This is a genomic window from Candidatus Polarisedimenticolia bacterium (assembly GCA_036001465.1).
Taxonomy (GTDB): Bacteria; Acidobacteriota; Polarisedimenticolia; order Gp22-AA2; family Gp22-AA2; genus Gp22-AA3.
In genome coordinates, this window is sequence record DASYUH010000037.1 from 1 (window position 1) to 57,671 (window position 57,671).

Consider the following 57,671-nt stretch of genomic DNA (forward strand, 5'->3'; position numbering starts at 1 on the left):
CTCCCGAGGGGCTGCGTCAGACGCTCACGGTACCGCTGCATCGGGAGCTGGCGGCGGGTACGCTGCGGGCGATCTTCCGGCAGGCCTGCAGGTTCGTGCCGGAGGAGGACCTGGAGCCGTTGTTTTTCGGCGAGTGACGACGGGCGGGCGGGGGACGCACGTCCATCCCGCATCCGGGACGGACAATCCCGGGACCGCACAGGGTGGGCCGCCCGGCTTTCCGTTGGCCCCCTCCATACCGGACATTGCCGGGGATCCAGGGCGCTCAATGACTGGCACGCCCCTTGAAATACTGACTGGTTTCGCCGGTTCACCCCTGCCGGTTCGTTTCTTCAGCCCGGACGTTTTCCAGGGTAGGAGGCCTTGATGGACAACTTCTGGCAGGACCTGCGCTACGGGTGGCGCATGCTGCGCGCGCGGCCGGGGTTCGCGCTGGTCGCGGTGCTCACGCTGGCGCTCGGGATCGGGGCGAACACGGCAATTTTCAGCGCGGTGAACGCGCTCCTGCTCCGGCCGCTGCCGATCGAGGACCCGGACCGGTTGGTGTTCGGGATGGCGCTGCGCGAAGGGTTCGACCCGTTCGGGACGTCCCTGCTGGAGTACGACCTCTATCGCACCGAGAGCCGCTCGTTCGCGAACAGCGGGGTGGGGACGCCGCGCCTCTTCAACTTGGTCGGCTGGGGGGAGCCCGAGCGTCTTCGCGGGGCGACGGTGACCGCCTCGTACCTGGCGACGGTCGGGGTGAAGCCGGCGCTGGGGCGCGTGTTCGCCGACGAGGACGACCGGCCCGGCGGGCCGGCGGTGGCGCTGGTCGGCCACGAACTGTGGCAAAGGCGCCTGGGCGGGGACAGCTCGGTGCTCGGGCGGTCGCTGAACCTCGAGGGGCGCACCCACTCCATCGTGGGCGTGCTGCCGCCGGGGTTCGACATGCCATACTCGGCGGAGGTCTGGGTGCCGATGCAGGTCAGCATCGGCGCGCTGCCGATCGACCAGCGGGCGGCGACGGCCAACGAGTTCGTGGGGCGCCTGAAGCCGGGGGTGGCGCTCGCGCAGGCGGACGCCGAGCTGAAGGGGCTCGCCCGGCGGCTCGAGCAAGAGCATCCGCAGATCCGGCGCGGCTGGTCGTTCGGGATCATCCCGATCCGCCAGTTGCTGCTCGCCGACCTGGACGGGAGAACGCACCGCTCGCTGGTGGTCCTGGTCGTGGCGGTCGGGTTCCTGCTTCTCATCTGCTGCGCCAACGTGGCCGGGCTTCTCTTGGCGCGGGGCGTGGCGCGCGAGGGGGAGATCGCCGTCCGCCTGTCGCTGGGGGCGGGGCGCGGGCGGCTGGTCAGGCAGCTCCTCACCGAGAGCCTGCTCCTGGCGATGATCGGCGGCGCCGCCGGCGTCCTCCTGGCGTTCTGGATCCTGCCTGCCCTGACGACGCTCAACCCGGTGCGGGCCTTCGTTCTCATCCCGTATCTCAACGAATTCCGGATCGACGGGCCGGTGCTGCTCTTCTCACTGTCCCTCACGCTCGTGGCGGCGGGGATCTTCGGGCTGGTCCCGGCACTGCGGGCGGCCGGCTCGGCCGGCCTGATGGCCGTCCTGAAGCGCCGCGAGCAGCGCGCCGGCGCCGGGACGGCGGGCCGCCGCTCGCTCGGGACCCTGGTCGTCGCGGAGATGGCCATCGCCACGACCCTGCTGGTCGGCGGCGGCCTCGTGGTGCAGTCGTTCCAGAGGCTGCAGAGGGTCGAGCTCGGGTTCCGCCCGGACGGCGTCCTGACGATGGAGCTGCCGCTTTCCCCCGCGAAATACGACGGGCTCGCGCGGCAGGTCCAGTTCATGGACCAGGTGCTCGAGCGCGTCCGCTCGCTCCCCGGAGTCGGGTCTGCCGGGATGACGACCAACGTGCCGCTGCAGCGCGGCGTGACCCTCGACTCGGTCTTCGAGGTCGAAGGGCGCCCGCGCGCCAATCCGTCCGACGTGCCGGTCACCGCCCACCGCCTGGTCACTCCGGGCTACATGGAGACGATCGGCCTGACGCTCCTCAAGGGGCGCATGCTCGACGCGCGCGACCGCGACGGCGCCCTGCCCGTGGCCGTCGTCAGCGAGGAGCTGGTCCGCCAGTCGTGGCCGGGGGAGGACCCGATCGGCAAGCGCCTGCGCCGCATCAGGACGGGGGAGCGCGGCCCCTGGATGACCGTCGTCGGCGTCGTCAAGGACATCAAGGAGGACCGGTTCAATTTCCGCGGCGTCCGGCCGGTCTGGTACCTGCCGTACGCGCAGCAGGCGTTCCCCGTGCCGGTCAGCCTGCCGCTGAACCTGGTCGTGCGCGCCGGCGGCGATCCCGCTGGCAGGCCGGGCGGCGCCGCGGCGGGCGATCCGGCCGGGCTCGCGAACGCCGACCCGGCGAGCCTCGCAGCCGCCGTCCGCGCCGCGGTGCACGCCGTCGACGCCGACCAGCCGGTCGCGGGCGTCATGCCGATGCCCGAGTCGATCTCCGACGTCCTGATCGCCGAACGCTTCAGCGCCGTCCTGATGGGGACGCTCGCCGCCCTGGGCCTGTTGCTCGCGGCGCTCGGCCTCTACGGTGTCATGGCCTATTCGGTCGACCGGCGCACCGGGGAGATCGGCCTGCGCATGGCCCTCGGCGCCCGCCCGCGCGACGTGCTGCGCCTGGTCGTCGGTCAGGGGGTCTGGCTCGTCGGGATCGGTCTCGCTCTGGGGGTCGCCGGCGCGTGGGGGCTGACGCGCCTCATCGCGAGCGGCCTGTACCAGGTCGACGCGGCCGACCCGGCGACCTTCGCCGGAGTGGCGCTGCTGCTCGCCGCCGTCGCGCTCCTGGCCTGCTGGGTCCCGGCCCGCCGCGCCACGCGCATCGACCCGATGGCGGCGCTCCGGAGCGAGTAGCGCGAGGCGTGGACGCCTGCCCTGCAATCATCCGGACCGCTGCTCAATCCCGGTCCGCCTCCGTTACGATGAGCCGGATCGGGGCTCGGGACGCTTGGCCGCCCGTCTCAGAGCAGCCGGCGTGAAGGGGCGGCGTAGCACCTCGCCGTACCTCCGGATCCGGTCGGGACCGTCGCCGAGGTACCTCTCCATGAGGTCCATGCCGAGCCGATACGAACAGATGTAGGCGCCGTAGGTCCGGATGAACGGGACCAGGCTGCGCGCGTTGGCGGGGCTGACTCCGCCGCGGGTCATGAAGCGGATGATCTCCCGGGACGTCGCCCCTTCCTCCAGCGCTCGTCGCCCGGCCTCCATCGCCAGAGTGACCTCGTCTCGTCCGAGCCCGATCGCGGAGTCCACGGCCAGATAGGTCTCCACGTCCCTGCCGGATGCGCCGGTTTCGGTCGCGAAGATGCGCCGCAGGAATTCGCGGATGTCCGGCTCCGCCATGATCACGCGGAGCGCCATGCAGGCCGCCCCTTCGGCCACGACGGAGAGCGGCGAGGCCAGGACGAGCACGGCATGCTCCCGCCAGCCGTTCTCCCGCACCAGCACCTGCTCGCGCAGCGCCAGGAACGTATGGTGCCCCGGATAGGCCTCGTGAGCCATCGTCGCCAGAAGCCCCGCGGGGTGCTGCGGCCGATCGGCGTTGAGCTCGACGAGGCTGCGACCGCCCCCGAGATACCTGGAGTACGCGCCCCATGGCTTCCCGCGGACCAGGCGGAGGCGGACGCCCTCGTTCGGGGGAAGCGCGAAACAGGCATCCGTGCGGGCGCGCAGGAGCCGCAGACAGTCGAGGGCCACGCCCCACAGGCGCGAGGGCCGTACGGCACAGCGGCGATAGAAACGGCCCATCCTGTCGGCGATCCGTCCACGCCCCGGCAGAATCGTCTCGAGGCGGTCGTGCAGGACCCGGATTTCGGACGCGCGGAACGGGACGGGCTCCGCGTCGAGCTGGGTCGAGAGCAGCTCGGGCCACGCCAGGCGCTCGCCGGAGAGCCGGCGGAGTCCCGACTCGACGGCCACGATCTGCCGTTCCAGGAACTCGCGGCGCTCGGACACGGGCTCGGCCCTGACGGCGTCCCGCAGCGTCCCTGCCTGGCTCAGGAGGCGGGGGAGCGGCCTGGGTTTCCCTCGCCGCGCCTCCACCCGCCAGGCCGGCGGACCGAAATAGCAATCAATGAAGTGTCGATCGTGCCGCTCCACCGCCAGGACCAGCCGGACGTAATCGTCCGCGAGCGCATCGAGTCGAGAGCCTTTCCGGTTCGCCACGCGGTGCATACTACCCCGGACCTGTTGCATCACGGCATGACCAGCGCGCGCGACGCGGGTGGCAAGCCCACCGTTGCGCGGCGCGTCGGACGGACTCCCGAAAAAGACCGGGCCCCGGCTGTGGGGCCGGGGCCCGGCGTCGGCTTCAATCCTTGTTTCAGTCGCCGTGCGGCGGCTTGTCCTGCTCGGGCTTGTGTTCCCTGGGCCTTTCCTTTCTCTGGTCGCGCTGCCGATCCTCACGGCGCGGCCGCTCCTGGCGCTGTCTCTGCTCTTCCCGCGGAGACCGATCCCTGAGCTGTGGCTTCCTGTCCTCGCGCCGTTCCCGCACGACACGCCTGTCTCTGTCCCGGTCTCGCTCTCTCACGTCGGGCCTGTCCTGCCCCGTCCTGTCCGGCCGGTATTCGCGTGGCTGCTGGACGGAATCGCGGCGGTCACGATCGAAGGAACGATCGTGCTCCCGCATGGGCGCCCTTCCTTCCGGGCCGGACGAGGAGTCCCGCAAGCCGGGCCTGCGCTGGTCCTCTCGGTCCCTGGCCTCGGGCCTGCGGTACCGGCTCTCCCGCCGCGACTCGGTCGAGTCGCGCCGGTCATCCAGCCGGTCCGCCCTCGGGTCGGCCCGGCGATCGTCTCGCCAGTGGTCGCGGGCCGACTCGCGCGAGGGGAGCGGTCTTCCCTTCGGGATCGGCTCGGTGACGCGGAGCCCCCGCGAGGCGCGCCGGTCGACGCGGAACTGCGCGCGGTCGAAGTCCCTGTCCGGAGCTGCTTTCGCGACCTCCTCGATCCGGTAGCGCCGCACCTGGCGCCCGCTCGCTCTCTCGATCCATCGGACGTCCGGGCCGCGGTTCACGACGACGTTGTTCTCGATTCGGATGTTGTTGACGATCCGCGTGTTGTTGATGATCACGCTCCGCCGGTTGTCGCGGATGGCTGCCCCGCGGATGCGACGGGACGCGAAATCGCGCGACGACACGAAGACGAACTGGTCGTAGCGCGGCGAGCCGAACCGGAACGACACGCCGATGGAGTAACGTGGAGGCACCGGGCACCAGCCGATGTAGTCCGGTCCGGTGCGGAACACGACCCACGACGGCGCCCAGATGGTGCCGGGCACCCAGACCCAGCCGTAGTAGGGGTCGAGGTACCAGGTTCCATAGTGATAGGGAATCGATCCCCACCGATAGTCCGAGACCCAGGTCCACCCGTAGTCCGAATAGACCCACCGGCCGTCGTAGTAAGGATTCCAGTCGCGCTCGTAGTCGTACGGTTGCCAGACCCGCCCGTATTCGGCCGACACCAGCCACGATCCGTAGGGGCTGAGGTTGGAGTAGAAGAACCCGAAGGAGACGCTCGTCGACGCCTCGGCCCTGGTTGGAATCATCAGGCAGCCCGCAAGCAGAGCGACGAGGACGCCTGCCGACAGCCATCTCGATGACCTGACCATGTGAGTACCTCCCCATCTGCGGCCCGACGCTGCGTGCGCGCTTTGGGGCCGCGGGTGTTCCCTATGGCAATGTCCGTGCCACATGGCGTCGAATCGCCGCTAGTCGTTCAGCGCCACCAGTTCGGCCGCGCTTTCCGGCCCAGCCAGGATGCGAGGGCCCCGGCTGGTCTCGTCCACTCCCGGGGACGGTCGCGCCGATCGATCGTCTATTCTGGCGCGAGCAGCGCCCCCCCTGGATCGAAAAAGCCGGGCCCCGACTGTTCTGCCGAAGCCCGGCCGCGATCGGCGACTGCGATGGCGCGTCTTCAGCGGCGAGCGCCACCGCCGTCGTCGCTATCCTCTTGCGGAGGCTTGTCCTCCTCGGGCTTGTGCTCCTTCTCCTTCTGTTTCTTCTGTTCCTGCTTCTGCTTCCGTTCGTCCCGGGGAGGCCGCTTCTGCTTGGGCGGCTTCCTTGCCTCGTCCTGGTTCTGCTGATCCGGCGTGTCAACCGTCGGCCTGCCTCCCGGTCCGGAATCCCGCGGATGCAGCCATTCGTCGTGCTTCTTGTCTCGGTCTCGCTGGTCCGGCCGGTCCTGTCCTGGCCGCGCCTGTCCCGGCCGGTCCTGTTCCGGCCTGTCCTGCCGCGGGTTGCGCGGCCGGGCATCCGGTCGTCCCGGCTCTCGATCGGGACGATCCGGTGAACGCTCCGGCTCCTCCGACCTCGGCCGCGGACCTTCCGGACCGGATGCGGGGGCCCGCATCTCGGGTCCGCGCTGATCCTCAGGATCCATCTCGCGGTCCTTGTCCCGGTCCCTGACCTCCGGCCTGCCTGGCCGTCTGTCGTCCCGCCGCGATTCGGCCGCGTCGCGCGGGTCCACGCGGTCCTCGCGCCCGGACGCCTTCGGCCCGGAGGGCGTGTCCCTCGTCACCGGCTCGGTGGCGCGGAGCTCCCGCCCGCCTCGCCGATCGACCTTGAGCTGCTCGCGGTCGACCGTTCTGCCCGGCGCGACCTTCGCGACCTCTTCGATCCGGTAGCGCCGCACCTGGCGTCCGCTCGCCCTCTCGACCGTCGCGACGTCCGGGCCGCGGTTCACCACGATGTTGTTCTCGATCGTGATGTTGTTGACGATCTGCGTGTTGTTGATGATCGTGGTCCTCCGGTTGTCCGGGACGACCGCCGTCCGGATTCGCGGCGACAGGAAGTCGCGCGACGAGACGAACACGAACAGATCGCTGCGCGGCTCGTCGAAGCGGAACGAGGCGGTCACGGTGTAGCGCGGAGGCACCGGACACCAGCCGATGTAGTCCGGTCCGGTGCGGAACACGACCCACGATGGCGCCCACACAGTGCCCGGAACCCAGACCCACCCGTAGTTGGCGTCGACATACCAGGTCCCGTAGTGGTACGGGATCGCGCCCCACGAATAGTCCGAGACCCAGGTCCACCCGAAGTCGGTGTAGACCCACCGTCCGTCATAGTAGGGGTTCCAGCCGCGGTCGTACTCGTTCGGCTGCCAGACCCGCCCGTATTCGGCCGAGACCAGCCAGGATCCGTGCGGACTGAGGTTGGAATAGAACAAGTCGAACGAGACTCCGGTCGAGACGTCGCTCCTCGAAGAATATTCGTACTCGCCCGAAGACCCGACCGTGACACAGGCCGAAAGCAGCGCGGCCGTCACGATGACGCAGAGGACTCTCCATGATCGGATCATGAATACACCTCCCGATGTGCGGCCCGAAGCTGCGAGTGATCGCGATGATGGCGGCCGCAGGGAATTACTATGGCAATGTCCGTGCCACATCGCGTCGCGTCGACGCTAGTCGTTCATCGCCAACACTTCGCGCACACATGGCCATCGTGGAGCATCGGGTTGCGTGGACCCATCTCGTCCACTCGTGTGGACGCTCGTCCCGGAAGGTCGTCGGTTCCGGCGCGCTCGGCTGGAGCCGTCCTCATCCTGGCGGCTCATTCCTCGCGCAGGGCCACCATCGGATCCACGTTCAGCGCTCGCCGCGCCGGGATCCAGCAAGCCAGGAGCGCGACGAAAGTCAGCAGCCCGGCGGTCACGAGGAATGTCAGCGGGTCGGTGGCGCTGACGCCGAAGAGCAGGCTCTTCATCAGGCGCGTCAGCCCGAAAGCCGCCAGGAGGCCGAGTGCGATGCCGCCGAGCGTCATCGACATCCCCTGTCCGATGACCAGCCGCAACACGTCACCGGCCTGGGCGCCCAGCGCCACGCGGATGCCGATCTCGCGCGTGCGCTGCGCCACGCCGCAGGAGATCACCCCGAAGAGTCCCGTGCCGGCGAGCACCAGCGCCGCCCCCGCGAACACGGTCAGCAGCCACAGATTGAACCGTCGTGGAGCGACCGAGGCGGCCAGGTATTGCTCCATCGTGCGGATGCTCGAGGCCGGCACGTCCCGGTCGACCGCCTGGATCTCGCGGCGCGCCGCAGCCGACAGCGTCAACGGATCGACCGCCGTCCGGAGCAGCCAGTATTGATTGCCGGTCAACCAGACCACGGCATCCTCGTGGGCCTGATGCAGGGGCAGGTAGATGTGCGGCGCCGGCTCGACGTCGAGGCTCAGGTGCTGCACATCCCCGACCACGCCCACGATCTCGACCGGTCGGGGGCCTTGATCGTTGTCGTCGATCCGCAGATGCGCGCCGACCGGGTTCCCGTCCGGCCAGTACCGGTGGGCGAGCTTCTGGCTGATGAGCGCCACGCTGGGGGCCTGCGACGTGTCGCGCTCGTTGAATGCCCGTCCCGCGAGCAGCGGAATCCTGAGGGCGCGGAAATAGCCGGCGCTGACCATGCGGTAGTCCGCCCGCGGGGCTTCGTCCTGTGCCGTGGCGCGCCCCTCGATGGTGAAGGGAATGCTCGCCATCGTGCCGCTCAAAGGCAGCGCGGAGACGACCCCCACGGTTTCGACGCCGGGCAGGCTCTCCAGCCGCGGCCGCAGCCTGTCATGGAACGCGGCCGCGGCGGCGCGGTCGGGGTATCGCCCCTTCGGCAGGGAGAGCCGGACGACCAGGACGTTCTCCGCGTCGAAGCCGGGATGGACCCCCTGCAGCCGGAGGAAGCTCTTGACGAGCAGGCCCGCGCCGACCAGCAGCACCAGGGAGAGCGCGATTTCCGAGACGACCAGCAGGCCCCGCGCCCGGCTCTGCCGCGCGCCGCCCGCTCCGCCGCGCCCGCTTTCCTTGAGCTCGTCGTTGAGGCTCACGCGCGTGGCCTGCCAGGCCGGGGCCAGGCCGAAGATCAATCCGGCCAGGAGCGAAAGGGCCAGCGTGAAGCCCAGCACGCGGAAGTCCACGCCGACTTCGGCGGCGCGCGGCAGGTTCGCCGGGCTGAGCGCGAGCAGCAGGTCGATGCCATAGGAGGCCAGCAGAAGCCCGGCCGCGCCCCCCAGGCCGGCGAGCAGCAGGCTCTCGGTCGCCAGCTGCTGGACCAGGCGCCAGCGCGTGGCGCCCAGCGCGGTGCGGATGGCCATCTCCCGGTGCCGCGCCACGGCCCGCGCCAGCGCCAGGTTGGCCAGGTTCACGCAGGTGATCAAGAGCACCACCCCGACCGCTCCGAGCAGCACCCACAACGCGAGGCGGAAGCCGCCCACCACCTCCTCGTACAGCGGGCCGAGCGTCACCCCCACCTTCCGCGCATTGGCGACCGGATACTGCCGCCGGAGCCGCTGCGCCACGGCGGTCAAATCCGCCTCCGCCTGCTCGCGCGTGACCCCCGGCTTCAATCGCGCCAGCCCGCGCAGGAAATGCACCGACGTGCGCACGTCCCGCCACGGGTCGGCATCGGGAGCCAGCGGAATCGCCAGCTCGGCCTCCTTGATCGGAAAGAAGAACTGCGGCGGCAGGACCCCGACCACGGTGTAGCTGGCGCCATTGAGGGTCAGCGGCTTTCCCACCATCTGCGGATCGGCGCCGAAGCGCCGTTTCCAGAGGCCATCGCTCAAGACCACGACGCGCTCCTGCCCCGGCGTGTCATCGGCGGGCAGCAGAGCGCGACCGACCACGGCCTCGACCCCCAGCATCAGGAAGGCGTTGGCCGATATCCGCAGCCCCTGCAGGCGCTCGGGGTCGCCGCGATCGGTGAGATTGGCGCTCCAGTTGGCGAAGGCGGCGATCCCGTCCAGCCCCCGGTTCTGATCCCGATAGTCGATGAAATCCGGGAGCGTGAACGGGAACTGGCCCGGTTCGGGGCGGCGCACGGAGACCCACACCAGCTGCTCCGGATTCCGGAACGGCAGCTGGCGCAGCAGGATGGCGTTCACCAGGCTGAAGATCGCCGTGTTGCCGCCGATCCCCAGCGCGAGCGCCAGCGCCGCCACTCCCGTGAAGACCGGCTGCCTGAGCAGCGTGCGCAGGCCGTATCGCAGGTCCCGCCAGAGATCCCCGATCCAGTGTCTCCTGCCGGCCCCCGGCACGACGGGCTCCGCGGCCACCTGCCGCTCGACGCGTCGCAGCTCACGCGCCAGCCATCCGCCTTCGCTCAGCTCGGCGAGCGCGGCGCGCGAGGCGTCCGCTTGCGTCGCGCCTCCGGCCCGCAGTTCGTGATAGCGATCATCGAGATGCTGCGCCAGCTCCTCGACGATCTCCATCTCGCGCGTCGGCTCCAGCGTGAGCGTCGCCAGCCGCCGTCGGATGTCCTCGTTCCAGTCAGGCATGCTCAGTCAGGCCCATGCGGTCCCGTCGGCCCGGTCAGGCTCGTTCGGGCCGGGTGACGCGATGGATCGCCGCCACGAAGGACTCCCAGGTGCTGCGCTGCGCCGCGAGCACTTTCCTGCCTCGAGACGTCAATTTGTAATAGCGCCGCCGCCGCTGCCCGGGCCTTTCGACCCAGCGGCCTTCGATCCAGCCGCGCCCCGCGAGCCGGTAGAGGAGCGGATAGAGCGACGCGACATGGAATCTCAGGGCGCCGCCCGAACGCGCTTCGATCAGCTTGCCGATTTCATAGCCGTGCCGGGGCCTCGCCTCGAGGAGCGCAAGGATCATGAGCTCGGCGCTGCCCTTCTTCAATTCGCGGTCCATGATGCGGTGGTCGATATGTATCATAGCCACATATTACGCAGACAGGGATCCCGCGTCAAGTGGGTGGCTCGGTCCGTTCAGCCTCGTCCGGGGGGACGCCCGCGGGGCTTCGCGGCCCGCGGGGGCGCCGCGGAGGACTTGGACTGCCTGCGGAACCTCGCGGGGGGCGCGCCGAACGCGCGCTTGAAGGCCCGGTTGAACGCCGGCTCCGATTCGTAGCCCACCGCGGCCGCGACCTGGGCGACGCTCTGGCTGGTCGAGCCGAGCAGGCGCGCGCCGAGCTGCAGGCGCCAGCCCGTCAGGTAGGTCATGGGCGGGGCCTTCATGAAATGGCGGAACCGCTCGGCCAGCACCGAGCGGGAGACCCCCGATTCCTTCGCGAGGGCCGCCAGCGTCCACGGGTGCGCCGGTCGCCGGTGCATCAACGCGAGCGCCTTGCCGACCTCGGGGTCGCGGGCCCCCGCGAGCCATCCGGCCCTCCCTTCGGGCCACTGCGCGACGTAGCGCCGCAGCGTCTCCACGAACAGGACCTCCGACAGCTTCGCGAGGACCGCCTCTCCGCCGGGCCGCGCCCCTCCGGCCTCGTCCACCGAGAACCGGATCGACTGCTCGATGAAGCGGCCGGACGCGTCGTCCCTGATGTTGACCTTGAACATCGGGGGCAATCCCGCCAGCACGAGCCGGCTCATCCGCGGGTCGCAGGCCATGTACCCGCAGACGAACCGCGTCACCTCTCCGCCGCCCCCCTGGCGGGAGAGCTTGAGCCCCTGGGAAAACATGCGCTGGAGCTCCTTCCCGTTGTCCTGTCTGCTGGCCGGCGAGCCGTTCTCCATGACGTGCGGATCGCCATGGGGAAAGACCACGATGTCGCCCGCCACCAGCGGCGTCCGCTCTCCGTGTTCCACCATCGCGATGCCGCGGCCCTCGGTCAAGAGATGGAAGATGATCACGTGCGCCCCCGCCGGCGAGAGGTAGGGGGCCATCTCGTGCGAGGGCGGCTCGCGGAATCCCCACGGGGCCGAGAACTCGGCGTTGTAGAACATCGCCCCTTCGAGCGTCACGATCTTCAGGACTTCCGACAGGATATCCACGGGGTCCCTCTTCGCGGCATGCGACGCCCGGACAACTCCGCCGGACTCCCGGGCAAATGACGCACATGCTACCGCGTCGCGGGCAAGAGAACCAGACGCCCGGGCAATGCAATCCCCGCACTCGTGCGGCATAGTCATCGCCGATGACCGGGTGGACATCCACCCGGCCCAGGCCGGTCAACCGGACAGGAGGAATGACAATGAGCGAGCACTATCACGACGCCGCGGACCTTCGTCTCTTGAGGGACATGCGCAAGCTGGCCCCGGCGGAGTTCGAGGCCTGGATCGGCCTCGACAACATCGTCGGGCGCGCCGACGGGGCGATCCCGAAGAAGCACCGCGAGCTGATCGCGCTGGCGGTCGCCTGCACGACCCAGTGCCCGTACTGCATCGAGGTCCACGCCAAGGCCGCCCGGTCCGCCGGCGCGACCCGCGAGGAGATCGTCGAGTCCGCCTTCCTCGCGGCGGCGTTGCGGGCCGGAGGCGCCGCGACCCACGGCGCGATGGCGCTGAAATTCTTCGACCAGCAGTGATCGCCGAGCCATGAACCCCGCGAAGTCGCGGTCAGGCGCCGCCCGGTCGCCCCCCCGGCACGCTTGCGCCGCGTGGTATCGCGGCGCTATTCTGGCGCCACGCCCCACCCGATGCGGGCCGACGGCGGACGCATGAGACATCGACCGACACTCGCGGTCCTCGCGCACGTGCCCATCGCGCTTGCGATTCTCGCGCTCGCAGCCGGCGCGCCCGGCACCGGATCAGCCATCGCCGACCCGGCGTCGACGCCCCCGGAGCTGGAGAGCCTGCGCCAGGGCAGGGAAGCGGACAGGCGATTCACCGCGCAGATTGAAGCGATGGATCCCGAGGCGGCGGAGCTGTTCAGGCAGGCGAACGCGGCGCGCGAACGGGCGGACCATGCCCGGGCGAAAGCGCTCTACGAGCAGGTGGTCGGCATGGTGCCGTCCTTCGTGCATGCGCTGCGACGGCAATGCCACGAGGAGCTGGCGCTCGGGAACAGGGAGATGGCCGTGGCCCTGTGCAGACAGGCCGTCCGGCAGCAGGAGTCCGCCGACAACCTGGCCGCGCTGGCGCTCGCGCTCATCAAGGGCACGGAGACCTTCCCGAGCCGCATGCCCGACAAGCTGGAGGCCGTGCGCGTGGCGACGCGCGCGGCGGAGCTGGAGCCCGACAACATCTTCGCCGCGACGACGCTGTGCATGGTGGCGCTCGACAGAGAGGATGGCACCCTCTTCGGGCAATGCCTCCGGAACCTGGAGGCCCGCTATCCTTCCGATGGCGAGACCCATTACTTCGCGATGATTCAGGCCGCCGAGGAGGGGCGCTTCGACGAGGCCATGAGCCACCTCGCGCAGGCCCGCGACTCCGGTCTGCTCGACGGCGCGCAATACCAGGCGAGCTTGAAATACCTGAACGAGAGGCGGCGGTCACCCTGGCACATCGCGTCGCTCCTGCTGCCCTTCGGCGGCATCTGGCTGGGGCTCCTCGGGGTGCTGCTCGTCGCGGGCTACCTTCTCAGTCGCCTGGCGCTGCGCGCCTCCGCGCAGGTCCCGTCCGCCGGCGAGGGGGCAGTGACCGGCATGGACGCATGGCTCCGCCGCGTCTACCGGGGCGTCCTCTGGCTGTGCTGCGGCTATTACTATGTGTCCATCCCGATCGTCGTCCTGCTCGTCCTGGGGGTGTGCGCCGGGACGATCTACGCCTTCCTCTGGCTCGGCCGGATTCCGGTCCAGCTGTTCGTCGTCCTGTTGCTGGTCACCTTCTACACGCTCGCGGCCGTCGCCCGGAGCCTGTTCGTTCGCGGCGTGGACCAGGAGCCGGGCGAGCGCCTCGATCTGGATCGGTATCCGCGGCTCCGGGCGATCCTCGAGGAGGTGGCGCAGAGGGTCGGGACCCGCCCCGTGGACAGCGTGTACCTGACGCCGGGCGCGCAGGTGGCGGTCATGGAGCGGGGGAGAAGCCTCCGTGCCCTCGCCTGGGGCCGCGCGGAGCGCTGCCTGATCCTCGGCGTGGCCGCCCTCGACGGCTTGCGCCTCGGACCGCTCAAGGCGGTCCTCGCCCACGAGTACGGGCACTTCTCGAACCGCGACACGGCGGGCGGAGAATTCGCCCTGGCCGTTCGCCGGTCCCTCTGGACGATGGGGCAGGGGATCGCCGCCGGCGGGGCGGCCACCTGGTACAACCCCGCCTGGATCTTCGTGAACGGCTTCCACCGCGTCTTCCTGCGCATCTCCCAGGGGGCGTCACGGCTCCAGGAGGTGCTGGCCGACCGCTGGGCCGCCCTCAGCTACGGCTCGCGGGCCTTCGAGGAGGGGCTGCGGCACGTCGTGGCCCGCGGCGTGCGCTTCGGCGCCCATGCCAACGCGACCCTCGACGAGGTGATCAACGCGAAACGGCCGCTCGAGAACCTCTACTCCTACAAGCCCGAGCGCCCGCCGATCGAGCGCGGCGTCGAGGTGAGCGTCCGGGAAGCGCTCGAGGCGAAGCCTTCCCCGTACGACAGCCATCCGTCTCCGGTCGATCGGTTCGCCTGGGTGCAGGCGATGAACGCGCCGGGAACCGGAGCCTCGGCGGAGGATGAGGCCGAAGCCTGGGTCCTCTTCCCCGACCGCGATGCGATCGAGCGTGCCATGACCGCCGTCGTCCGCCGGAACGTCGCCCAGGTCAATGGCATCGAGATCGGCGCTACCGTCGATCGTCCACCGCGCTGACGGCCGCCGACCACGGGCAGTACGAGCCGACAGTCCCCAGCCAGTAGGCCTTGTTCGCCTCGATGTGGGAGGGCAGGCCGTCGCACAGCTCGATGGCGGCGTCGGCGAAGGAGACGTTCTGCGGATCGACGTGCCAGGTCCACTGCGGGTCGGAGGTCTGGCCGTCGAGGAGGGTGCCGAACACCGGGATCTGGCGCGCGCCGGTCGAGAGAAGCTCCTTCGCGCGGTCGATGAAGGGGCCGTTCGTGATCCAGGCGGTCAGCGATTCGTTGACGATGCGGAAGGTGATGTACGCGCCGCCGGTCTGCACGCCTCCCGGGCACGCGGCTGGAAGCGTCGCGTCGAGGAGGTCCCTAGGGTCGGGCGAGCCGCTGCCGTCGCCGAACGTGCCGTCGGCGCAGGCGTTCTCGGCGCGCACGAGGTAGTAGGTCGCCGACCCGGCCGGCGGGTCGGGGCGCGCGTCGGTGAGGGACGTCGCGGCGAGGCCGCGGGCCAAGGTGCACGCCGAGGCGAATCCGCCGTCCGGCCTGAGGGCCCTCGCGTCGCCCGTCACGACCGTGTAGGCGGTGGCCGGACCGGCGGTCGCCGCCTGGGTATCCCAGATCAGATCGGCCGGAGCGCCCCCCGCCGCGCGCAGCCGCGGGACCTCGAACGGCCTCGCGAAGGCCCCCGCATCCGAAGGGGCGCAGTCGCAGCGGTCGTCGGCCCGGTCGCCGTCGGCGTCCGGGAAGGCGCCGGCCTTGGGACCGAGCCGGTAGATCGCCCCGGAATTCAGGGCCACGACGTACAGCTTGCCGTCCGGGCCGTTCTCGAGGTCGGTGATCACCGGGAAGCCGCTCCCGAACAGGATCTCGGCCATCTCGTCCGAGCAGACCGCGCCGGCGTTGTTCGCCACGGTGTCCTGCAGGGCCGGCGAAGAGAACGTCAGGGCGTCGCGCGCGGCGTTCGGCCTGAAGCGGTAGAGCTGGCCGCAGTTGTTGTCCCCCACGAGCAGCGTGTGCAGCTGGCCGCAGCCGAGGATCGGGCTCGAGGGAAACACCGGGGCGGTCGGCGCGACCGGGACGTTCCACGAAAACTCGGGATCGCTGTAAGCCGACCCGGGAGCGACCCAGAGATCGGCCTGGCCCTGCGGATCGTCCACGTCCCGCCCCATGATCTGGTTCCAGCCGCTGTTGAAGCCGGGGGTGACCCGGTTCACCTCATCGAAGACGTTCGGCCCGTTCTCGGTGTCCCACAGGTCGCCGGTGAGCGGATCGAACGTCAGGCCGAAGGAGTTGCGCACGCCGTAGGCGAAGTACCGGTTCATCGGGTCGGACGGGTTGAGGGCGTTGTAGAACGGGTTGCCCGCGAGCCCCGCGCCGTTCGTGTCCACGCGGAAGATCACCCCGCTGTCGTCGGGATCGGGGCCGGTCGGAATGTTCTGCAGCTTGCCGTTCCGGTTCAGGTCGCCGATGACGACGTACAGGGCGCCGTCCGGTCCGAAGGCGATGACGCCGCCGTTGTGGTTCGGCCCCGACGTGACCGGCAGGTTCAGGATGAGCACCGGGTTGACCAGGGCGGTCCCGTTCCAGGTGTAGCGGTAGACGCGGTTCCCCAGGGGAATGGACGTGCTGGACGAGGTGTCCGCCCCGGTGGAGCTCTCCGTGTAATAAAGATAGACCTGGCGGTTGAGGACGAAATCGGGATCGACGGCGATGCCGAGCAGCCCCCGCTCGCTCAGGAAATGCACCGCCACATCGAGCACGAACCCGGGTTGCAGGACGCCCCCCACGATCCGCCGCACCTGCCCGTTCGCCTTCTGCAGCACCAGGATGTCGTCGTCGCCGATGAAGGCCATGCTCGTCGGCTGGGTCAGGCCGGTGGCGACGGTCTCGACCTGGAGCCCCGGGTCGTTGACCGTTTGCGCCTCGGCGGGGAAGACCGCCAGGACGGCTCCCGACAGAACGGCGACCGCCAGCACGGCGACCGGAAGGACGCCCGCGCCCGACACCGCGCGCGCGGAGGACATGTGCAGGCCTGGGGTCATGTAAGGACTATACGAGCGATCGTGCGGGGCGACAACAATTTGATTCGGGCTTTTGCTCCGACCTCCCGACCCCCCGGGGAGCCGGCGCGCCGGAAGGTTCGGACCCGGCGGCAGGATTCGGCGGCGGTTGACGGCGCCGCCATTTGGCACTATCATATATGCCAAATGGCATCCACCCACGCAAGAGAAGCCCGGAAGCTGGCGATGCTGCTGGGCGGCCGCAAGACCCTGGCGCACGCGGTCAGCGAGCCGGGAGATTTCCAGGACGCCATTCGCAAGGGGTTGCCATTCGGCACGTTCGAGGTCCTCATGCGCGTGCTTGGAATCCGCGCGCTGGATCTCGCGCGGCTCCTGGGTCTGGCGGCGCGGACGCTGGCCCGGAGAAAGTCCGGCGGCGAGCTGTCGCCCGCCGAATCGGATCGCCTCTATCGCATCGCGCGCCTCGCCCTGACGGCCGCCGAGGTGCTGGGGACCCCCGAGAAGGCCCGGGAGTGGCTGCATCGGAGGAACCGAGCGCTGGGGGGAATCACGCCGATCAGTTGTCTTGACACGGCTGTCGGTGAGCGGCAGGTCGAGGACCTGCTGGGGCGGATCGAGCATGGGATCTCCAGCTAGTGCGGGTCTGGCGAATCTGCCGTAAGGCGCATGCCGCCGACCCGCTCGGCGGGCGCGGTGGTCTGTACGCCCCAGGCCGATGGCACCAGCAGGGTGTCCGGATCGTCTACACCTCCGCTACCCTGTCGCTCGCGGCCCTCGAGCTGCTGGTCCACGTCGATCGGGACCTTCTGCCGTCCGATCTCGTCCAGATTGAAATCGACCTGCCGGACGACCTGCCGATGGAGCAGATCAAGGCGGGCAGGCTCCCTTCCGGCTGGAGGCGCTACCCGGCGCCTGCCGCGCTCCAGCGGATGGGCGCGGCCTTCATCGAGCGCGGGAAGACTGCCGTCCTCCGCGTTCCGTCCGCCGTCATCCCCGACGAGGACAACCTTCTGCTCAACTCCGCGCACCCGGCCATCGAACGGCTCAAGATCGCCGGCCGGCGGGCGTTCGTCCTGGATCCCCGGCTGGGAAAATAGGGAACTTTCAGGGGCTGGGCCTGTCCAATCCTCCGAGCCCGAGAATCGGGCCCCTATGGAGGTGGACGACCATGACCCGGATTGGCACCAGGTTCCCCATGACGCTTTTCGCCGCCGCCCTGTTCCTCGCGGCGGCGCTCCTTCCCGCCGGCGACGCTCTCGCCGTCGAACGCGGCGGGTACTCGATGGAAATCCTGATTGGCGGGAGGCCGGTTGACGAGTACGCCGCGCGGGGGACGACCTACGTCGAGGCCCTGAGGAGACGCGAGTACTCCGTGCGGCTGCGCAACCGGACCGCCGAGCGGATCGCCATCGCCCTCTCGGTCGACGGCCTCAACTCGATCGACGCCCGGACCACCACGGCCAGGGACGCCCGGAAATGGATCCTCGGCCCGTACGAGACGATCACCCTCGACGGCTGGCAGGTCTCCTCGGACACGGCCCGGAGGTTCTTCTTCACGACCGAGGACAAGTCGTACGGAAACTGGCTCGGGAAGACGAAGAATCTCGGCCTGGTCGCCGCGGCCGTGTTCCGCGAGAAGCGGCCGCCGATCTCGATCTACGGCGTCCCGCGCTACAACGAGCCGCGCTATGGCGACTCGCGCCTCCAGCGTGGGGAGGGCAGGTCCCGGGGGGATGAATCGAACAGCGCTCCGGCCCCGGCGGAACCGTCGGCCCCCATGGCCGATCCTAATCCCACGGGGGACACGGCGGGCTCGGTGATGGGGGGCATCGCCCAGCCGAAGAAGTCCGACGATCTCGCGGCGACCGGCATAGGGGAGGAGACCAGCCACCCGGTCCAGCAGGTCTACTTCGACTCCGAGGATGCACCGACAACCGTCCTCGAGCTGCGCTACGAGTATCGCGACAGCCTGGTCCGCCTGGGCGTCCTGCCGCCGTTCGACCCGTACGGAGACACGCTGTCACGGCGGGAGAGGGCGCGCGGGTTTGACGATTCGGGTTTCTCCCCGGATCCGTTTCGCCGACGGAATCGGTGAGGAGGCGCGCGCCCTCCCCGTGGACTGTACCGGCCCGGGGCGGCGGCCGATGAGGACGAGGGTGGTTTCCGCGTACGGCTGGGAGACTTCCTGAGTCTCCGGGTCGTACGCGGTCGTCGCGACAAAGGAATACGACGGACCGGGGCGGAAGAGACCGGACGATGGAATCAGGGTAGCTGACCACGGGGTGTCTCCGCTGCATGCCACCGGAATCGTGGAGGTGCCCTGCGTATCCCCGGCGAGGTCCTGGAACGCCGCGACGAAGAGGTCGAAGGTGATCGGCCGCGAGCAGATTGCCCTGCCACTGACCGTGGCGGTGCCGCGACGGACGTCCACCGTGCCCCGGGGATCGAGAGTGACCTGGACCTGGAGCGGGACCAGGCCGCGGACCGAGAAGACCAGGTTCCCCCCCGGGAAATAGGCGTTGAGAGAGCCGATCATGAAGTAGTAGGTCGTCCCCGCGAAAGCCGTGAACGAAATGCGGGGCAGCTCTCCATCGAGGGAATTGTCACAGGCGATCGGCCGGAGCGAGCCGCGAGCGCCGGTGAGTGCCGCCAGAGTCGGGCGGAAGTCGCTGCCGATCGTGTCGGCGACGATCCGCACGTCCGTCGAGGGCGTGAACGCATACCATACCGTATACGCCGCGTAGGTGCACGGCAGGTACGGGAAGGACGGATCGTCGGGCGCCGTCGTGGCGCGCAGCGTGTTCACGCTGTCGCCGAACGGCAGGGCCCCGATCGCCGTCGCGGCGTCGAAGTCGTCGTTCTGCGGCACAGGGGGAGCGACCCAGGCCGAAATGGTGAGCGGCACTCCCGGCTGGGAGATCCCGGCCATGAGGTAATAGGTCACGCCCGCGCTCGCTGGAAAAGTGATCATGCCCTGGGACAGGCACGCCAGCCGGGTCAAGGCGCCGCGCGGGCCGGTGAAGGCGCCCAGCGTGACGTACGGCGTGCCGCTGCCGGCGCTGTCGACGTTCACCGTCACGTCCTCTGACGGTGTGAAGGAGTACCAGACGGTCGCCGCGCCGGAGTACCCGCAGTCCGGATCGTCGGGCGCGCGCGTCGCCCAGAACCGATCGAGGGTGGCGGTGGACGGCAGATCGCCCAGAGGGGCCGCGTGGTCGAGGTCGTCGTTGGCGGCGTACACGGTGAAATCGGTCGCCATCGCGTCGAGGGCACCCAGAGAATCCTCCGCCTCGAACGTCACCCGGCTCGGGCCGAGCTGTCCGGGCCCGGGGGTCCATTCCAGCCGCCCCGTCCCTTCCCCCTCCTCCGTGAACACGGCGCCGTCCTGAAGTCCGGTGGCGCGCAGGATGGGCGGGAGGCCCTCGGCCGTGAACCCGGCGACCGGCACCATCAGGCGCTCGCCCGAGCGGGTCTCGATCCGGCCTGGGGCCCGCATCCAGACGAGAGGATCGGCATTGAACCGGACCTCTCCGCGCAGGGAGGCCTGGCCGCCGCAGTACTGTTCGAAGGAAGCCCAGAATGATCGGATGTAGCCGAATGGCCCGTAGTCGGCCTGATGGACCTCGAACCTGCCGGTCCCCGCGCTGCATCCGTGGCCGGACCCCGAAATGGACATTCCGGCCTGCCCGGGTCCCTGAAAGTAGACCCCCGCCACGTTCTCGTAGACACCTGGATCCGGCAGGCGTCCGTCGGGGCCCGCGAACTGCAGTTGCCAGTTGATGCGACTGGACCGGAAAGAGAGGACGGCGATCGAGAGCGGAGTATTGCTGAAGACGAGGGTCCGGCCGATCATCTCGGCGTCCGCGGTCGTGTAGATGAATCGGCTTCCACCGGTGACGGGATCTCCCGGGGTGCTCTCGATCACCAGGGACGTGACGCCGCCGACGCGGATTCGGGTGGTCGCCGCGGCGGCCTGGATCCCGTCGGCGCGGAAGGGCACGTCGTATTGGCCCGCCTGGAGGTAAGTCGGGGTCCAGGACAGATTCGCCGAGCCGTCGCGCATGTCCGTGAACTCCGCGCCAACCGGCAGGCCGGTCGCGGTGAGGTTGGGAGGGGCGGAGGAGAATCCGTCCGTGCCCACCGATACGGTCAGCGGGCGCGTGCGCTCGACGTCGGCGGTGATCGGGACGCTCACCGCCGGGACCGTCTCCACGTTGAACCGGACCTCCCCCCGCTTTTCGCCGGAGAACAGCTCGCAGCTCTGCTCGAAGGTGGCCCAGAAGGAGGTGAGCGCGCCTCCGCTCACCGTCATCTGCCTGATCTCGAACGCGCCGGTCAACCTGTCGCAGTCGAGGCTGCCCCCGCTGATCCACAGACCGGGCTGGCCGGGCCAGCGATATCCCGCGCGCGCGGCTTCGTAGTACACGCCGGGAGCGAGCGACTGGCCGTCCGGCGGCCTGAATTCCAGCCACCAGGACGGCTGGAGGAGATCGTTCGGCCTGAAGGTGATGATCACGCCACCCGATCCGCCTCCGCCGGTGAATCGCCCCTCCGTGGGAGTCAGCAGGAACGATCGATCGGCATTGACGTAGTCCCGGGAGTGCGTCTCCAGGCGGATGGACGTCTCGGCGGCTTCGGCTGTCCAGGCGGCCGCCGTCCCGATCGCCATGGCCAGCACACAGACTCCGACCGAAGTCGCGCCCCAACGGTGCACCAGGGTCATGAGGGTCCTCCGCGTGGTGGCCAGGAATCTACCGCGAGGCAGGGTCGAGATCAACGAAGAAGCGTCACCCTGGCGGACGCCTTCTCGAAACAGACCGCGGGGTCGGACGTCACGGGGTCGACGTGGAAGTCCGCCACGAGGGGAGGCGGGCCGAAGGCAGGAGAGTCAGCCGCATTGTTGGTCTCGTCCGCCTCAGGTTCGGCGCCCCCCGAGTCCACGAGAACGCGGTAGATGCAGGGCTCCTGCCGCGCCGGCAGCATGAGGTCGAACGCCGCCGAGCCTGCGCGCGCCAGGCCGGCTGTCGCGACCGACGCGACCTCTCCGAGATCGCCGCTGGCCGCGCACACCAGGCGGATCGAGTGGGTCGTCCCCCCGGCGGCGCACGGCCCCCGGTTCACGATCTCGAGGTGCAGGTCCGCCGTGGAGGGGCCGGCGTTCGTGACCGCCAGGTTGGCCGCGGCCAGGTCAGAGGCGATGCCGTGCGCGGCGACGGTCGTCCCGATGACCGCCCCGTGGGCCCCGCCGTACAGGGCGTTGTCCGCGTCCCGCAGGGCGCGCGCGCCGTCGCAGAACCGCGGGAAGAACGGCACGAGGAAATGGCTCTGCAGGACGATCCGGTCGGTCGTCTCCTTCCCCATGGCCAGGAACAGGTCGTGCAGCGTGGAGGACCAGATCTCCCCGTCGTCGTGCACTTCGAACGCCAGGTCCTCGGGGTAGTGCCTGGTCGAGTCGAGGCGGCGCAGGCAGGTCCCCGCAAAGTCCCACTCCGCCAGGCAGGCGGGGTCGAAGGCGCCCGGGCCGGTCGGTCCGTTGCTGAACGCCCAGTAGTCCCCGAAGCCCTCCCCCTGCGCCCCCGATTCACCGAACCCGAAATACTTCCCCATGGTCGTGTTGTCCTGGATGGCATGCCCGTACTCGTGCAGGATGACGTCGGCGTCCTCGGCGTCGTCCACGCCCCCCTCGCCGAAGGCGATCCACCCCATGCCGAACGGGAAGCCCACGTAGTGCGAGTTGTCGGCGCCGTTCAGGCCGTGCGGGTCGACGCGGATCATCCGGTTGTTGACCGTGGTGAAGCCGATCGACTGGATGTAGCGCTGCGTGCGGTCGATGTGGAAGTAGGCCATCACGTCCTCGAACTCCTGCCGGTCGCGGGTGTAGAGGAAGTCGCCGTTCATCGAGAACGGCTGGCTGTCGAACGGCGCCTCGATGAGGTCGTTGATCTTGACGTACGGCCCCGACAGGATCAGCGCGCCGAAGAGATCGAAGAGCCAGCGGCTCACTCCCGGAAGCGGCACGGCCCGGTAGGCCGGGGCGAACAGGGGGTCGTCGGCGTTGTCCAGGTCGCTGAGGCCCATGTCGTTCAGGGTGTTGACCGGGTTCGGGTCGAACACCTGCCCGCGTCCGGTGAGATGGGAATCCTGCTCGAGGCTGCGCCGCCTCAGGATCGTGCCGGTGTGGGCGTCCACGATGTACTCGACGACCCCCCACGGCGTCTCCGCGAAGATCACCAGGCGGTAGGCCAGGCGCGGCCGCACCGCGGCACCGCCGCCGTCTGCGGCCGACATGTCGGCGAAGACGCCCAGCTCCGGGGCGATCTCCTTCGCCCGCTTCAGCGACCCGCCGCGGAAGGGCCGCCTGCCCCCTTTCTTGTCGACGGCGGCGCTCCAGGTCTTCAGGAAATCCTCGGCCGCGATCGCGGCGATCGCGGCCGGCGCGCGCGACGGCGAGATCGCGAGGTCGATTCCGGGGACGTAGTCGTTGCGCGCCAGGAAGACCCGCCCGTCGGCCGCGACGTGCACCTCGGCGCCGGCGTCGAACACCGGCAGGCCCCTGTAAAGCTGCTCGAAGCGGAGGTGACGCCCGGCAGGGCTCTCGACGGACCGGGCCAGGCGCAGGTCCGGAAGCCCCGGCTTCATCCCGAAGCGGGCCGCCTGCGCGGACAGGAAGCGCTCGGCGATGGCACGCGGCGCCTCGGGGCTGGGCGGCGACAAGGGGCCCCGCAGCGCCCGGATCCTGCCGTCGCCGGGGGCGCGCTCGATCTCTTCCACGGGAGCACGCGCGGGATCCTTCCCGGAGCGCCCGGGCGGCGCGGCGGCCAGGGGGACCAGCAGGAGCAGGACGATTAGGGGGATGACCCGGAGCGCGTTTCGCATCTCACACCTCGTGCTCGGATGGGATGGAGCATGAAGAGCGGCGGGAACTTACCGCGGAGGGTGGCGCCTGTCAACAACCGGCGCGGCCGCGATCCGCGACGCCTCCCGCCGCGCCGCGTCGCGGCGCGGCCCCTTCACGAGGCGGGCGCGCGTGACGATCGCGTCGCCGTACTTGTCGCCGAGAGCGTCGGTGGCCCGGGCGACCCGGTCCGAGCGCTCGCGACCCGCGTCCGGAAAGAGATCGGCCTGGCCGGCCCCGCGCGACACGAAGTGGCTGGCGCCGATGCCGATGAGCCGCGCGCCGCGTCCCCCGAGGCGGATGCGGGTCCGGAACAGATCGCGCGCCGCGGCGTAGATCTCCTCCGTGAGACAGGTCGGCGCCTTGAGGGTCCGGGCGCGGGTCCAGGTCGTGAAGTCCGCCGTGCGCACCTTGATGCGCACCGTGCGCGCCGCCAGCCCCTCGCGCCTCAGCGCGCGCGCCACGCCGTCGGCGCGATCGAGCAGCTCCCTCTCGATGGCCTCGCCGCCGCGCCGGTCGATGGCGAACGTCCGCTCCTCGGAGATCGACCTGGCGTCGCGCCCGGAGACCACCTCGCGGGGATCGTCCCCCCGGGCCAGCGCCAGGACGTGCCGCGCCGCGGCGGGGCCGAGCGCCGCCTGGAGCCTCGCCTCGCCGGCCGCGACGAGGTCGTGGACGCTCCGGATTCCCAGCGCATGCAGCCGCGCGGCCGACTTCGGCCCCACGCCCCAGAGCTTCTCCACGGGCAGCGGCCCGAGGCGCCCGGGGACGTCGGCCAGGGGAAAGACCACGAGGCCGTCCGGCTTCTCCAGGTCGGACGCGAGCTTGGCGAGGAACTTCGTCGGGGCGACCCCGACCGAGGCGCTGAGCCGCTCGTCCCTCCGGATGCGATCCTTCAGGCGGCGCGCCGCCTGGGCCCCCTCCTCGAGGCCGGCCGCGATGGCGGTCAAATCGAGAAACGCCTCGTCGATCGACAGAGGCTCGACCCGCGGCGTGAAGTCGTCGAGGATCGTCCGAATACGCCGCGACACCTCGACGTACAGCCCCATCCGCCCGGGAAGCCAGACCGCCTGCGGGCAGAGGCGCATGGCGGTCACGGACGGCATCGCCGAGCGCACGCCGAACGGCCGCGCCTCGTACGAGCAGGTGGCCACGACGCCGCGCCGCCCCTTGTGCCCGATGATCAGCGGCTTCCCGGCGAGCGCCGGGTTCTCGCGCACTTCGATCGCCGCATAGAACGCGTCCATGTCGACGTGCAGGATGACGCGGGGAAGGGGCACGCCGGGTCTCCGTCTGGCCGGACCTTCAGGCCTTGTGCAAGGCGTGGAAGTGGTTGACCGGGCCGATCCCCTTGCCGAGGCCGGGATCGGCCTGCAGGGCGGCGGTCAGGTACTCCTTGGCGCGGGCGACCGATTCGAGGGGGGGGAGGCCGTGCGCCAGGTAGGCGGCGATGGCGGCCGAAAAGGTGCAGCCGGTGCCGTGGGTGGCGCGCGTCTGCACGCGCTCGGCCCGGAGCTCCTCGAAGGACTTCCCGTCGAAGTAGAGGTCGACGACGTACGGCCCCGGCCTGTGGCCCCCCTTGATGACCACGCACCGCGGGCCGAGATCGTGGATGCGGCGCGCCGCGGCGCGCATCGACTCGGCGTCCGCGACCTGCATCTCCGCCAGGACCTCCGTCTCGGGAATGTTCGGCGTGACGATTTCGGCGAGCGGCAGGAGGAGCGACTTGAGGGCGTCGACCGCGTCCTCCTTGAGGAGGCGCGCGTTGGTCTTCGACACCATGACCGGGTCGATGACCAGGTTCGGCACCCTCGCCCGTCCCAGGACGGCGGCGACCGCCTCGATGATCGGGGTCGTGACGAGCATGCCGGTCTTCACCGCGTCGACCCCGATGTCCTCGAGGACCATCTCGATCTGCGCGGCCACCATGGCGGGATCGATCTCCACGATGCGCGCGACCTTGAGGGTGTTCTGCGCCGTCACCGCCGTGATCGCCGAGGCGCCGTAGACCCCCAGGGCGCCGAACGTCTTGAGGTCGGCCTGGATGCCGGCCCCGCCTCCGGAGTCCGATCCCGCGATCGTCAGGACGCGCTTCACGCCTTCACCTGTCTGGATCCCGCCATCGCGCGCTTGAGGGCCCGCGCCGCCGCCGCCATGTCGTCCGCCGCGACCACGGCCGACACGACCGCGGCGCCGCTCGCCCCGGAGGCGAAGACCTGCGCCACGTTCCCCTGGGTGATGCCGCCGATCGCCACGACTGGGATATGGACGGCGGCCGCGATCCGGGACAGCTCCTCGAGCCCCAGGGGCGCCCCGGCGTCCGGCTTGGTGGCGGTGGCGAACACCGGCCCGACGCCGACGTAGTCGGCCCCCTCACGTTCCGCCCGCCGGGCCTCCTCGGGGGTGCCGGCCGAGACGCCGATCAGTCGCGGCCGCGGGAGGAGGCGCCTCGCCTCCCGGGCCGGCAGGTCCTCCTGGCCGACGTGCGCCCCGTCCGCCCCGGCCAGAAGGGCCACGTCCACCCGGTCGTTCACGAAGAAGGCCGCCCCGAATTTTCGCGCCAGTGGCTGGATTTCGCCGGAAATGAGACTTAAGTTGTAGGCCGTGGAGGACTTGTCCCTGATCTGAATGGCGTCGGCACCTCCCTCCAGCGCGGCGCGGGCGACCTCGAGATGCGATCGTCCGCGCGCCAGGAGAGGGTCGGAGATGACGTACAGATCGTAACGGGGCCACCCGGCGATCATCAGGCCTCCCGAGGAGCCCGATTCTAGCACCATGGCAGAACCGGATCCGGTCTCTTCCCAGGACAGCCGCGGCGCGGACGGCACCGCCTCGGGGGAGGGTGTGCCCCGCCCTCCCGCGCCGCCGGCGCGCGACCCCGCCAACGCGTTCCTCGCCCACCTGCAATCGCTCCGCGAGCTGCAGATCACGCTGTCGCAGGAGGGGCGTGCCGAAGCGATCCTGAGCGAGGGGACCACCGGCACGGTCGAGATCGTCGGGGCCGACTGCGCCATCGCCATCGTCGAGCCGTCCAGCGGCATTCCTCCCCTGCGCTTCGGCTGGATCGAGGGGAGGCTGATGGCGCAGCACGAGCTCTCCGTCCTGACCCGGCGCCTCGAGGAGCCGATCCAGAGGGTCCGCTCGGGCGCGGTGTCGCGCATCGTCCTCGGGGAGGGGGGGAACGGCAACGGCCACGACGCCCACGCCGCGGTCCCGGGCGGCGGCGCGAAGGAGGCCGGCCCCTTCGGGGCGCTGCTCGTGCTCGGCGTCGATTCCGCCATGGGATCGCGGGGCGCGCTCGTCCTGGGACGGCACGACCCGGTCCCGTTCAGCCGCGAGCAGGTCTTCCTGGCCGACATCCTGGCGTCGTTCATCGCGCTGCAGATCGAGCGGGCGCTGCGGGCCACCGACGCGCGGCGCGCCAGCGAGCGCCTTCAAGAAGAATCCGCCGCGACGCACCGGCGGCTCCAGGAGATTTCCCTGGAGCTGGCGGCGCTGAACTCGATCGCGGCGGCCGCGTCCCCCTCTCTCGACCTCGGGCGGCAGATCGAGGTCTCCCTGCGCAAGGCGATCGAGGTGACCGGCTTCAAGGCGGGGGCCATCGCCCTGGTCGAGGAGAGCGGCGGCGCCGAGATCCTGAAAGCGGCGCAGAGCGTCGGCGACACGGCCTACCTCGACCTGACCCGCTCGCTGCAGCGCGCCCGCGGCGAGGGGATCGCCGGCAGGGTCTGGGCGACCGGCGAGGCGGTCGCGTTCGCCGACCTGTCCGCCGGCGCCGCCCTGGAAGGGTGCGCCGACGAGCTGGCCGGGCTCAGGCGCGCCGGGTACCGGGCGCTGGCCTGCGTGCCGCTGCGCGCCCGCGGGCGCATCATCGGCACCATGGATCTCCTGTCGAACGACGCGCGTCCCGAGCTCGAGAGCCGCCCGGGGCTGGCCGAATCGATCGCCGGCCAGATCGCCATCGTGATCCAGAACAGCCGGCTGCTCTCGGACATGATGCGTCACAGCCTCGATCTCGAGGCGCGCAGCGAGAAGAACCTCGCCGATCGGGCGCGCTCCGAGGAGATCCTCGCGGGCCTGCTCGCCGCCGCGCAGGCGGCCAGCCGGACCACCGACCTGCGCGCTCTCGCCGAGGCCCTGCTGGGCCGCGCGATCGATCTCGCGTCGGCCTCCGCGGGCACCGTCCACCTCGTCGATCCCGGCACGCGCGAGCTCCGGCTCAAGGCCGAGCGGGGGATGCCGCGCCGGGTCCTGGAGGAGCTCGACGGGCGGGTCGGACGGACGATCATCGGCCGCGCCTTCGAGACCGGCCGGCCGCACCTCGACCCCGGCGGGACGGCCGAGCACCTGGACGCCGCCACGGGGCTGCGTTTCCAGGCGGCCTTTCCGCTGCGCGCCCTCAGCGGCGTGCACGGCATCCTGGCGATCGCGCGGGCCGACGATCGCCTGCCCGGCGAGGCCGAGATGCTGGCGCTCACCGCCCTGAGCGAGCTCTTCGGACTGTCGGTCGAGAACGCCCGGGCCTTCGAGAAGGCGCCCCCGTCGGTCTCGCCCCAGGCCGAGCTCCTGCCGCAGCTCGTGCAGGCGCAGAAGATGGAATCGATCGGCACCCTGGCGGGCGGCATCGCGCACGAGTTCAACAACATCCTCGCGTCGATCCTCGGCTACGCCAGCCACATCGAGAGCCTCACCTCGAGCGACAACCCGATTCGCCGGGAGGCCGCGACGATCGCGCGGCAGGCGAAGCGGGCGGCCGAGCTGACCCAGCAGCTGGTGGCGTTCGCGCGCGGCGGGCAGTACTCGCTCGAGCCGGTCGACCTGAACCGATCGATCGCGGAGACCGTGTCCTTCCTGTCCAAGAGCATCGACCCGCGGATCGTCGTCGAGATCCGCAAGGACCCCGACCTGCCGCTCATCGAGGCCGACGCCGGGCAGATGCAGCAGGTCCTGATGAACCTGGCGGTGAACGCGGCCGAGGCGATGCCGGATGGGGGCCGCATCACCTTCGAGACGCGGGTCGCCCATCTCGACCAGTCGTTCGTGCGCTCGCAGCCGGGACTGGCTCCCGGCGACTACGTCGAGGCCGTGGTCGGCGACACCGGCACCGGGATGCAGCCGGACATCGCCGACCGCGTCTTCGAGCCGTTCTTCACGACCAAGACCAACGGCAAGGGGACCGGGCTCGGTCTCTCGGTGGTCTACGGCATCGTGAGGAACCACCAGGGCCACATCAGCCTCGCGAGCACGCCGGGGCTCGGGACCACCGTGCGCGTCTATTTCCCGGTGCTCGACCGCGGCGCGCGGCGCCCCGCCATGCCCCCCCAGGAGCCCGCCTCGTCCGGCGGTCCATGGCCCGCTCCCGGGCCCCCGCCCGCCCCGCGACAGCCCGCGAGGACGCCTTTGGGCGCCGGGCCGTTCGAGCGCGTGAGTGTCTACGAGCCGGACCGGCGCCGGGGGAAGCCGCCCGAACCCGCCGGGCCGCCGTCCGCCGCCACCCCCGCGCCATCGGTCGTCACGACCGCGCCGTCTCCCGGCCCCGCGGAGCCGCGCGTCCGGGCCCCCGCGGCCGGCAAGGGCCCGGCCCGGGCGCGCATCCTGGTGGTGGACGACGAGGAGGCGATCCGCGAGATGACCAGGGACATCCTCGAGTCGGGCGGCTGCGAGGTGGTGCTGGCCACCGACGGCGTGGACGCGCTCGACGTCTACCGGCGCGAGTGGGGCCGGCTGGACCTCGTCCTTCTGGACATGGTGATGCCGCGGATGGGCGGCCTCGAGACGTTCCGCCGGCTGATCGGCATGGATCGCGGCGCGCGCATCCTCCTGTGCAGCGGCTACGCCGACAACGACAAGGCGCAGCGGGCCCTGAAGGAAGGGGCGCTGGGGCTCCTGCCCAAGCCGTTCACCATGACGGAGCTGCTCTCCCGCATCGACAGAATCCTCGCCAAGCGGTAGACTCCGGCCCGCACGTCGCGGAGGCGGACATGGCGCCGGCGGAGCTGCTCTTCTTCCACAAGAAGACCTGAACGACGTGCCGCAGGGCAAGAGGTCTCTTGCTCAAGAAGGGTGCCCGGCTCATCGAACGCGACCTCGGGCGCGAGCCCCTGTCCGAAGACGAGCTTTGGGATCTCATCGGCACCCTCGATCCGCGCGGGTTCCTCAACACCCGCAACGAGCTGTACCGCAAGAAGAAGATGGCGGAGAACCCCCCGTCCCCTGCGGAGGCGGTCCGCCTGATGGCGGCCAACCCCAACCTGATCAGGCGGCCGATCGTGGCGCGCGGCCGCGACCGGGTCCTGGGCTTCGACGAGGTGGCGCTGGCGCGGCTCCTGCGCTGAAACATCCTGACGATCCCCCCGGGAATCGACATAGTGGAGTGGAGGGCAACCTGTCCGAAGCGAGTGCCGGGCCCGATCAGCTACTCTTTCAACGGTTCTTGGAGGGAGATCCGGCTGCCGTGACCCGCGTCGAATCACTGATCGAGCGCGTCGTGCGGTTCCGCGGGTATTACATCCCCGCGTCGGAGCGCGGCGACCTGGTCCAGGAGGTGCTGCTGGACGTCTGGCAGGCGATCAACGAAAAGGGGTTCTCCCTCAGCAAGAATCTCGACGCGCTCGTGCGGTCCGTCGCCTACCGCTCATGCGTCGATTGGGTCCGCCGGTGCCGGCCCACGGAGGCGGTCGATCCCCAGGCGCCGGACGAGACGCAGAGGCCCGATCGGGAGGTGCTCGTGCGTGAGCAGGTCCTGCTGGGAAGGCAGGTGCTCCGGGAGCTTCGCCCTCCCTGCCGCGAGCTCTTCGGCCAGTTCGTGGCCGGAGGATCGACGTATCGGGACATCGCGGATCGGCAGGGCAGGACCGAAGGGGCGGTGCGGACCCAGATGGCGCAGTGCCTGAAGGAGGCGAGGGAGCTGCTCGACCGCATCCGCCGCAGGCGCGGGGCGGCAACCTGGAGGCAGAGGAGTCCGGCGTGAATCACGACGAAGCGGCGATCTTCCTTCCCGAGCTCCTGCGCGGCGGGCTGCATGACAGCGTCCGCTCGGATCTGGCGGCCCATCTCGCCGCCTGCGGCGAGTGCCGGACGCTGGCGGTCACCTACGACGTCCTGGCCGAGGCGCTGGGCCGGGGAGGTGCCGAAGCGCCGGGCCGGGATGGCGAGGAGGTCTCGACGGGGCACCCGCACGCCCGGGAGATCGTTGCCTACGCCCTCGAGAGGGAGGCGCTTCCGGCAGCGGAGATCGAGCGAATCGCCGCCCACTTGAGCTCCTGCCGATCCTGCGTGAGGGACGTGGAGATGACCCGGGGGGCGCACGACGAGACCCGACGGGGCTCGATCCTCCCGTTCGCTCCCGCGCGCCTGGCCGCGCTGCGCGTGCCGGTCGTCAGGGCGGCCATGGCGGCGGCCGCCGCCGTCCTGGTCCTCCTCGGCTACCCGGCCTGGCTGGGGCTGGCACGGCTGCCCCGGACGGCGCGCGACGCCTCCGACCTGCGCGCGGCGAACGAAGCGGTCGGGCGGGAGGCGGCGGAGCTGCGGTCGTCGCTCGATCGGACGACGGCGAATCTCCGCGCCGTCACCTCATGGAGCGGCCCGGTCGCGCTGAACGTTCTGGAGAGCCCGGCGCGGGGCGCCGGCGAGTCGAAGGTCCTGACGGTTCGACCCGGGCAGCCGTTCCTGCTGGTCGCCGTCCAGCCGGCGATCCCGGCCGCGGCCGGGCCACAGGACACGTTTCGCTTCGCCATCGGGAGGGAGCGGGAGGAGCCGCTCTGGTCCGACGATCTGACGGTCGCGCGGCTACGGGATTCCGTGCGCCTGTCCGGGGTCGTCACCTTCGCCGTCCCGGCTGACCGGGTCCCCCCCGGGAGTTACCGGCTGACGGCGACTCCGCTCGGCGTCCGCCCCGGCCCGCCCGTCCTGGACATCCCCTTCGAAGTGGCACTCACCAGCTGAATCCGCTCCCACCCTCTGCTTCGAAACACTTTCCAGTTGCCGCAAGCCGGCCTCACGGTACCTTTCGAGTAATACCTCCTGACGTTTCACGCCTGCGGCGACTAAGAGGCGAGAAGCTGTCCCGGAGACCCCGAACTCGCGGGTCACCAGGAGATCGAAATGTTCCAGACATCCATCCGGCTCAAGCGCTCGTCCCTGGTCGTCGCGGTGGCCGTGTTCCTCGGCGCCCGATCGAGTGCGCTCGCCGACCTCCGCCCGGGAGACTGGCTGACGCGAGCCCAGGAGGAGATTCGCCGGTCGGAGTACGGGTTCTCCCCCCTCGGGGATGGAGCCTGGGCGGCACCCAACCGAGCCCAGAACCTCAGGTCGCGCCTCGGCGCGGACGGCCTCGAGGTCGCCGTCCGGATGCCCGCCGGCGGCGGGGACGGATGGGCGTTCCGGCTGCGCCTGAGCCGCTTCGGCCGCGCCGGCGCTCTCGAGACCGTCGAGAATGCGCCGCCAATCCTCGCGTCGGACCGGATCGAACTGCACCGGGAGGCCCTGGCGCTCGTCGAGTGGTATCTCAATGACGCGAGAGGGATCGAGCAGGGGTTCACCGTCGGAAAAGCTCCTGAGGGCGGAACGGGGCCGATCGTCCTCGAGATGGCCTTCCCCGGTGAGGCGACGACCCGAATGGAGGACGGCGGCGGCACGGTCGCCTTCACTCCGGCCCCGGGGGGGCCGGTGCTGCGCTATGGAGGTCTCGCCGCCTGGGACGCGGCCGGCCGGGCTCTCGCGTCCGGCATGGACCTGCGTCCGGGCAGGCTCCGCCTGCACGTCGATGATTCCGGCGCGATCTACCCGATCACCATCGATCCCTTGCTCACGAATCCCGCGTGGACCACGGAGGGGAACCAGGGGGGCGCCCAGCTCGGCCTCTCGGTCGCCTCGGCCGGGGACGTCAACGGCGACGGCTTCGATGACGTCATCGTGGGCGCCTACATGTACGACGGCGGCGAGCTCAACGAAGGAAAGGTCTTCGTCTACCACGGCTCCGTCCTGGGGCTGTCCGCCAGCGCCGACTGGACCGCCGAGGGCAACCAGGCCAACGCGCAGCTCGGCCGGGCGGTGGCGTCGGCGGGGAACGTCAACGGCGACTGCTGCGACGACATCATCGTCGGCGTCCCGTTCTATGACATCGGGCCGGTCGCGGGGAACGACCGTGGGCTGGCGCTCGTCTGGCATGGCTCCCTCGCGGGGCTTGGAGATCCCGGGACCCCGACCAACGCCGATTGGGGGGCGGAGAGCGGTCAGAACAGCTCCCAGTTCGGCTGGTCGGTGGCCTCGGCGGGGGATGTCGACGGCGACGGGTTCGACGAGGTTCTGGTCGGCGCGCCGCTCTATGAGACCCCGGCCGCCGGAACCGACGACGAGGGGAGGGCATTTCTCTACCGTGGCCTGGCCGGCGGACTCTCCCCGGGGCCTGTCTGGATCGCCGAGAGCAACCAGTTGGGAGCGCAGTTCGGCTACTCGGTGGCCTCGGCCGGCCATGTGGACTTCGGTCCCTTCGCCGACATCGTGATCGGCGCCCCGCTCTTCGACGCCGTCGCCGGCGACAACAAGGGGGCGGCCTTCGTGTGGGAGGGTTCTCCCGGCGGGCCGGCCATTCCGGGAATTCCCGGGACCGCCAGCTGGAGCGCCCTGGGGGAGGACGGCGACCGCTACGGCTGGTCGGTGGCGTCGGCGGGGGACGTGAACGGCGACGGCTTCGGCGACCTCATCGTCGGCGCCCCCCAGGCCGACGTCCCCGACGCCGACACGAACGAAGGGAGAGCCTTCGTCTACCTCGGTGCGCCGGGGGGCCTGGTCCCGGCGGCACCCGCCGCCTGGACCGTGCAGAGCAACCAGCTGAACGCCCAGCTCGGCTATTCGGTGGCGTCGGCGGGGGACGTGGACGACGACGGGTATGACGACGTCATCCTGGGGGCACCTTTCTACGACGATACCCTGGGAGCCAATAGCGGGCAGGCGTTCCTCTGGCACGGCTCGGCCGCGGACCTGGGGGTGGATGGAACTCCGACCAACGCCCACTGGTTTGCAACCGTCCAGGCCGGCGCCCAATTCGGGATTTCGGTCGCCTCGGCCGGGGACGTGAACGGCGACGACAACGCCGACGTCCTCGTCGGAGCCTCCTTCTACCGTGCCCCGGAACTGAGCGAGGGGGGCGCCTTCGTCTACCTGGGATTCGATCCGCCCGTCTACCTGGAGTTCGGGCCGAAGGGGGATCCGCGCCGGGTCGAGGCGGTCGTGACCGGCTACTCTTCCGTGGGCTACCTGCCGGCCTCGCAGTACCTGGTGTCGGGCTCCGCCACGGTCAAGATGGGGAACTGCGCCGTGCCGGCCGCCTGCACGAGATCGTTCTCGTTCGCCGCCCTCACGGTGACGCGCGACGCCGCGGACACCGCCCTGAATGGCAAGCCGGCGTTCCGGGTCGTGGCGGGATCGGCGACCGTGTCCGCGCCTCTCGACCCGATCATCTTCCCGGCGGCCGACGATCTCGACATCCGCCTGCACTCCTTCACCCTCGGTCCGTCCGGGGCCGCGAGCCTCCCGGGGGTCGTGGGGCCGCCCAGGCTCGGGATGTGGCTGAAGCTTCCGGACAGCCTGACGAGCGCTGGCGGCGAGGATCTGCCGTTCCCGCCGGTACTTCTCGAGCAGGACCTCGATTTCGCCATCTCGATCGCCCTGGATCCGGCCCTGTTCTACATCGCTCCGAAGGACTACCCGTTCCAGATCAGGCCCCAGGCCGGCACCTCGGTCGTCCTCACCCGCAGCCGGGCGGAGCTCGGCCTCTCGGATCTCGTCTTCCCGGAGAAGGAGAGAGGCGAGGAGATCGCGCCCGGGCAGACGCGCTGCGATGTCTCCGGCGCCTGCGGGTCGGCGGACGACGCGAACGACGGCATCTTCGGCCTCGGCTGGAGCGTGAACTCGCCCGCCACCCCTTATTTCGTACGGAGCGGCCTGCGCGCCACCCTGTCCTCGGCGCCGGCCGGGGCGACGTACGCGCTCCTGTTCCCGGCCGGGGCGAGCATCGGCCTGAGCGCCGGGTCGAGCATCGAGTTCACGGACACCGAGCCGGGCGGCGGATCGCTCTCCGGCACCCTGACGCTGACGCTTCACACCGGCGACGTGATCGCCGAAGCGGCGTTGGACGGCTACCTGATCCATGACGACTGCACGGGACAGAGATCGATCTCCCTCGCCTTCATCGGCGGGACGCTCCTGCCAGGCGGCGAGCTGCGCATCCCTCCGCCGGGGCTGTCCGGCCTCAGCGAGCTGTTCTGGGGAGACACGGGAAACTGGGACGACCCGGACCTGCGCGATCCGCGTGGCTTCTTCGCCGGGGGGCTCGGTCCGGACTCGCTGTCATTCTTCGCCCCGGGAACGGTGGCCCGGATCGGCGTGACGGAGCCGACGGTCCAGGACCACCTGCTCGCCAGGCAGGGAGGTGGCCCCACGGATGAGCCCGGAATCTATGCCGGGCTCAACATCGACCTGACCGCGGCGGCGGGGACGGTCGGGATCGACACCACCTGTCCGCCCCCCGACCCGCCGGCCTCCCCTCATTCCTTCACCGCCAGCTCGGACAGGACGCAGCTCTACGTCCGCCGCTCGGGGGTCAGCGGCATCGCCGACGCCGGGACCCTGGCGCTGCCGGGGGTCGACTTCCCCTACATGGGATACCGGATGACGCTCGGGCGGTTCGGAGCGTCCATCCTGGACAACATTCCCTTGGCGGCCGGCAGCGGCCTTGTGGTGAACAGCATCGTCATCCCTTCCCCCTCCGACGTCCGATTCACCTTCAGCTCGCCGACCTCCGTCGATGGCTGCGCCAACCTGGGCGAGAACGGCCTCGGCCAGATGGCCGACGCGGGCGATCCCAAGGTCCTGGCCTGCTGGCAGGCCGACATCGTCCCGCGAGCGGCGCGGCTGGACGTGGCCGACTGCGCCGGCGGTCCCTGCTCGCCGGTGATCCCGGCCAACTGCCCCGATCTCCTCTGCGAGCAGCTCCGTTACCTCCGGGTCTCGGCGGAAGCGCCGCTCGATCTGCAATCCCAGATCCTCGGAGTGCCCGACCCGCCACCGCCCGCCTCGGATCGCTTCGAGGACATGGTTCCGATGGACTTCACCCCCGAGCCGGAGGGGCCTCTGGCGTGCAGCGACATCATCCTGACCGGGAGCCACGGGTCGATCCGCAACAAGCTGGAGAAGGACCACGGGTTCGACATCGACCTGATGCACGCCAGCCTGGAGCCGAGGAACCCTTCGTGCGGAGGAGCGGGGGCGGGTCGCGGGCCCGGCGCATCCCCCTCCGTGATCGACGCCGACACCCCGCGCTACGACGTGACCGGGGAGATCCTGGTGCCCTTCTACGATGCGCCGGACAGTTGCATCCGAGTCACCCAGGGGGGCGGCGTCGATACGTTCGGAGACTGCGGCGCTTTCGACAGCGTGGCCAACAAGGTGCACGTCAGCCGGAGGATCCTGGCGGGGCTCGTGAATCTCGATTTCGACCTGAAGTACATGCCGCCGATTCGCGATGTCGGCTCCGTCCGGGACACCGCCGCCCGCTTCGTCTCCGAGAGCGGCGTCCTCGATTTCAAGTTCTTCAAGCTGCCGGCCCTGGTCAAGCTGTTCGGCGACAATGCCAGCCTCGGCGACTTTTCGCCCGACGAGTTCCTGCCGCGCCTGCGGCCGGAGCTCTACCTTGGGTTCCTGTCCGATCTGGCCCTGTACACCGAGGCGACCGAGAACCCGTCCGTCTGCGACTCGGACTGCACGGGGTTCCTGAACGGCATGATGAAATTCGAAAACCTCGACCTGCCGGGGGAAATTCCCTCGGACGCCGGCGAGCTGGTGCCGGCCCTCAAGGCGGGGGCCGCCCGGCTGGGATTGCCGGCGAGCTTCAATCTGCGCTCCTACGCCGCGGGGGCGATGCGCGATGCCGTGAGCGACCTCCTGCCGGCCGATGTGGTGCGGGCCGCGGGCCGCGTGAAGGGGGTCATCAACGGCATCCGGGACGTGGCGAGCGTCGCCCAGCAGCCGTTCAAGGTCCTCAACCTGTCGGGGCCGGGAGCGTTCCGGCTGGGCCAGGGCGCCTCGGTCGCCAGGGACTTCGCCATCGACACCCTCAACATCGACGCCGACGTCGACATCCTCGGCTTCCTGAACTTCAAGGGGTTCGTGAACTTCAACAGCCACACCGCCAACACCGAGGACGAGTTCGGCGCCGAGGACACGGCGGACGTGACCGTCGGGGCGCACAACGTCGATCTCGGCTGGGCCATCGACGGCGTGCGGGCGAAGACGGTGCAGGCCACGTTCCGCTTCGATCCTCCCACCTTCGCCGAGCCGGATCGTTTCCGGGTCTGGGGCTTCGACGGAGAGATCGATCTCTCGGGCGTGAAGTTCGGCGAGGTGGAGTTCGACGAGCTCGGCTTCTGCCTGGGGATGGGGGACCCCGACAAGGACGTCTCCGGCGACGACTACTACTACCTCGCCGGCATGGGGCGCGGCAAGTACAAGGCGGTGACCGCCTCCGGCGGGTTCTTCCTCGGCAAGTCGGTGGACATCGCGCCGATCCAGCGGATCGACCCGGAGGTCGGCGAGGTCCTCGAAGGGCTCGACACGCTCACCGGGATCTACGCGCGGGCGGAGGCCAGCTTCCCGGTGATGGGCGGACCGGAGTGCGTCCCGTACCGCCTGAACGCGGGAGGCGGGGCGGCCTTCTGGCTCTTCGAGGAGGGCCCGACGTTCGGCGCCAAGATCCGAGCCTATGCGACGGGCTCGCTCGTCTGTGCCGTCACGGCGCGGGCCGACCTGACCCTCCTGGGAGGGCTGACCGACGACGTCTGGCATCTCGGCGGATACGGGTTCCTGGCCGGCGGTGTCGGGTGGTGCGAGCCGAACGACTGGGACACCCGCCGGGACGTCCTGAACGACGACTGGTGCCTCTCCTGCGTCATGGACGGTGAGTTCAGCACCGATTCGCAGAGCGGCACGATCGATGGAGATCTCAATGGCCCCGACTGCAGCGGTCCTTAGATCCCGTACGCGGCGTGCGGCGAGGCTCCTGGCGCCGGCGCTCGCCCTGCTCGGCGCGGCCCTCCTTCCGGTCGCCTCACGGGCGGAGCCACCCCGGGCCGGCGGACGCTTCCTGTTCTCCGCCACCGTCGGCGGCGGAGCGGCGGCGCCCAAGGTGCTCCTCCTCTGGGTGGTGACCGAGGGTCCGTCTCCCTACGCCACCTATCTCCTGAAGCGGCGGGCCGACTTCAAACCGGCGCTCGCCGACCTGGCGACCGTGGCGCGCATCGACGATCAGCTCGCGATCGAGGCGGTCTTCCCGCCCGGCTCCGCGATCCGCGACGATCTGATGCTGGCCCTTGAGCCCGAGCTCGGGCCGGCGCTGTCGGCGCGGCTCCTGGCCCTGCGAGGCCTGTCCGATCCCGCCTCGAAGATGCAGTACCGGATGCTCGTCAACGCCAACTACGGCGTCTCCATCACCGAAGGCGTGGCCTACCTGGACACCGCCGTCGTCGTCGGCACGCGCTACCTCTACGAGCTGTGGGGGATCGATCCCGGCACCGGAGCGGCGGTCGAGCGCCTCGGCAAGGTCTGGGCCCTGGCGGGGACCGACACGATGCTGCCGCAACCCGAGGGCCTGGATGCGGTGCGCATGGCCGACATCGATCTTCCTCCGCGAGGCAACTTCCCCGATCCCGCCGACGGGGACATCGACGTGGACGGTGACGGGGAGCTCGACGGCGGCGAGTTCGGCGACGGGAAGATCTACCTGACGTGGAAGCCGAACCGCGCCGCATCGCCCGTCGGCCGAGAGACCGAGCCGCCGGGCTTCGGCTACAACATCCTGCGCTCCGACAAGCCCCCCCTCGACCCCTGCCCCCCGCTGCCGCCGGCGGGAGTCTTCCAGGTGAACCAATGGCCGGTCCTGGCGATCTCGGCGCCGCCGGATCCGAAGAAGATGCTCGACTTCTTCTTCGTCGACGACGGCTCCAACGAGGCGATCCCTCCCTTGGCCAAGGGGCAGAAATACTGCTACTGGCTCGTGCCCCGCAACCTGCTGGGTCAGGGGGGAACTCCGAGCGAGGTCCGAGAGGCCTGCGCCCCCGATCTGGGGGTTCCGCGGCAGGTGCGCGAGGTCAAGGCGCAGGTCCTGAGTCCTTCGAGCGCCGGCATCAAAGTTTCGTGGGCGCCCAACACGAACGACCCGGTCACGCTGGACGGCGGCACCCGGTACATCGACGACACCGCGACCTACCGCGTCTACCGCTTCACCGACTTCAAGTCGCTCCTCAAGCCGCCTCCGGACCCGACACTCTGCGCCGTCGACCCGTCGCTCAATCCCTGCGTGGTCTGTTCGGTTGCTGCGCCGCTGACGTCGTGCACCGATTCCCAGCCGGCGAGCAGCTTCAACCGGGGGAAGATCTACTGGTACGCGGTCACGGCCCTCGACACTCCGGCGTGCGACAACCCCGCCAACGAGAGCCCCTATTCCGCCCCTGTGCGCGGCGTCGTGTATGACGAGACGCCTCCGACCATCAACTACGTTGTGCCGTTCTGCAAACCGGGGCCGACCTGTCCCCCTGCAACCGGCAGCCACGAGTTGCCCTGCATCCGTTGCTGGCCGTGCGATCCCAGCCACACCGTCTGTCCCCCAGCCGATCCGAACGACGATGCCTGGTGCCTCGCCGGAGGGAGCATCGGCATGTTCCCGCGCTCCTGCGATGACTGGGGCTACGAAGTGAGAGCGGCCGGGCCGCCGCCCATGGATGCCGACACGATGAGCGTCCGGCTGTACCGGGGGGCGAAGGGAAAGGATTTCCGCCCCGTGGAGGAGGCGTTTCTCACCGGCCCGGCGGACACCGCCTGGGACGCGCATGAGCAGTTCCGTACCCGGGTCTCCCAGAAGCTCGAATACCGGCTCCGTGCCCTCGACCGCGACGCGAACATCGGGGTCTCCGTGAATCCCGCCGTTCCCGCCTACCTGCAGGGGACCGCGCCGCCGCCCAGGTCGACGATCGTCCGCTCCGTCCTCCAGGCGGACGGCGACTGGCAGATCCAGTGGCACGCTCCGGGAGCCGAGGCGCTGGTCGGCTTCCTGCTGCGGGTCGGAAAGGCCGGCGACCGCTTCTCGGCCCTGCTGTTCGAGATCCTCCCCGACAACAACGCCCTCGCCAGCGAGGCGATGATTGGGATGGACGTGGACGGCTCCGGGGGACCCCCCTCTCCGTACCGGATCATCACGAGAAACGCGACCCAGATCCTGGCCGACAAGGAGGACCTGGGGCCCCTGCTGAGCTGGGACCCCGTCGCCAAGCAATTCGGGCGCACGCTGAGCGGACTCGCCCTGGAGGAGGACGCGGTGGTCGAGATCTACGCGATCGACGTCGCCGGCGTCCTGAGCGAGCCGGCGATCGCCGGGCCCCTCCCTCCGGATCCCGACCCGGACGCCCTGACGTGGCCGGCCCGTCCGTCGCCTTCCGCCTTCCCTCTGGCCGCGGTCTTCGTGAACGCCCCGACCGACTACGTGGCGCTCTGCTGGGACCGGGGGCAGCCATTCCCGGGCGGGGCGGTCGGGAGCCATCCGAAGCATGTCGCCGTCTTCCGGGCCCGCGTCGAGTCCGACGGCGACCGGCCAGACGGTTTCCAGCAGCGCAGCCCCCGTCTCGACGTCGACGCCTACGACAGGGGCGGCCCGGCGCTCGGCGATGAACTCGATTGCAGCGACTGCGAGGGGGCGCTCGAGGATCTGCGGGGAGGTGTCGGGGCGGTCCGGCCCGCTTGCTGGCGGGACTACGGGATCCCCGGCGCCGGGATCCCTTCGGGGACGTACCGCTACACGGTTCTCGGCTTCAGCGACCCACCCCCCACCGTCGACCCGGAGGTGACGGCCACCGCGGACCCGAGAAAGCGGAACGAGGGGGAGATCGATACGGTCTACGGCAGCCCGCCGGCGGAGGTCGTCGTTCCATGAAGAGGTCGCAGGCGTTGAAGAGGCTCGCTCTCGCCGCAGGGTTTGTGGTCGCGGCCGTCGCCACCGCCTGGCCCGCCGTGGCGCAGGGCCCGTTGCATTCTGTCCTGCAGATCCATTTCGAGAACCCGAGCGGCAGCGGGATGTTCACCCGCACCGACTCGTACGCCCTGCCCGATCCGGCCGGCGGCACGATCGGCGACTGGGGTGGCCGCTTCTGGGCCATCCAGGATCCGGTGGCGGTCGCCGCGGGGGTGAGCAATCCGCTCGTCGTGGTGGCCTACGAGGTCCTGGTCTCCCCGGGGGACTCCCGCCAGAGCCGGCTCGCCGTCCTGAGATACGACGGCGCCCGGTTCACGACGCGCCAGTTCATGAACGTCGGGCTTCCGAACAGCCAGGTCTACTTCCTGAAGCTCGAGATCCTGGGAGGGATCATCAAGCTGAAGGTGTACGAGGGGATCAATCCCTCGGGCGAGGTCACGCTGCACCACTACGACTGGGACGGGATCTCCGCCTTCATCGAGATCTTCAGCGAGCCGGACCCGCTTCCGGCGCCACTCGAGCTCCTGGAGGCCGCGCCGGAGGGGGCGATGCATGTCGGCCTCGGCGAAGGCGTCCCGTTCCGCGTGACCACGAACTCCGTCGCACCGGCAGGCTCGCGCGTCCACCTGGTCGACGTCCCGGGGCCGGAGTTCCTGACCGTCGAAGCGAACCCGAAGGGGGGACGCTACGTGGCGACGCAGGCCGTCGTCCTGGCCTCGAATTCGCCGACGGCGACGATCCGGTACACGACGGACGGCAGCGATCCCGGCGGGGCCTCGCCGATCTTCAATCCCGCCACTCCGATCTACGTCATGCCGTGCGACGCGGCCGGGAGCTGCCAGGCGCTGCGGACCCTGAAGTTCCAGGCGACCGAGGCGGCGAGGCCCGCGAGCCCCATCGTGACCGAGACCTACGAGGTGGTCCAGGCGAAGAACGCCGACACCGACGGGGACGGCCTGATCGACATCTGGGAAGCGGGTCGCTGCGTGCGCTTCTGCCGCCGGCCGGGAGCCTGCGATCTGGCGGAGTTCGAGCCCGATCACTGCTTCGATCCGCTGGTGGCGGACGCGGACGTCGACTGCGATCTCGACGGATGGAGCGATTTCGAGGAGATGCGGCTGGGGAGCAATCCGTCCTGCGGCGAATCGATCCCGCCCCCGGGAGCGGAGATGCGCCAGGTCCGCTTCTCGGGGACGGCCGCGCGGCCGGACGGCATCCCGCTCGCCGGCTCGCAGGTCGAGACGCTCTCCCCCCGCGGCTCCGACCTTCTCCTCCTGCCGGTCCCGCCGCCCGACCCGCCCGCCCCGAGGCCGGCGACCGGCGCGAACGGGATATTCAGCCAGGTGCCGACGCGGGGCGAGGCGGATCTCATCTTGAGGATAGCGGACCAGGGGGAGCCCCGGGTGGTGCTCCACCGCCTGGTGCCGTTCTTCGCCTGGTCGTCCCTGCTGCCGCGCCGTATCTTCGCCGACGGCGAGTTCATCGGCGCCGACGACTGGTTCATGAAGTACGCCATGGCGCTGCAGTACGTCATCGACAGGCCGGGGATCGCCGTCGATGCCCGCGCCTCGGCCATGCTCCAGATGCTGGAGCACGCGATCGAGACGCCCCTTCCCGCGCTGGCTCTGGACTACACGGGCATCCCGATCGCCGACGTCGACCGGCCGCCGCTCGGCAATTTCCCCGGCGCGGAGGATCATGACTTCGATCCCGACGGTTCCGGCCCGCTCGCTCCGGACGGACTGTACGCGCGCAACGATCTGATCCTCGGGCAGCGAGGCCGGGGCCTGACGGGCCGGCAGGCCGAGGTCCTGCGGCACGCGACGCATCTGGGGCTCCTGGGTGCGACGCTTCTGGAAGCGGCCGAGGATCCGCTCAACCCGACCTACGGCGACTGGGTCGCCTTCGCGGAGGACATCGTCCGGGCCGTCCCGACGCCCCTGGCCGACGGCTACTTCGGGACGAGCGACGAGGCTATGACCAAGGCGCTCGACGGAGCGCCGCTCGATGACGATCTCCTCGCGGCCCTCGCCGACCCGCCGGCGGATCCTTCCGTCCTGGTCGGGGCTGCGAACGCGGCCGCCGCAACCACCCTCTCCATCTACGGACGGATCGTGGCGCGAGCCGAGGAGGCCGTCTACGAGACCGGGGACGCCTTCGCCTCGGGGGGGTTCTACCGCGGCATCGTCGCCGACGTCGTCGCGGAGCGTGCGGGCGATCTCGCGGCCCTGGCCGACATCACCGCTGGCGCCGAGCAGGTGGCGCGGGCCGTGGAGGAGGCGCGGGCCATGGCGGGGGACGGAGGAGCGGCTGCGGGAGGAGCGGCGTCCCTGGCCGCCGTCGAGGGCCTCGAGCCCGGGCAACGGGCCGCCTCCCTCATGGCCGGGCCGCAGGTCACCGCGGCGGCACTCGTCAACCTGCGCGCCGGCGTGGGCGTCCTGGCGGCGGCGCTCGACGAGGCCAACGGAGATCCGGCGGCCCTCGCCAACCTGGACGCGCGGATAGCCGAGCTGGTGTATCGCATCGTTCGTGCGTCCGGCGACCCCACGGCCCTGGCGCAACTCGAGGCGGACGCCGGTGAGTTCCTCCTGCCGGACTTGAGGCCGCCCGTGGTCACGGCGTCACCCGCCGGATCCCTGTTCACGGGTGTCCTGAGCGTCACGCTCCGTTCCGACGAGCCGGCGACGATCTACTACACTCTCGACGGATCGATACCGCTCCCGGGCGGGAGTGGCACCTTCAGCGGACCGAACAGCGTCGTCATCGTCCTCACCATGGATACGGTCGTCTCCTTCTTCGCGCGCGACCCGTTCCTGAACGACTCGTCGGCGGTCCAGGCCACCTACCGTCGCGACGGCGACGCCGACGGCATCGCCGACGCGTTCGACAACTGCCCGCTGGTCGCGAACGCGGGGCAGCAGGACTTCGACGGCGATCTCCTGGGGGACGCCTGCGATCCGAACGACGACAACGATCCGCTCGACGACTTCGCCGACTGCCGGCCGCTCGATCCGACCCTGTGGTCCGCCCCGGGGGAATCCTCCCTGACCCTCTCGTTCCTCGACCAGGCGACGCTCGCCTGGACTTCGCTGGCCGGGGCGTCGGGTCCGGCCACGGTGTACGACCTGGTCCGCGGGCCCCTCTCGGATCTGCACGGCGGCCAGCCAGCCGGGAGCGAGTTCGCCGGCGCCGCCTGCCTGCGGAACGATTTCGCGAGCCCGCCGCTCACGACCACCGACACCGAGCTCCCGGCGCGGGGACAGGGCTTCTACTACCTCCTCCGCGGCGACAACGCCTGCGGCATGGGGAGCTACGGGCGCCGCTCGGACGGCAGCGAGCGGGTCATCCTGGCGTGTCCGTAGGAGCCTGTCCGGGCATTCGGACAGGCTCCCAGGCTATTTCCAGTCGAAGTCCTGAAGGAATTCCTCGCGCACCATCTCCCGGATTCCGGGCAGGTCCTCCTCGAACAGGCGGCGGCGCTCCGCCTCGTCCGGGTGGAGCTTCTTCTGCACTTCGGCCCAGGCCCGCTGCTCGTCGTCCAGCGCGGCGAAATTGCGCAGCTGCGCCACGAACACGTGGGTGTAGTCGCTGCACGGCGCGACGCCGTGATAGGGGACCGTCAGGAAGAAGTATTTCTGCCAGATGCCGCGCGCCACCATGGCGTCGAGCATCGGTCGGAACACGGTCTTCACGAACCGGTCGTAGTCGTCCGACTTGCCGGGGAAGGCGCGCAGGTACTCGACGTGGTAGATCCGGCCGCCGATGGGGGAGAGCCCTCCGTAGGGGGACTCGCCGGCCGGCGGGGCGGCCGCGGCGGCGGTGCACAGGACGCAGGCTGCGAGCAGGGATGCGACCTTTCTCATGATCGAGTCCTCCTGGTGGATCGGGCCGGGTGAACGGCGGTGCCCGTCGGCGCGCGCATCGTAGGCGGCTCGAGGTCCGCGGTCAAGCCAACGGCGCGCCGGCGGCGCATGCATGACAGGCGCGGAAGCGCGCCGGCGGCGTTGTCGCGCCGCCCCCGGGGTGCTATCGTGCGGGGCCGGGAGGAGACCGCATGGGCACCGCTCGAATCCGCATCGCACCGATGGCCGCAGCACTCGGGCTCGCCGCGCTGGCCACCGGCCGGGCGGCGGCCGACGAGGCGCCGCAGATCACCATCTACAACCAGGACTTCGCCCTCGTCCGGGAGGTGCGGACGCTGCGCCTGAAGGAGGGGGAGAACGAGGCGCGCTTCGGCGGCGTGCCCGCCCTCCTGGAGCCGGAGTCGGTCGTCCTGCGCGATCGGCAGGACCCGAAGGGGCTGCGCGTCCTGGCGCAGCGCCACGAGGGGGATCCCCTCAGCCGCGAATCCCTTCTCAGGAAGAGCGAGGGGAAGGTGGTGGCGTTCCTGACTCTCAATCCGGCCACCGGCAGGAGGGAGATCGTGAGCGGGCGCGTCCTCAGGAGCGGGACGACGCCGGGGCCGGAAGGGGCGCTTTCGCCCATCGTCGAGGTCGACGGCAAGATCCAGCTCTCGCTCCCGGGAGAGCCGCTGTTCGACGCGCCGGTCGCCGGCGCGCTTCTGGGGCCCGCGCTCGCGTGGGATCTCTGGTCGGCGCGCGCCGGGGAGCGGGCCCTGGAGCTCTCCTACCTGACCACGGGGGTGGGGTGGAAGACGACCTACAACGCCGTGACGTCGGAGAAGGGGGATCGTTTCGATCTCTCCGCCTGGGTCACGCTCGCCAACTCGAGCGGCGCCTCGTGGGACAACGCCCGGATCCAGCTCATGGCCGGCGAGGTCGGCCGGGTCCAGGGGCCGCGCGCCCGGGGCATGGTGCTCGCGCTCGAATCCGCTCCCGCGCCGCCCCAGGAGGCCTCGGAACGGTCGTTCGACGAGTATCATCTTTATGCGCTGCCGCGCCCCGTCTCCCTCAGGGACGGCGAGCCGCGGCAGATCGAGCTCTTCCGGGGGGCGGACGTCCCCGCCGCGCGCCTCTACATCTATGACGGGGCGATGATGGGGGCGTACATGGGATGGGACCCCGAGATGGTTCGCACCCGCCCCGACTACGGCACGGAGGGGGGGACGCGCGTGACCACGATGCTCGAGTTCACCAACAGCAGGACGGCCGGGCTCGGACTGCCGATGCCCCGAGGCACCATCAAGGTCTACCGCGCCGACACGGACGGATCGCGCCAGTTCATCGGCGAGAGCCTCCTGGGCCACACGGCGGAGAACGAGAAGGTGCGCCTCCTCCTCGGGAACGCCTTCGACCTCGCCGGCGAGCGCCGCCAGACCGGCTATCGCGTCGATTCCGGCAAGGAGAGCGCCGAGGAATCGTTCGAGCTCAAGGTGAGAAACCACAAGAAGGAGCCGGTGGAGGTGCGGGTCGTCGAGCACCTGTACCGCTGGTCCACCTGGAAGGTCCTCGTGTCGTCCGACCCGTACGACAAGCTCGACTCGCGGACGATTGAGTTCAGGGTGAAGATCCCGCCGGACGGCGAGAAGACGGTGACCTACCAGGTGCGGTACACGTGGTAGCGGAAGCGCGTCCCGGCCTGTGGCCCGGGCGGGCTCCTACCCCTCGAGGCGGGTCAGCTTCAGCGCGGCGGCGGGCCGCACGCGGGTCAGGCGGGTCGCATCGCCCGTGATCCTCCCGAAGACATTGACCGGCGAGGCGGCCACGGGGGCGGCGCCGGTCGAGGCCGGGGTCGGACCGAAGAACAGGGCGATGGCACGCCCCTCCGGCCAGTAGCCGATCTCCCCGACCGCGGCCTCGGTCCGGGCCCCCTTCTCGAGGGGCAGGTCGAGCGGGACCTCGAAATAGACCTCCTCCCCCCAGCGCTGCGCCGAGCCCTTGATGGGGAGCGCGTCCCACACGGCGTCGGCCGTCGGACTCCCGTCCAGGACGGCGTACACCCGCACACCGTCCGCTTCGATCCGGATCGCCCGCTCGGAAGCCACGAGATCTCCTAGTACGTCTCGCGCGGCGGCAGGGCGCTGGCGGCGTCCATCCAGCGCTTCACCGCGGGGTGCGACAGGACCGCCTCCATGTAGGCCGGCGTATTCGGGGCGGCCGCGGTCGGCACGCGGAAGGTGGTCAGCCTCACGATGGCGGTGGCGTACATGACGTCGGCGGCGGTGAAGGGGCCGAACAGGAACGGGCCCGGCGCCTTCTTCCCGTCCAGGGCGTCCTGGAGGAGGGACAGCATCTCGGCCGCCTCCTGCATCGCCTCGGCCGTCGGCCGGGGCGGCTCCTTCAGGAAGCACAGGTTGAACGACATCGACTCGCGCAGCTTCATGAAGCCCGAGTGCATCGTCGCCGCCAGCCACCGCGCGTGGGCGCGCTCGGCCCGGTCCTGCGGCCAGAGCGCCGGGTGGGCGGGCGGGGGGAATGTCTCTTCCAGGTACTCGATGATCGCCAGCGAGTCGGGGATGACCAGATCGCCGTGGCGCAGGACCGGCACCCGCCCGGTCGGCGAGACGCGCCGTCTCTGCGCGCGGTCCTTGTCCTCGCGCAGGGGGATGGTGCGCTCGTCGAACTCGAGGTTCTTGGCGGACAGCGCGACGAAGGCGCGCATCGACCAGGAGGAGATGTTCTTCTCCCCCACGTACAGGATCAGCTCATCGCTCATCGGTGCCCCCCGTGGCCGCGCGGGCGGGAGGCGCCGCCGCGCGATCGTGGAGAATGAGGTTCCAGTGCCGGCGGACGAGGGCGTCCCGGATCCCGTCCCGCTCCCCCAGCTCGTAGACCAGAAGCGACGCCGGCCGCGCCTCGTCCTGCCGGTCGAGCGCGATGATGTCCTCCTCCTCCAGGCGCTCGAGGAGCTTCCGGATGGAGAGGACGACCACCTGGTGGGTGATCACCAGCACGCGCTGCCTCGGGTGCTCGCGCACCAGCGTGCCGATGAACGAGTGGACGCGCAGGTTGACGTCGGCGTACGACTCCCCGCCGGCCGGCCGGAAGAAGTACTTGCCGACGCGCTTCCGGCGCTCGTCCTCCTCGGGATATTTCTCGCGGATGCCGCGCCGGGTCAGCCCCTCGAAGACGCCCCACTCCTTCTCGCGCAGGCGCTCCTCCTTCACCAGGAGCGGACGGCTCCGGAGCGCGGCCAGGACTTCGGCGGCGGTCTCGAGGGTGCGCTTGTACGGCGAGACGTACAGGACGTCGAACGGCTCCCATTCGTCCAGGCAGCGCCCGGTGCGCCGGGCGTTCTCCCTGCCCTCGTCCGTGAGCGGAACGTCCACGTCGCGCATGTCGAGGCCCAGGTGGATGTCGCGCGAGTGCATCTCCTCGAGGTGCTTGCGTCTTTCCGTGGCCAGGCTCTCGGCATGCCGCATCACGGCGAACAATGAGGGCCAGCGGGTCGTGGCGACTTCGGCCAAGGGGTCCTCCTCGCGTTCCGATCGAGTTTCCGGATTCTACACCAGGAGCCGGTCCGAATCCTCGGTCGGCTCCTGAGCCGTCGCCGCTCTGGTAGAATCCGGCGCCATCATGACGAATCCCGCCGCCGTTGCGGCCACCGAGCAGCGGCACCGGTTCCTGATCACCCTCAACTTCGCGGCGGTCTACACGCTGTGGGGATCGACCTACCTGGCCATCCGCTTCGGGGTGCGCGATCTCCCGCCGGCGCTGATGGCGGGCGCCCGCTTCACGATCGCCGGCGCTCTCCTGCTCGCCTGGCTGAGATGGCGCCGCGTCCCGCTGCCACCACGCTCTCTGTTCGTCCCCATCGCCATCACCGGCCTGCTGCTCATGTTCGGGGGGAACTGGCTGGTGACCTGGGCCGAGCTGACGGTCCCGTCCGGCATGGCGGCGGTCATCGTGGCGAACCTGCCGTTCTTCGTCGCCGGGATCGAGGCCGTCCGCCCCGACGGCGAGCGGCTCTCCCCGATCGGTGTCCTGGGACTCGTGATCGGCTTCGGCGGCATGCTCATCCTGATGGGACCGAAGCTCGCGGGCCTTGGAGGGGGCGGGCGGGGGCTCGGCGACTTCAAGGGAGAGCTGGCGCTCCTCCTGGCCAACCTGTGCTGGGCCTGGGGGTCGATCTACGCCCGGCGCCGGATTCGCGGCATCCCTCCCCTCATGGGCGCGGCGCTGGAGATGCTGATCGCCGGCCTGGCGCTGACCGGGACCGGGCTCCTTCTGGGGGAGGCGCCCCGGTTCCACCTCACGCGGTCGGCCGCGCTGGCCCTCGCCTGGCTCATCGTCGCCGGGTCGCTCTGCGGCTACACGGCCTACATCTGGCTCCTGCACCACGTCCCGGCCGCCAAGGTGTCGACCTACGCCTACGTCAACCCGATCATCGCCGTGGTCCTCGGCTGGCTCGTCCTGGACGAGGCGCTCGACTGGCGCATGGCCGCCGGCACCGCCGTCATCCTGGGGGGTGTGGCGGTGGTCAATACCGCCCGGGTGCGCGCCCGTCGCTGAGCCCGCTCCGCGGCAACCGGCCCCCCCGGAGAGGTTTCTGGCCGGGGCGTCCCGCCCTGCGGTATATTGCCCCATAGACATCCGCACCCGCGGAGGCGGCATGGATCCGGGATCGAGCCAGGCACCGCTCTGCCCTCCACGCGTCCGTCTCCGCGGCCTCCTCCCGGCGGCCGCCCTGGCGCTCGGGGCGCTCCTGCCGTCCAGGGCCCTGCCGGTCTCGATCAACCCGGGATCCCCGCAGCCGAAGGCCCAGACGGCGGGCGGCGAAACCCGCTGGGTCCCGGGGGAGGTCCTAATCAAGTTCAAGACGGGGGCGCCGGGTGCGGAGCGCGCGAAGGCGCGTTCCGAGTTCGCCGCGCAGACCGTGCGCGGGTTCAGGAGCCGTGCGGAGCACTGGCGTCTTCGTCCGGGGCTTACGACCGAGGCGGCCGTCGCGCGCCTGCGCCGCAATCCGCACGTCGAGTACGCCGAGCCCAACTATCTCCTGCACGCCGCCCTCGTCCCGAACGACGCGAACTACGCCCTCCTCTGGGGTCTCCACAACACGGGCCAGACCGGAGGGCTGCCGGGCGCGGACATCGGCGCCGAGGCGGCGTGGAGCGTCAGCACCGGAAGCCGCTCCGTCCTGGTCGGCGTCATCGACAGCGGCATCGACATCACCCATCCGGATCTCGCCGCCAACATCTGGACGAATCCGGGCGAGGTGCCCGGGAACGGCCAGGACGACGACGGCAACGGCTTCGTGGACGACGTGCACGGATGGGACTTCGCCGACGGGGACAACGATCCGGCGGACGACTTCGGCCACGGGACGCACGTCGCCGGGACGATCGGCGCCGTCGGCGACAACGGCCTCGGGGTCACCGGCGTCGCCTGGCAGGTGTCGCTCGTCCCCCTCAAGTTCCTGAACTCAGCCGGATCCGGCAGCACGGCCGACGCGATCGAGGCGATCGAATACGCCGTCGCGATCGGCGCGGACATCCTGAACAACTCCTGGGGGAGCTACAACGACGAGCCCTCGCAGGCGCTTCTGGATGCCATCCGCGAGGCGCTCGCCGCCGACGCGGTCTTCGTCGCCGCCGCCGGCAACAGCGGAACCAACAACGACGTCACCCCGTTCTACCCGGCGTCGTACGACCTGCCGAACCTCATCTCGGTGGCGGCCACGGATCAGTTCGACCTCAAGGCGGTGTTTTCCAACTACGGGATAGGCTCGGTGGACCTCGGCGCCCCCGGGGTGGACATCGTCAGCACGCTGCCGGGGGGCGGATACGGCTTCCTGAGCGGCACGTCGATGGCGGCCCCCTTCGTCTCCGGGGCCGCGGTCCTGATCCGATCCCTGGCCCCCGAGATCCCGGCGGCCCAGGTCAGGCAGAAGCTCCTCGATCTGGCCGTGTATGTCCCGACGCTCGCCGGGTTGGTGAGCAGCGGCGGAAGGCTGAGCGCCTTCTTTCCGATCGCGACGCGCGATGACGTCCCGCCGGGACCGATCGACGACCTGAAGGTGGACTACACCACCAGCAATTCGATCGGGCTGCGCTTCACCGCCACCGGGGACGACGGCGAGAGCGGACGCGCCACGAACTACGACGTGCGCTACGGCCCCGATCCGATCGATGCCCTCAACTTCGACTCCCAGATCAGGGCGCCCGGGACGCCCGCGCCGTCGCCGTCGGGTACGGTGGAGACCATGGAGGTCGCGGGCCTCGAGGCCGGCACCACGTATTACTTCGCGGCCAGGGCCCGGGATGAATGGGGCAATCCCGGCCCCGTCGGCAACGGCGCCACGGGCGTCACGCTGCCGCCTCCGACGTTCGACTCCACGCCGTCCTCGTTCAGCGTGGCTCTGCGCACGGGGGAGGCGGCCACCCGGACGCTGACCCTGCGCAATGCGGGGGTGGGATCGCTCGACTGGGAGATCCCCCCGCCGATCACGGGCGGCGCCGGCCAGTCGGCGGGAGCCGCCCCGGCAGCGGGGGCCGCCCCGGTGGGCGCACCGGTGTCCGCCGCGGGCACGGGGGGCCCGGATCCCGCCGGCTATCGCTATATCGACAGCGACCAGGTCGGGGGCCCCGAATTCGCCTGGGACGACCTCGTGCTCACCGGCCGGGGATCGCCGATCGACTCCCTGACCACCGATGACCAGATCTCCGAGGCGATCCCTCTCGGATTCCCGTTCCCGTTCTACGGACAGACCTATACGGCGGTGCGCGTCAGCACCAACGGCTTCCTGACGTTCATCGGGAACGACGCTCCCTACTCCAACAAGTCGCTGCCGGGCATCCTGGCGCCGCCGGCGCTCATCGCGCCGTTCTGGGACGACCTCGATTTCGACCATGCCAACCGGGCCGTGTTCGCGCGCGGACCCGACAGCTTCACGGTGCAGTACACCGGGGTGCTGGCGTTTTCGGGCGGGGGCATCGGTTCCTCGACCTTCCAGGTGACCCTCGAGAGCTCCGGGGAAATCCTCTTCCGCTACCTGTCGATGACCGCGGACACCGGCAGCGCGACCATCGGCATCCAGGACGAGACGCAATCGATCGGGCTCCTCGTGGCCTTCAACAGGATCTACCTGCACGATCGCATGGCGATTCGGATCTACAACGCGCCGCCGTGGCTGCGCGCGTCTCCGACCTCGGGGCGTCTGTTCGCAGGCGAGAGCGGGGAGGTCGCGGTGACCGTCGACGCGCGGGGCCTGGACGGCGGGACCTATGAGGGCACGGTCTTCGTCCTCACGAACGACCCCCTGCGGCCGCTGGTTCCCCATCCCGTGATGCTCGAGGTGACTCCGGTGCCGGCGATCGGCGCGCAGCCGGCCGCGCTCGATTTCGGGAACGTCTTCGTAGGGGACTCCCGCGCCCTGGACCTCCTGGTCAGGAACACCGGGACCGAGACCCTGCACGTCACGGGCCTTCAGACGGGCGATCCGGTCGTCTCCGCCGCTCCGGCGTCCTTCTCCCTGGCCCCGCGCGCCAGCCAGGCCGTCGCGGTGACCTACGCGCCGGTCTCGACCGACCCCCTCGCGTCGGAGATCGTCATCACGAGCGACGCCGCCAACGCGCCGGTGCTCGGGATCCCGCTGGTCGGGACCGCCACCCCGCCGCCGCAGATGACCGTCGTTCCGGCCGCCTTCGCCGAGACCCTGCGCACCGGCTCGATGACGGACCGGACGCTGCGCCTCGGCAACACCGGAGGCAGCAATCTCGAGGTGGCGGTCAGGGCCGACGTGATCGGCCTCGTGCCCTGGCTGCGGGTCAGCCCCGACCGGGAGACGATCCCGCCGGGAGAGAGCCGCGACTTCAGCGTCACGCTCGATGCGGGCGACTTCGGCAGCATGCTGCTGACCGGGGCGGTCGTCATCGAGACGAATGTCCCCGGAGCCCTCACGCAAGGCGTCCCGGCGACCCTCACCGTCATCGGCGCGCCCAACCTCGCGATCTCCGACGACCCCGTGGAGACCGTGACACAGCAGGGCTACAGCGTCTTCGGGGCGCGCACCGTCCACAGGCTGCCGGTTACGTTCGCCCCGGGAGGCCCGGCCTCGATCGAGGTTCAGGTCGACGGCAATTACGGCAACGCCACCGAGACCGCCCTGGCGACCGTCGAGGGGACGGTCCTCGGTACTCTCGGCCACATCGGCACCGAGTGCGGCACCGCCCGCAGGACGTTCTCCCTGGATGCGGCCCCGTTCCTCGCGATGGCGCGGGACGGCGTGATCGAAGTGACGGTGCAGAACACCCCGGCCGTGGACATCTTCTGTCAGGCCAACCGGCACACCGTGCACCTCACGTATCAGGGGGCCCGGACAGCCCTCGACTTCGGCCCGTTGTTCCTCGGGCTCCGGCGCAGCCTGATGATCGCGCTCCACAATCGGGGCAGCGAGACTCTCAAGATTCACTCGATCGGGACCGGCTCGCCCGTGTTCGTTCCATCGGCCTCGGCGCTGAACATTCCGGCGCGGACCACGGCGGCGCTGACCGTCGTCTTCACCCCCGTTGCGGAGGCCCCGTACGCGGCGACGCTGTCGATCGCCAGCAACGATCCCGACACCCCGGCCATCCTGATCCCGCTGGAGGGGCGGGGACTCCTGGCCCCGGTGATCACCGCACATCCCGCGGCGCTCTCGACGACGGTGTTCAGGAGGACCCGGGATCTGCAGACGCTCAGCCTGTCGAACCTCGGCGGCAACGACCTCGACTTCTCCATCCAGCTCAAGGTCAAGACACCGGCGAGCGGGCCGGCCGCCTGCGCTCCCTTCGCCTACGTGTCGGAGTGGAGCGGCGGCCGGGTCGCGGCCATCAATCTGCTGACCGGCGCCGCTTCCGCGGTCGCCTACGCGCTGCGCGGGCCCCAGGCGAACCTGGTGATCGACGCGGCCGGGATCACCGCCTATGTGAACGAGTCGGATACCGGCACGCTCGCGGCCATCGATCTGGCGACCGGGAGCGTGGTGCGCGTGGCGTCGGGCCTGGACTTCCCGGTCGGGCTGGCGCTCAGCCCGTACGGGAACACGGCCTACATCGGCGAGGCGACGCGGACCCCGCGAGGCCGGATCAAGGCGTTGAACCTGTCGACCGGCGAAGCGACGCTCGTGGCCTCCGATCTGCAGTCGCCGCAGGGCCTGGCTCTCGATGCCGGCGCCACGACGCTCTATGTCAGCGAGGTCAGCGAGCAGATGGCCGGGACGCTCCTCGCCATCGACCTGGGAAGCGGGGCGGTGTCGACCGTCGCCTCGGGTCTCGGCGCCCCGAGCGGCATCGCGCTCGATTCCGGAGGGGCCAAGGCGTACGTCACGGACCCCGGCGGCGGGCGGCTGCTGTCGATCGATCTTCAGTCCGGCGTGGTGCAGCCCGTCCTCGCGGGCCTCGACGATCCCCTGGGCGTCGCGTTGAACGCCGCGGGGACCGTCGCGTACGTGGCGGAGCTGGGCCGAAGCAACCTGACCGCCATCGACCTGGCGACCCGGGCCGTCACCCACCTCGGATCCGGACTGTCCGGGCCGGCGGGGGTGGCGATCCTGTTCCCGTCGGGATGCACGTCCGATTTCCTGTCCGTGGATCCCATGTCGGGGACCCTCGCGCCGGCCGCCTCGATCGACCTCGCGGTCCTCTTCGACAGCGGCGATCTGTTCGGAGGGACCTACGAGACCAGCATCGAGATCTCGAGCAACGATCCGTTCACCCCGATCCTGAGAGTCCCGGCCGTGCTCAACGTCAATCCGATCTGCCCCGACCTGGACAGCGACGGATACGCCGTCTGCTCGACGGCCTGCGCGCTCGGCGGCGGCGATCGCTGCGGGGACTGCGACGATCGCAGCACGGCCATCCACCCCTTCGTCGCGGAGGTGTGCAACGGTCTCGACGACAACTGCAACGGCCTGAGGGACGAAGGCACGGCCGGCCTGGACAGCGACGGCGACCTGATCGGAGACAGCTGCGACAACTGCGGCATCGTCTGGAACCCGGACCAGGGGGACGCGGACGCCGACGGGGTGGGCGATTCCTGCGAGGTCCAGGCGATCTGCGGCCGCTCGAACGTGGATCTCGAAGGAGCCTCGGCGCTGCGTGTCGACGGCCGGGATCTGGCCACGTTTGCGCGCGCCTTCGGGCTCTGTCCCGGGACGCCGCCGACCGGATTCCTGGCGGCCAATCTCGATCTCGCCCCGAGCGGGCCGGCCGCCTGCGTCGACCTGGCGGATTTCCACCTGTTCATGACCGTGTTCGCGCGCACCTGCGGCGGAGACTGACCATGCGAGTCCTCAGAGGTCCGGCCATCCTGGTATGCGGCGCGCTTCTGGCGTGCGGCGGGCCGGGAGGCGGCTCGGACGGTCCCCCGCTTGGTCCTCCGGGGCCCGTCCCGACGTTCCGCTGCGAAGACTCGGCGCCGGCAGCCGACCACGTGGTGCTGCGCTGCGCCGGGCAGATCGCCCCGGACGAGTGGCTGATCGACGTCGTGGTCGGTTTTCCGACCACTTCGGATGACATCAATGGGTTCAGCTTCTACGTGGAATTCGATCCGCTGCAGCTGGCGTTCGTCACCGGAAGCGGGATCGAGGGAGACTTCCTGAACCAGGACCATGAAACGGTGCTGTTCGCCGCGGCAATCGACCCGACCGATCCGGGCCGCCTCATCGTCGGCATCAACAGAGCCGGAGGGTCCGGGACTGCCGGCGTCCCCGGTCACGACCTGATCATGAGCTTCCGGATCCGGGCGCTGATCGCGGCGCCGTTCGGGCCGGTGTTCCCTGCCTTCAAGAACGCCAGGGCGGATGATTCGTCGGGTCAGGCCATCCCGGAGATCGTTTTCGATGACCAACTGCAGCTTTCCGTCGAGTAGAGCCCTCCTGAGCGCACGCGGCGCCGTTCTGGCGTGCGTTCTGATGGCGTGCGCCGTCGCCGGATGCGCCTCGGTCCCGCCGGCGGGGGCTGTTTCCCCTCCGACCCCGGAGTCGCCCGGCGGGGGACAGGCGGAATCCGCGACCGACGGCCAGGCTGCCGACGGTCAGGGGACGCCCGTGCCTGCTCCCGGTCGCGCCGAGGCAGCCGTCGCGCCCGGCGACTCGGAGTCCGACGCGACGACCGATGAGGCGACGGGGACGCCGGCCGCGCCCGCCGTCGACCGTCCGACCACGGGCACCGGGTTGATCCTTGCCGCCCCCGCCGTTTCGCCGGCGGCCGCCCCGGATCGGCCCGAGGATGACCGGCCGCGGGACACCGGCGGAGGCGCGGGGATTTCGGCCGGCGCGTCCGTCCCGGGCTCCGTGTCTTCGGATCAGGAGCGCGACGGCGCGGGCGCGGCTCTGGTGCTCCGTCTCTCCGCAAGTCCCGCCGCTCTTCGGGTCGGCGATTCGGTGACGGTGGAGATCCGGGCAAGCTCGACGGCGCGTGTCGTCGACGCGCCGCTGCACCTGGTGTACGACGCGGCGCGGCTCCGCTACCTTGGGGGTGAGGAGGGGGACTTCCTGAGGCAGGACGGGAGCGGCACCGTCTTCCTGATCAACGGCCGCTCCCAGCCCGGCGTGGTCACGATCGGCGTGGGCCGGCTCGACCGCTCGCATGGCCAGAGCGGGGCCGGCACGCACTGCCGCGTGCGCTTCGAGGTGATCGCCCCTGGGCGGTCACGGGTCGCCGTCGGCCAGGCGATGGCCTGGGCCGATGACGGGTCGATGCTCCCGGTGGGAACGGACGCGATCGACATTTCCGTCCCGTAGGCGCCGGCCCGGTGCTCGGGCCGGCTCCTAGCTCCCCGCCGCCTCCCTGGACTCCTGCTCGCCCCCCTCGAGGTCGACTTTCAGATTCATCTCCTGCCCGGCCACGATTCTCACCTTGCGGCTCAGCGTCTCGCCGTCCGGCGTCTTGAGGGCGATCAGGTGCGCTCCGGCACGCAGGTAGAGCTTGTCCGGAAAGCCGTCGAAATCGTCGACCTGGCCGCGCATCGCCCCGTCCACGTACACCTCGGTGGTCTCGGGCGTGACGTCGAAGTCGATCGCCCCGTGGGGGACGCCCGCAATGATCACCGGTCGCTCCATGACCACCGGCCGGCCCACGACGATCGCCACGCGGGCGCGGTGCCGATGGCGCGGCCGGACGACGACGCGCGCGCTCACGGGAGACACGAGAAGCGGGGCGAAGCTGACGAAAGCGGCGATCGCCATCGCCGACGCGACTGCTGCCTGGAAACGCGGCTTCATCACGAGGTTTCTCCTTCCGGCCACCCCTCCCGTCAAGCGGGCGGCGGGAGAACCGGGGCGGCCCGGTGTCGGCCCGTGTCATTGGACCCCCGGGCGGTGCGCAAGGTTGAGTTGACAGTGCGCCGCCTGTCGACTATTTTCGCGGCCTTTCCTCGAGGGCACGATGGATCGGCCGCAGCGGGACCTGCCATCTCTCAAGAGCCGCTTCCACCGGGGGCTGCGGCGCGGCGGGCACGCCTGCTGGCTCATCGTCCGGGTCACCATCCCGACCTTCGTCGTGATGGACTTCCTCAAGAGGCTGGGTGCGATCGATCTGATCGGGCAGGCCTGCGCCCCGGTCATGACGGTCTTCCGCCTGCCCGGAGAGGCGGCCATCCCGGTCCTCCTCGGGCTCCTGCTCAACGTCTTCACGGCGACCGCCGCTCTGGGGAGCCTCGGGCTCTCCGGCGGCCAGGTGACCACCCTCGGATTGATGCTCGGCATGGCGCACACTCTCGTGGTCGAGACGGCCGTCCTGCGAACGGCCGGGGCGGGCGCCCTCCGACTTCTCCTCTATCGGCTGTTGATGGCGGTCGTGGTGGGTCTCCTGGCGTCCCGCCTGCTCATCGGGGCGTCCCCATGATCGCGACGGCGCTTCTTGAATCGGTCCTCTCCGGAGCGATCTTCAGCCTCAAGATCGCCGCCATCCTCGTGCCGGCCCTGGTCCTCTACGACCTCCTCGCCCCCCTGCCGATCTTCGGCCGCATCGGCCGGGCGCTCGCTCCGGTCCTGGCGCGGCTCGGCATGTCCCCCCCCTGCACGGTGCCATTGGCCGCGGGGCTGTTCCTGGGGATCACCTATGGCGCGGGGATGATCCTCCCGATTGCCGAGGAGAAGCGGGTCGGGCCCGACGAGGTGCAGAGCCTCGGGCTCTTCCTGTGCACCTGCCACGCGGTGATCGAGGACACTTTTCTCTTCGCCGTGGTGGGCGCGAGCGGAGGGCGAGAGGTGACGGCCAGGGTGTGCACCCTGGTCGGGGTGCGCCTGGCTCTGGCCGTGATCGTCACCGGCGGCCGCCAGTCCTGGCTGCGGCGGAAGTCCCTGCCGGCGTAGGGAAACCCCCCCGGATGTCCTGGATCGGCGCCGATCCGGCCCCTATATTCCCCCATGTCCCGATTGCGGGCGGGGGTGGGGA

The 57,671-nt window shown here is 70.5% G+C and carries 36 protein-coding genes and 1 pseudogene; 20 read left to right on the forward strand and 17 right to left on the reverse strand.

Annotated features, from left to right (window positions below):
- Positions 1-366 precede the first annotated feature (366 nt).
- On the forward strand, positions 367-2,892 hold the full coding sequence (locus tag VGV60_07385; protein HEV8701078.1) for an ABC transporter permease: 2,526 nt from the start codon (positions 367-369) through the stop codon (positions 2,890-2,892).
- Positions 2,893-2,955: 63 nt separating this feature from the next.
- On the opposite strand, the gene VGV60_07390 is transcribed toward VGV60_07385, so the two are convergent.
- The 6 genes from VGV60_07390 to VGV60_07415 form a co-directional block, all read right to left on the reverse strand.
- Positions 2,956-4,203 (reverse strand): hypothetical protein, encoded by a 1,248-nt coding sequence (locus VGV60_07390; GenBank protein ID HEV8701079.1) that lies wholly within the window; start codon positions 4,201-4,203, stop codon positions 2,956-2,958.
- Between the two features lie 157 nt (positions 4,204-4,360).
- Entirely contained in the window at positions 4,361-5,644 is a 1,284-nt protein-coding gene (locus VGV60_07395) for a DUF6600 domain-containing protein (GenBank protein ID HEV8701080.1), read from the reverse strand.
- 305 nt (positions 5,645-5,949) lie between these two features.
- Positions 5,950-7,335, reverse strand: a complete 1,386-nt coding sequence (locus VGV60_07400; protein ID HEV8701081.1) for a DUF6600 domain-containing protein — start codon at positions 7,333-7,335, stop codon at positions 5,950-5,952.
- Positions 7,336-7,589: 254 nt separating this feature from the next.
- Positions 7,590-10,298, reverse strand: coding sequence for an ABC transporter permease (locus VGV60_07405; GenBank protein ID HEV8701082.1), 2,709 nt, complete (start codon positions 10,296-10,298; stop codon positions 7,590-7,592).
- Between the two features lie 34 nt (positions 10,299-10,332).
- On the reverse strand, positions 10,333-10,662 hold the full coding sequence (locus VGV60_07410) for a PadR family transcriptional regulator (protein HEV8701083.1): 330 nt from the start codon (positions 10,660-10,662) through the stop codon (positions 10,333-10,335).
- A 77-nt stretch (positions 10,663-10,739) separates the two neighbouring features.
- Entirely contained in the window at positions 10,740-11,753 is a 1,014-nt protein-coding gene (locus tag VGV60_07415) for an AraC family transcriptional regulator (GenBank protein ID HEV8701084.1), read from the reverse strand.
- A 200-nt stretch (positions 11,754-11,953) separates the two neighbouring features.
- Between VGV60_07415 and VGV60_07420 the strand changes: the two genes are divergently transcribed.
- Together VGV60_07420 and VGV60_07425 are read left to right on the forward strand one after the other, a co-directional pair.
- Positions 11,954-12,286: a carboxymuconolactone decarboxylase family protein gene (locus VGV60_07420; protein ID HEV8701085.1), complete on the forward strand. Its 333-nt coding sequence runs from the start codon at positions 11,954-11,956 to the stop codon at positions 12,284-12,286.
- A 132-nt stretch (positions 12,287-12,418) separates the two neighbouring features.
- On the forward strand, positions 12,419-14,479 hold the full coding sequence (locus VGV60_07425) for a M48 family metallopeptidase (protein HEV8701086.1): 2,061 nt from the start codon (positions 12,419-12,421) through the stop codon (positions 14,477-14,479).
- Here the strand turns inward: VGV60_07425 and VGV60_07430 are convergent.
- Positions 14,454-16,505, reverse strand: a complete 2,052-nt coding sequence (locus VGV60_07430; GenBank protein ID HEV8701087.1) for a PQQ-dependent sugar dehydrogenase — start codon at positions 16,503-16,505, stop codon at positions 14,454-14,456. The two genes, VGV60_07425 and VGV60_07430, sit on opposite strands and share 26 nt — an antisense overlap.
- 165 nt (positions 16,506-16,670) lie before the next feature.
- Between VGV60_07430 and VGV60_07435 the strand changes: the two genes are divergently transcribed.
- From VGV60_07435 to VGV60_07445, 3 genes are all read left to right on the forward strand, one after another.
- Positions 16,671-17,120 carry an antitoxin Xre/MbcA/ParS toxin-binding domain-containing protein gene (locus VGV60_07435; protein HEV8701088.1) on the forward strand — a complete coding sequence of 150 codons (450 nt, stop codon included), beginning with the start codon at positions 16,671-16,673 and terminating at the stop codon, positions 17,118-17,120.
- Positions 17,120-17,581, forward strand: coding sequence for an RES family NAD+ phosphorylase (locus tag VGV60_07440; protein ID HEV8701089.1), 462 nt, complete (start codon positions 17,120-17,122; stop codon positions 17,579-17,581). The genes VGV60_07435 and VGV60_07440 overlap by 1 nt, the downstream gene beginning before the upstream one ends.
- A 71-nt stretch (positions 17,582-17,652) precedes the next feature.
- Entirely contained in the window at positions 17,653-18,579 is a 927-nt protein-coding gene (locus tag VGV60_07445) for a hypothetical protein (protein HEV8701090.1), read from the forward strand.
- Here VGV60_07445 and VGV60_07450 read toward each other — a convergent pair.
- The 5 genes from VGV60_07450 to thiE are packed head-to-tail and all read right to left on the reverse strand — an operon-like array spanning position 18,505 to position 26,123.
- Positions 18,505-21,207, reverse strand: a complete 2,703-nt coding sequence (locus VGV60_07450; protein HEV8701091.1) for a hypothetical protein — start codon at positions 21,205-21,207, stop codon at positions 18,505-18,507. The genes VGV60_07445 and VGV60_07450 overlap by 75 nt on opposite strands.
- A gap of 50 nt (positions 21,208-21,257) precedes the next feature.
- Positions 21,258-23,360, reverse strand: a complete 2,103-nt coding sequence (locus VGV60_07455) for a M36 family metallopeptidase (GenBank protein HEV8701092.1) — start codon at positions 23,358-23,360, stop codon at positions 21,258-21,260.
- Between the two features lie 48 nt (positions 23,361-23,408).
- On the reverse strand, positions 23,409-24,659 hold the full coding sequence (gene dinB / locus VGV60_07460; GenBank protein HEV8701093.1) for a DNA polymerase IV: 1,251 nt from the start codon (positions 24,657-24,659) through the stop codon (positions 23,409-23,411).
- A 25-nt stretch (positions 24,660-24,684) separates the two neighbouring features.
- On the reverse strand, positions 24,685-25,476 hold the full coding sequence (gene thiD, locus VGV60_07465) for a bifunctional hydroxymethylpyrimidine kinase/phosphomethylpyrimidine kinase (GenBank protein HEV8701094.1): 792 nt from the start codon (positions 25,474-25,476) through the stop codon (positions 24,685-24,687).
- Positions 25,473-26,123: a thiamine phosphate synthase gene (gene thiE / locus VGV60_07470; GenBank protein ID HEV8701095.1), complete on the reverse strand. Its 651-nt coding sequence runs from the start codon at positions 26,121-26,123 to the stop codon at positions 25,473-25,475. The genes thiD and thiE overlap by 4 nt, the downstream gene beginning before the upstream one ends.
- 31 nt (positions 26,124-26,154) lie before the next feature.
- On the opposite strand from thiE, the gene VGV60_07475 reads away from it, so the two are divergent.
- The 7 genes and pseudogenes from VGV60_07475 (at position 26,155) to VGV60_07505 (ending at position 43,758) form a co-directional block, all read left to right on the forward strand.
- Positions 26,155-29,331, forward strand: coding sequence for a response regulator (locus VGV60_07475; protein ID HEV8701096.1), 3,177 nt, complete (start codon positions 26,155-26,157; stop codon positions 29,329-29,331).
- An 83-nt stretch (positions 29,332-29,414) separates the two neighbouring features.
- Positions 29,415-29,714, forward strand: a pseudogene (locus VGV60_07480) (ArsC/Spx/MgsR family protein).
- 119 nt (positions 29,715-29,833) lie between these two features.
- Positions 29,834-30,349 carry a sigma-70 family RNA polymerase sigma factor gene (locus VGV60_07485; protein HEV8701097.1) on the forward strand — a complete coding sequence of 172 codons (516 nt, stop codon included), beginning with the start codon at positions 29,834-29,836 and terminating at the stop codon, positions 30,347-30,349.
- Positions 30,346-31,323, forward strand: a complete 978-nt coding sequence (locus VGV60_07490) for a hypothetical protein (protein ID HEV8701098.1) — start codon at positions 30,346-30,348, stop codon at positions 31,321-31,323. Before VGV60_07485 ends, VGV60_07490 begins: the two co-directional genes overlap by 4 nt.
- A gap of 159 nt (positions 31,324-31,482) precedes the next feature.
- Positions 31,483-37,407, forward strand: a complete 5,925-nt coding sequence (locus tag VGV60_07495; protein ID HEV8701099.1) for an integrin alpha — start codon at positions 31,483-31,485, stop codon at positions 37,405-37,407.
- Positions 37,382-40,357 carry a hypothetical protein gene (locus VGV60_07500; GenBank protein ID HEV8701100.1) on the forward strand — a complete coding sequence of 992 codons (2,976 nt, stop codon included), beginning with the start codon at positions 37,382-37,384 and terminating at the stop codon, positions 40,355-40,357. The genes VGV60_07495 and VGV60_07500 overlap by 26 nt, the downstream gene beginning before the upstream one ends.
- Entirely contained in the window at positions 40,354-43,758 is a 3,405-nt protein-coding gene (locus tag VGV60_07505) for a chitobiase/beta-hexosaminidase C-terminal domain-containing protein (protein ID HEV8701101.1), read from the forward strand. Before VGV60_07500 ends, VGV60_07505 begins: the two co-directional genes overlap by 4 nt.
- A 33-nt stretch (positions 43,759-43,791) precedes the next feature.
- Here VGV60_07505 and VGV60_07510 read toward each other — a convergent pair whose 3' ends face one another.
- Positions 43,792-44,259 carry a hypothetical protein gene (locus tag VGV60_07510; GenBank protein ID HEV8701102.1) on the reverse strand — a complete coding sequence of 156 codons (468 nt, stop codon included), beginning with the start codon at positions 44,257-44,259 and terminating at the stop codon, positions 43,792-43,794.
- Positions 44,260-44,450: 191 nt separating this feature from the next.
- Here VGV60_07510 and VGV60_07515 point away from each other — a divergent pair, with 191 nt between their 5' ends.
- Complete coding sequence (locus VGV60_07515; protein ID HEV8701103.1) at positions 44,451-45,917, forward strand: DUF4139 domain-containing protein; 1,467 nt, start codon at positions 44,451-44,453, stop codon at positions 45,915-45,917.
- 36 nt (positions 45,918-45,953) lie between these two features.
- Here the strand turns inward: VGV60_07515 and VGV60_07520 are convergent, their stop codons facing one another.
- The 3 genes from VGV60_07520 to VGV60_07530 are packed head-to-tail and all read right to left on the reverse strand — an operon-like array spanning position 45,954 to position 47,762.
- Positions 45,954-46,340 (reverse strand): cyclophilin-like fold protein, encoded by a 387-nt coding sequence (locus VGV60_07520; GenBank protein ID HEV8701104.1) that lies wholly within the window; start codon positions 46,338-46,340, stop codon positions 45,954-45,956.
- A gap of 8 nt (positions 46,341-46,348) precedes the next feature.
- The gene (locus tag VGV60_07525) at positions 46,349-47,011 is read right to left on the reverse strand and encodes a glutathione S-transferase N-terminal domain-containing protein (protein ID HEV8701105.1); all 663 of its coding nucleotides are present in this window, start codon (positions 47,009-47,011) and stop codon (positions 46,349-46,351) included.
- Positions 47,001-47,762 (reverse strand): histidine phosphatase family protein, encoded by a 762-nt coding sequence (locus VGV60_07530; protein HEV8701106.1) that lies wholly within the window; start codon positions 47,760-47,762, stop codon positions 47,001-47,003. The genes VGV60_07525 and VGV60_07530 overlap by 11 nt, the downstream gene beginning before the upstream one ends.
- 109 nt (positions 47,763-47,871) lie before the next feature.
- Here VGV60_07530 and VGV60_07535 point away from each other — a divergent pair, with 109 nt between their 5' ends.
- The 4 genes from VGV60_07535 (at position 47,872) to VGV60_07550 (ending at position 56,017) form a co-directional block, all read left to right on the forward strand.
- A complete protein-coding gene (locus VGV60_07535; protein HEV8701107.1) occupies positions 47,872-48,807 on the forward strand; it encodes an EamA family transporter in 936 nt (311 codons plus the stop codon).
- Between the two features lie 100 nt (positions 48,808-48,907).
- Positions 48,908-54,553 (forward strand): S8 family serine peptidase, encoded by a 5,646-nt coding sequence (locus VGV60_07540; GenBank protein HEV8701108.1) that lies wholly within the window; start codon positions 48,908-48,910, stop codon positions 54,551-54,553.
- A gap of 2 nt (positions 54,554-54,555) precedes the next feature.
- Positions 54,556-55,143 carry a hypothetical protein gene (locus tag VGV60_07545; GenBank protein ID HEV8701109.1) on the forward strand — a complete coding sequence of 196 codons (588 nt, stop codon included), beginning with the start codon at positions 54,556-54,558 and terminating at the stop codon, positions 55,141-55,143.
- A complete protein-coding gene (locus VGV60_07550) occupies positions 55,115-56,017 on the forward strand; it encodes a cohesin domain-containing protein (protein HEV8701110.1) in 903 nt (300 codons plus the stop codon). Before VGV60_07545 ends, VGV60_07550 begins: the two co-directional genes overlap by 29 nt.
- Positions 56,018-56,044: 27 nt before the next feature.
- Here the strand turns inward: VGV60_07550 and VGV60_07555 are convergent, their stop codons facing one another.
- The gene (locus tag VGV60_07555) at positions 56,045-56,500 is read right to left on the reverse strand and encodes a hypothetical protein (protein HEV8701111.1); all 456 of its coding nucleotides are present in this window, start codon (positions 56,498-56,500) and stop codon (positions 56,045-56,047) included.
- A gap of 160 nt (positions 56,501-56,660) precedes the next feature.
- Between VGV60_07555 and VGV60_07560 the strand changes: the two genes are divergently transcribed.
- Both VGV60_07560 and VGV60_07565 read left to right on the forward strand, forming a co-directional pair.
- Entirely contained in the window at positions 56,661-57,119 is a 459-nt protein-coding gene (locus VGV60_07560; GenBank protein ID HEV8701112.1) for a nucleoside recognition domain-containing protein, read from the forward strand.
- Complete coding sequence (locus VGV60_07565; protein ID HEV8701113.1) at positions 57,116-57,589, forward strand: nucleoside recognition domain-containing protein; 474 nt, start codon at positions 57,116-57,118, stop codon at positions 57,587-57,589. Before VGV60_07560 ends, VGV60_07565 begins: the two co-directional genes overlap by 4 nt.
- The last annotated feature ends 82 nt before the right edge of the window (positions 57,590-57,671 follow it).

Excerpts from the sequence above, each read along its gene's own strand:
- VGV60_07385 (HEV8701078.1), top strand. The coding sequence starts at position 367 with ATGGACAACTTCTGGCAGGACCTGCGCTACGGGTGGCGCATGCTGCGC.
- VGV60_07395 (HEV8701080.1), bottom strand. The coding sequence starts at position 5,644 with ATGGTCAGGTCATCGAGATGGCTGTCGGCAGGCGTCCTCGTCGCTCTG.
- VGV60_07400 (HEV8701081.1), bottom strand. The coding sequence starts at position 7,335 with ATGATCCGATCATGGAGAGTCCTCTGCGTCATCGTGACGGCCGCGCTG.
- VGV60_07405 (HEV8701082.1), bottom strand. The coding sequence starts at position 10,298 with ATGCCTGACTGGAACGAGGACATCCGACGGCGGCTGGCGACGCTCACG.
- VGV60_07410 (HEV8701083.1), bottom strand. The coding sequence starts at position 10,662 with ATGGACCGCGAATTGAAGAAGGGCAGCGCCGAGCTCATGATCCTTGCG.
- VGV60_07420 (HEV8701085.1), top strand. The coding sequence starts at position 11,954 with ATGAGCGAGCACTATCACGACGCCGCGGACCTTCGTCTCTTGAGGGAC.
- VGV60_07425 (HEV8701086.1), top strand. The coding sequence starts at position 12,419 with ATGAGACATCGACCGACACTCGCGGTCCTCGCGCACGTGCCCATCGCG.
- VGV60_07430 (HEV8701087.1), bottom strand. The coding sequence starts at position 16,505 with ATGACCCCAGGCCTGCACATGTCCTCCGCGCGCGCGGTGTCGGGCGCG.
- VGV60_07435 (HEV8701088.1), top strand. The coding sequence starts at position 16,671 with ATGGCATCCACCCACGCAAGAGAAGCCCGGAAGCTGGCGATGCTGCTG.
- VGV60_07445 (HEV8701090.1), top strand. The coding sequence starts at position 17,653 with ATGACCCGGATTGGCACCAGGTTCCCCATGACGCTTTTCGCCGCCGCC.
- VGV60_07450 (HEV8701091.1), bottom strand. The coding sequence starts at position 21,207 with ATGACCCTGGTGCACCGTTGGGGCGCGACTTCGGTCGGAGTCTGTGTG.
- VGV60_07455 (HEV8701092.1), bottom strand. The coding sequence starts at position 23,360 with ATGCGAAACGCGCTCCGGGTCATCCCCCTAATCGTCCTGCTCCTGCTG.
- thiE (HEV8701095.1), bottom strand. The coding sequence starts at position 26,123 with ATGATCGCCGGGTGGCCCCGTTACGATCTGTACGTCATCTCCGACCCT.
- VGV60_07475 (HEV8701096.1), top strand. The coding sequence starts at position 26,155 with ATGGCAGAACCGGATCCGGTCTCTTCCCAGGACAGCCGCGGCGCGGAC.
- VGV60_07495 (HEV8701099.1), top strand. The coding sequence starts at position 31,483 with ATGTTCCAGACATCCATCCGGCTCAAGCGCTCGTCCCTGGTCGTCGCG.
- VGV60_07500 (HEV8701100.1), top strand. The coding sequence starts at position 37,382 with ATGGCCCCGACTGCAGCGGTCCTTAGATCCCGTACGCGGCGTGCGGCG.
- VGV60_07505 (HEV8701101.1), top strand. The coding sequence starts at position 40,354 with ATGAAGAGGTCGCAGGCGTTGAAGAGGCTCGCTCTCGCCGCAGGGTTT.
- VGV60_07510 (HEV8701102.1), bottom strand. The coding sequence starts at position 44,259 with ATGAGAAAGGTCGCATCCCTGCTCGCAGCCTGCGTCCTGTGCACCGCC.
- VGV60_07515 (HEV8701103.1), top strand. The coding sequence starts at position 44,451 with ATGGGCACCGCTCGAATCCGCATCGCACCGATGGCCGCAGCACTCGGG.
- VGV60_07525 (HEV8701105.1), bottom strand. The coding sequence starts at position 47,011 with ATGAGCGATGAGCTGATCCTGTACGTGGGGGAGAAGAACATCTCCTCC.
- VGV60_07535 (HEV8701107.1), top strand. The coding sequence starts at position 47,872 with ATGACGAATCCCGCCGCCGTTGCGGCCACCGAGCAGCGGCACCGGTTC.
- VGV60_07540 (HEV8701108.1), top strand. The coding sequence starts at position 48,908 with ATGGATCCGGGATCGAGCCAGGCACCGCTCTGCCCTCCACGCGTCCGT.
- VGV60_07545 (HEV8701109.1), top strand. The coding sequence starts at position 54,556 with ATGCGAGTCCTCAGAGGTCCGGCCATCCTGGTATGCGGCGCGCTTCTG.
- VGV60_07550 (HEV8701110.1), top strand. The coding sequence starts at position 55,115 with ATGACCAACTGCAGCTTTCCGTCGAGTAGAGCCCTCCTGAGCGCACGC.
- VGV60_07560 (HEV8701112.1), top strand. The coding sequence starts at position 56,661 with ATGGATCGGCCGCAGCGGGACCTGCCATCTCTCAAGAGCCGCTTCCAC.
- VGV60_07565 (HEV8701113.1), top strand. The coding sequence starts at position 57,116 with ATGATCGCGACGGCGCTTCTTGAATCGGTCCTCTCCGGAGCGATCTTC.